This window comes from Micromonospora sp. NPDC049801 (genome assembly GCF_040656575.1).
In the GTDB taxonomy this organism is placed as follows: Bacteria; Actinomycetota; Actinomycetes; order Mycobacteriales; family Micromonosporaceae; genus Micromonospora.
In genome coordinates this window covers 184,423-241,722 of sequence record NZ_JBFAMS010000005.1, presented here as the reverse complement: position 1 = coordinate 241,722, position 57,300 = coordinate 184,423, and the positions used below count along the sequence as shown (strand labels likewise).

The window sequence follows — 57,300 nt, the reverse complement described above, 5'->3', positions numbered from 1 at the left end:
GCACCTGCTCGTAGACCCGGGCGGCGTCCTCCGACTGGTCGTTGATCCAGTCGGCGATGGCGGTCACCGGGTCGAACCAGCCCAGGAAGTCCGGCGAGACCTTCGCCTCGAAGAAGCCCACCCCGAGGGTCAGCTTGGCGTTGCGCGCCTCCAGCACGTCGTTGACGCAGGTCGCCGGGATCGGGAACTCCCGCTGGGCCTTGGTGAGATCGTCGGCGGCGGACTTGAGCGACTGGACGATGCCGTTGCCCTTCTCGGCGTCCGCCACGATGTGCCCGGTGTCCTTGGCGATCTGCTCGACGTGACCCTTGAACGCCTCGTACGCCGGGCCCTTCCAGGTCGTACCCAGATCCTTGATGTTGGACTCGAGGCTCTGCTTGACGTTGTTGAGATTCTTGAGCAGTTGCTCCCAACCGAGTGCGGCGCTCTCCACGTCACCCGGCCGGCCGTCGATGACGACCTTCTGGCACATCTCTTCCCAGCTCAGGCCCATCTGCTGTCCTCCCCCGTCCTAGCGTCCGTCGCCGTTGCCGGCCACGTCGCCGAAGACACGCTGCATCTCGGCGGCGGACATCCTGTTCTGCTCCTCCGCCGTCTCGTAGTTCTGCTTGACCTGGCGCAGCGCCTCCGCCGCGTCGTACAGGCTCTGCGAGAGCTTGCGGACACCGGACTCGGTGCCCTGGTAGAGCCCCTGGTGCTTGGCGGCCAGCCGGGCCGCCCAGTCGAACCCCCCGAGCGGGCTCGGCTGGCCACCGGCTCCGCCCGCCACGCCGCTGGCCGCCCCACCCATCAGGTCCTGGATGTCGACCATGTCGTAGGAGAGCTTGTTCAGGTACGCGGCGTGGGTCTCCAGCCAGGTGATGGCCGAGTCCAGGCTGGTCGCGTCCCACTCGGTCTTGACGCCGGCCTCACCGGGCGCGGCGATCAGGCCCTCCGGCGTCGCGGCGTGGTTGACGTTGTCGAGTTCCAGGCCGGTCACGGCGAGGCCCGACGTCGGTATCCCGCCCACCGGAACCGGGATGTAGAGGTCGTCGTTCACGTACCGTTCCGGCTGGGTGGTCCTGTCGTCCGTCATCGGTCCCCTCCCCGAAACCCTGACTGGTGGTGTGCGCTCACTGCTGCTGGTGTGGGCCCGGCGACGGCGGGCCCGAGCCCGGCCAGCCGGACCCGGCCGGCGGTGTCGCCGGAGCGGTCGGCGCCGGCGGATAACCCTGGGTGGGATGGCCGGGCGGCGGGTACCCCGGGCCGGGCTGGCCCGGTGCCGGGCCGTACCCCGGGCCGGGCTGCTGCGGCGGGCCGTAGCCGGCCGGTGCCGACTGGGTGGCGGGCCAGCCGGGTGGCGGCATGCCGGGTGCGCCCGGGTACGGGCCGACGGCCGCCGGCGGCGTGCGCCGCTTGCGGCGTCGCAGCACCACGAACAGCACGATCAACCCGATGATCGGTACGCCGAGGCAGAGTCCCAGTTGGACGATCGCACCGGCCTTGTTCGATACGCCGAACTCGACCGCCGGGCCGTCGTCCTCACCCGGTCGGGTCGCGCGGCCGGGGCCGGTCGGGCCGGCCGCCTCGCCCTTCAACAGGGGGTTCGCCGTCACGGTGGGTACCGAGCGGGTCAGGGCGGCGACCGGGTCGACCCGGCCGAAACCGAACTGCGGGTCCCGGCCGGCCGGACCGGCGTCGCGAGCGGTCTCGATCAAGCGGCTGATGACATTGGGCGCGTCGAGCTTCGGGTACTTCGCGCGGATCAGCGCCACCACCCCGGAGATGATGGCCGCCGCCGGACTGGTGCCGCTGGCTACCGTATATCCGTTCGGCGAGACCGCCTTGGGCGCCGGGGCGATGATGCTCTCCATCGGACTCGCGAGGACGGTCTCCGGGCCCTGCACCGAGCCGGAAGAGAAGCCGCCCCGCTTGTCGAATCCGCTGACGGCGACGACGCCGGGGATGTTGGCCGGCGCGATGACCTGGCGGTCGCCCTGCTCGGTGTTGCCGGCGGACGCCACCACCACGACATCCTTGCTCAGCGCGTAGTTGATGGCGTCCACCAGCTCCGGCGGAGCCGCCCCCTCGTCGCCGAGCGAGAGGTTGATGATGTCGGCACCATTGTCCGCGGCCCACCGGACGCCCAGGACCACGTCCTGGCCGTCGGAGTCGGCACCAGTCGAGACCGGGAGGATCTTCGCGGCCGGGGCGATGCCCAACTCGTGCATCGCGCCACCGCCGCGCCCGGCGATGATGCCGGCCATCGAGGTGCCGTGCCCCTTGACCTTGTCGTCGTCACGCCGGCCGTCCGAGGCCGCAAGGGGGTTGGTGCCGTGCCCCGCGAGCACCTGACCGCGCAGGTCAGGATGACTTGCCTCGACTCCGGTGTCGACGACGGCGACCACGACACCCGCACCCTTGGTGATCTGGTGCGCGGCGGGGATCTTGAGATAGTCCAGGTACCACTGAAGGCCACGGACCGTGTCAGCGGCCCGGGCCGGCGTCGGCGCGACGGTCACCGCAGGGGCCAGCGCGGCGCACAGCGCCAGCGCGGCCGCGCCCACGGCCCGTGTCGATCGGAAAGGCTTCCCCGTACGCATCGCTCTCCCGTATCTCGCCGACGCCAACACGATGCGGCTCCGGCCCGGTCGAGCCGGACCGGAGCCGCATCGGTGATTGTGTCAGCCCCACACCTTGGAGTTGCTCATCTCGGTGGAGACGTAGTTTTCGCGGGCGATGCCGACGGCACCACCGATCTCGTTCAGGATCCGGTTGATGTCCCGGACCGACGAGTCCCACTTCGCCTGGTGCTGCTCGTAGGCGGTGCGGTCCTCGCCCTCCCACTCGAGCTTGGACAGCATCGACCGCAGCGTGTCCAGCTTCTCGTCGATGGTCTTCGAGATGGCCTGCATCTGCTGGTTGCTGCTCTCGAGGACCGCGTAGTCAACCTTGATCGTCACGTTTTCCTCCTCTGCTGGCTACGGATCACGGGTTGAGAGCAGAGTGGAACTTGTCCAGCATCTGCTGCTGCTCCTCGTCGTTGACCTGGTGCGTCGTACCCGACTTGTCGAGCAGGTCCGCGATGTTGTCCATCGCGGTCAGCAGACTCACGGTGTCCTCGTTCCAGCGAGCCATGAGCGACTGGAACCCCGTGGACGCCTGACCCTTCCACGCCATGGCCAGGTCGTCGACCACGTTCCACAGCTTCTTCAGCTCACCGTCGACCTCGCTGCGCGTGGACCGCACGTCACTCGCGGCAGTATGCAGACTCGCAGCTGAGACCTCGAACGCCATGCTTCACACCCTTCCGTCATGTTGTGTGGCTGCGGCTTTGCCGCGCCTCTCCCCCGCGGCAAGGCAGCAACACCCCACCGACGGACACTCCACCAGAGACGGTAGCGGAATCCGTCCAGCCACCGCAGCCCTGACCGGGACGGTTCGATGGATGATGGTGGATCGGACCGGTGGGACGACCCGTACGGACCACCCGGACGGCTCGATCAGGCCGGCTCGGACCAGGCGGTCTGAATGAGCTGCTGACCGTCGCGCCGCCGCACGAGGGTGCCCCGACCGGGTGGCTGCGGGCTCGGACGCAGCGTGCCGAACACGGCGCCCTCCTCCCGGTTGCCGGACATCAGCAAACCGGGCGAATCCAGCTCACGCAGGCGTTGCAGCACCGGCTCGTAGAGCGCCCGCGCCACGCCGCCGACCCGGCGGGTGATGATCAGATGCAGGCCGATGTCCCGGGCCTGCGGCAGCAGCTCGTGCAGGGCGCTCAGCGGGTTGCTGCCACCGGAGGCGACCAGGTCGTAGTCGTCGACCAGGATGTACAGGTCCGGACCCTTCCACCAGCTGCGGTCCCGCAACTGGGCGGTGGTCACGTCCGGGCCCGGCAGACGGTTGGACAGCGCGCTGCGGATCGAGGCGAGCCCCTGCGCGAACGCCTGGTTGGACGGCGCGTAGTCGAGCAGGTGATCGCCCTCGACCGCGCCCAGCAGGCCCCGCCGGTAGTCGGCGATCACCAGCCGGGCCTGGGCGGGCGTGTACCGCTCGGTGATGCCCCGGGCGATGAGCCGCAGCAGGTTGGTCTTGCCGCACTCGGCGTCGCCGAAGACGGTCAGGTGCGGCTCGTTCGCCAGGTCCAGGTAGACCGGCGCGAGCGCCGACTCGTTGACACCGATCGGCAGGCCGGGCGCCGACCGGTCGATGATGCGCGCCAGCTCGGGCACCGGCAGCCGGCGCGGCAGCAGCCGTACCTTCGGCGCGGGACGCCCCGGCCAGTTCGCCGCCACGTGTCCGGCGAGCGCGATCGACGCCTCGCTCAGGTCCTCGATGTCGCGCCGACCGTCGATCCGCGAGATGGCCGTCAGGAAGTGCAGCTTGTCCCGGGTCAGGCCGCGACCGGGCGACTTCTCCGGCACGTTCATCGCCGAGCGCCGGTCGATCTCGGACTCGGCGGCGTCGCCGAGGCGCAGCTCCAGCTTGGTGCCGAGCAGGTCCCGCATGTTGATCCGGATCTCCGCCCACCGCACCGCCGTGAGCACGACGTGCACCCCGAAGCCGAGGCCCCGGTTGGCGAGCGTGGTGATGGTCTGCTCCAGCTCCTCGTAGTCCTGGCGCAGCGTGTTCCAGCCGTCCACCACCAGGAACACGTCGCCGAACGGGTCGTCGGCGAACTCGCCGGCCGCCCGCCGACGTCGGTAGCTCGCCACCGAGTCGATGCCGTGCTGGGCGAAGCGTGTCTCCCGGTCGTCCAGCACCGCGACCACCTCGGCCACCGTGCGGCGCACCGCCTCGACGTCCCGTCGCCCGGCCACCCCGGCCATGTGCGGCAGCCGTTCGAGGCTGCGCAGCGCGCCACCGCCGAAGTCCAGACAGAAGAACTGCACCTCGCGGGACGTGTGGGTGAGCGCCAACGAGGCCAGCAGCGACCGCAGCATGGTGCTCTTGCCGCTGAGCGACCCGCCCACGATGACCACGTTGCCGCCCGCGCCGGCCAGCTCGACCATCATCGGATCGCGGCGCTGCTCGTACGGGCGGTCCACCACGCCGACCGGCACCGTCAGGCGTCCCCGGCCCGGCCAGGACGCCGTGCACAACCCGTAGGTCGGGTCGACGGCCAGCGGGCCGAGCAGCTCGCCCAGGCCCGGTGGGTCGGCCAGCGGCGGCAGCCACACCTGGTGAGCCGGTCGGCCCCGCCCCTTGAGCTGCTCGATCAGCACGTCCAACATCGCCACGGCCTTGCCGTCGGTCGGCTGCTCCGGCTCCGGCGCGGTGTCCACCGACACCTGCGGAACCTGCGCGGGGATGAAGTTGACGCCGTACGGCACGATCCGGCGCTGCACGAGGGCCTGTGACGTGGAGGCCTGCTGGCCGGGCGCCCGGTACGGCCCCGAGACGTACGCGGCCCGGAACCGCAGCATGGTGTTGGTGTCCGTCTTCAGGTAACCGTGCCCCGGCGCGCTCGGCAGCTCGTACGCGTCGGGTACGCCGAGCACGATCCGGCTCTCCACGGCCGAGAAGGTCCGCAACCCGATCCGGTACGACAGGTGGGTGTCCAGACCCCGCAGCTTGCCCTCCTCCAGCCGCTGCGAGGCCAGCAACAGGTGCACGCCCAACGACCGACCCAATCGGCCGATCATCACGAACAGGTCGATGAAGTCCGGCTTCGCGGCCAACAACTCGCTGAACTCGTCACAGATGATCAACAAGCTCGGCATGGGCGCCAACGGTTCCCCCGCCGCACGCGCCTTCTCGTACTCGAACCGCGAGACGTAGTTGCCCGCCGCCCGCAGCAACTCCTGCCGCCGTACCATTTCGCCGGCGAGCGCGTCACGCATCCGGTCGACCAACGGCAGCTCGTCCGCCAGGTTGGTGATCACCGCGCTGGTGTGCGGCAACGCCTCCAACGAGGCGAACGTCGCGCCGCCCTTGAAGTCCACCAGGACGAAGTTCAGCTCCTCCGACGAGTGGGTCACCGCGAGCGCGGCCACCACCGTACGGAGCAGTTCGCTCTTGCCGGAACCGGTCGCGCCGATGACCAGGCCGTGCGGGCCCATGCCCTCGTGCGCGGACTCCTTGAAGTCCAGCTCGACCACGTTGCCGTCCGGGCCGACACCCAGCGGGATGCGCAGCCGGTCGCGGTGACCGCGCGGCCGCCACGTCTGGTGTACGTCCACCGCCGCGGCGTCGCCGACGCCGAGCAGGTCCGGAAGCTCCATGCTGCGGGCCAGCGGCTCCTCGTTGCTGGTCTGCTGCTGCGACAGCCGGTACGGCGCGATCTGCCGGGCCAGCCCTTCGGCCGCCTCGGCGGAGAGCCGGTCGGGCCGGCCGAGACGCGAGGTCGAATTGCCCCGGATGAGGTCGAGCGCGTTGCCGTCGCCCGCGTCCAGGCAGAGCAACCAGCGGCCGGCGTCGCGCGGCACCGTCCCGGACAGGTCGATCAGGGTGACGCCGAGCAGACCCTGACCCACCAGTTGGCAGGTCGGGGAGATCTCGCCACCGTCAACCACCACGACGAGGTGCGGCGCGGTGGTCAGCGGCTTCGCCTCGGCCGCGAAGCGGGGTCGCCCGGCCAGCTCGGCGGCGAGGGACTCCTCGGCCTCGGCCAGGCTGGCGAAGACCAGACGACGCGCTCCGGCGGCGTCCGTCCGACCACTGTGGTGGGCGTGCGGCAACCACTTCACCCATTCCCAGACCGGCTGCCGGTCGGGCGCGGCGACCACCGCGACCACCAGGTCGTCGGGGGCGTGGAAGGTCACGAGCTGGCCCAGGGCCGCCCGCGTCAGGTCGAGCACCGGGTCCCGGTCACCGCGCAGCACCACCCGGCTGAACGCGCGGACCGACAGCGCGGTCGGCAGTTCGGGCACCGTGGTGTGCGCGCGGACGAACCGGCGCAGCGCGATGGCGCTCATCGGCTCCAGGTCCTCGACCGGCTTGGTCTCCGGGGGGACGATCTCCACGGCGAGCCGCTGCGGGCCCATCGCGATCCGCGTCTCGCCGAAGTCCGGCTCGGTGATCCGACGCTCCCACAGCCGACGGGACGCCGCGATCGACCAGAGCGCGTCGGGCTCGGGGTGCCGCCAGTCCATCGCGTCCCGCTGCTGGGCAGCCGCACGACGGGTGCGCTTGCGCATCTGCGCCAGGTAACGCATGTAGTCGCGGCGGTCGGCGTTCAGCTCGGCCTTGTCGTTGCCGCCGTTGCCGAGCGAGCCGATGGCCATGCCGAGCATCGACACTCCGAACAGGCCACCGGCGACGTACGTCATCATGCCGCTGCCCCGACCGGCGTAGAGGAACGCCATCGCGCCGACGCCGCAGACCATCGGCAGGATCATGAGCAGCTGCCCCATCCCGCGCGGTGTCGGCTCGGGCAGCTCGGGCGGGGACTCCAGCACCACCTCGCCACGCGGCAATGCCGGCCCCGGTTGACGCGGAGGTCGGCGGAACACCACCGTGCTCACGGCTGTCTCCTCCCCAGAAGCGGCCCTGCCGTCGTGCCGACGCGACGCGAAGCTCGCGGGTGGGCACTGTACGTGCCCGTCATCGTAGGTAATCTCCCGTGGGCGCGGTGCACCCGCACCGTGGCGCCGCGGCCCGCTGATCATAGATGGACACCAGGAGGCCACTGTGGCTACGAAGTCGGCGACCGGCGGTCTGAGCCGGATCACCATTGTGGCCCCCCGTACCCGGATGGACCTGGCGCTGCCCTCGGACGTACCGATGGCCGACCTGCTGCCCACCCTGCTGCGCTACGCGGGGGAGGACCTGGCCGACGACGGGGTGCGGCACGGCGGCTGGGCGTTGTCCCGGCTGGGCTCGGCGCCGCTGGACGGTGGTCGTACCGCCGCGCAGCTCGGTGTCCGCGACGGCGAGGTGCTGTACTTCAACCCGCGCTCCGCAGCCGCCCCGGAGATCGTCTTCGACGACGTGGTGGACGCGGTCGCCACCGCCACCACGCAACGGCCAGGCTCCTGGCAGGTCGACGCGACCCGGTCGTTCGCCGTGCTGTTCGCCGCGGCGGCGTTCGGCGCGGGCGCGGTGGCGGCCCTGTTCACCGGCCCTCCGCACCTGCCCGCCGCGCTGGCCGCCCTGTTGGTCGCGGTGGCGCTGCTGGTCGGCGCGGCGGTGCTCGCCCGGGCCATGGGCGACAGTCGGACGGGCTCGGTGCTGGCGATGGCCGGGCTGCTCTACGCGGGTACCGGTGGCCTGCTGCTGCTCGCCGGGGACCGGAAGCTGACCGAGTTGGCCAGCCCACACGTCCTGCTCGCGGCCACCGCCGTGGTGGTCGCCGGGGCGGTGGCCGTGCTGGCGGTCGGTGACGACCGGTACCCCCTCTTCTTCGCCGCGATCGGTCTCGGCGCGGGGGCCGGCGTGGGCGCGCTGCTCTGCCTGCTCCTCAGCATCGACGCCGCAGCCGGCGCCGCGGTGGTGGCGGCCGTCGCCTTCGGCCTGGTGCCGGCGCTGCCGATGGTGGCCTACCGGCTGGCCCGCCTGCCGGTGCCGTCGATCCCCACCGGCCCGGACGACCTGAAGACCGACAGCGAGACGGTGGACGGGCGGCGGGTGCTTGAGCGCAGCGACCGCGCCGACGCGTTCCTCACCGCTCTGTTGTGGACGTTGTCGTTGCTGGTCCTCGGCGCGGAGGTGGTGCTGGCCCTGGACGGCGGGCTGGCGGCCGTGCTGCTGTGTCTGGTGCTGGCCCTGCTGTCGTTGCTGCGGGCGCGTCCGCTACTGGGCCGGGCGCAGCGCGTTCCGGTGCTGCTCGCCGGCACCGTCGGGCTGGGCCTGGCGGCCGCCGCGACCTTCGCGGGCGGCGCACTGGCGGTCCGGCTCGGCCTGATCCTCGGTGGGCTGCTGCTGGCGGCCGTGGTCAGCCTGATCTACGGCCTGTCCGTCGCCGGCAAGCGGATCTCACCGGTGTGGGGTCGGCTGCTCGACATCGTCGAGATCCTGCTGATCATCGCGTTGGTGCCGCTCGCCGTCTGGGTCTGCGGCATGTACGACTGGATCGTCAACCTGCGCCCCTGACGGGACGGCCGTAGTTTTCAGCGAAGACCGCGACCGCCCGTTGATCTCGTTCTGCCGCCTTGGCGGCAGACGGTCCTTCTCCACCCCGAGAAGGACCGTGCAGCGTGCGGGTCAGGCGGCGCCGCCCTGCTGGCGGCATACGTGGTCGCGGTGGTGCTGAAGGGCCTCTTCCAGCTGGTCTTCGAGGATGATGATCCGGCAGGCGGCTTCCAGAGCGGTGCCGTGGTCGACCATCTCCCGGGCTCGTACGGCCAGGCGCAGCTGGTATCGGGAGTAGCGGCGGTGGCCGCCGGCGGAGCGGAACGGGACGATCAGTTTCGCCTCGTCGAGGCGGCGCAGGAAATCCTGCGAGGCGCCGACGATCTCGGCGGCCCGGCCCATGGTGTAGGCGGGGTAGTCGTCATCGTTGAGCATGTCGTCGGGTTGGGCCATACATTCCTTCTTCGTGAACGAGGGCCCCGGCGCATGTCGCGCCGGGGCCCAGGGTTACGGGTTGAATACACCATCTACCGACAGGTTCGTCGGGTTCTCGTTTCCGCACCATGCCGTCATCAGCAGGCGGTGCGAGGATCGCATAAGCGTGACCGGAGACCACCTCGCGTTCAAAGTGATTACGGTGTCCACCGCAGAACTGGAACTACGTCCCGACGGCGGGCGATCCAACGGCGTCAAACCCTCCCTTTCCTCTGCTTTAACCGACCTACTGTGCTGTCCGTCGATGCCGGAGCCCCACGCGACTTCCTGGCCCCGAGCATGTGCGGCGGATCCCTGCCGCGTCAGGCGGAGCCCCGAACATTGCATCGGCCCTGCCTGCGGTTGCCCTGACCTGGAGTTACGTCAAGGTCTTGTCGTGCACGTGCCATGTTGCACGCGGTGATGTGGTTCCACCGCGGTTACCGAGCGGGCCCCGAGAACTTCCGGGCCCTGCTTCGACGCTCGGCCTGTTACGTCGGCGTCTTCAACCGATCTTCCTCGTCAACGGGGACAACACTAACTGGCCCGGCCCAGGAAATCTAGTCTTTCGAGACTAGATTTCCTGGGCGACTGACTGCAGGTTGATGCGCCTGCCGGGCTGGGCCCGGAAGGAACGGTCAGCGGGGCTGTCGGCGGCCGACTCCGCCGAGCGCCGAGGCGACCGGCGCGCTGGCGTAGACGCCCGGCCCGTGCTGGCCGTCCATCGGCCGGGCCGGCGTGCCGGCCCGTTGCGCCATGTCCCCGACGACCTTGACCAGCGCCTCGACGTGGTTGTCCATGGCCGCGACCCGCAGCAGCGGGGCCGCCACGCGCCCGTCGGGCGACACCGTGGCCGCCACCGTGTGCGAGGGCGCGGACGTGGCGGTGATCGCGTCCACCAGCGGGCCGAGTGGCGCGCCCGGCCGGGCGCGCAGGGTCAGGCAGCGGTGCGTCCAACCACCGCCACGCAGCCCCGACCAGGTCTCCGTCGGTGGCTCGGGCACCAGGTCCAGTCCGGCAGCCGAGACCACCGCGGCGCGCAGCTCGTCGCGGCCCAGCGGCCGGTGGGCCAGCCCGGCCGCCGTCAACGCCTTGCCCAACCGGCCGATCCCGGCGGCCAGCGTGCGGTGGACGCCCGGCAGACCGCCGCCCCGGCTGACCGTCTCCACCCGTGCGTCGCGGACCGTGAGCCGCAGCGCCACCCAGACGGTCCGGTGTGCGGCCGGTGGCGCGCCCGCAGCCGGATACCAGACCAGGGTGTGCGCGACCACCTGGGCTCGGGAGACCGGCGCCGAGAAGTCCCCGAGCACCCGCAACGCCCGGTCGACGGTCGACGCCTCCACCGAGCCGACCGCGGCGCCGGTGGCCGGCTGCAACGCGACCGCCGCGAACCAACCCTGGTCATCCTGCCCGATGCCCAGCCGGGTGCCCCGGTCGGTCAGCTCGATCACACCCAGCTCGGGCGCCAGCGCGGCCAGCCGGGGGTCTGCGGCCGTCCCGCCGGCCAGGGCCGCGGCGGCCCGTTCACGTCGGCGACGCATCCGGCGGCGCAGCAACACGTCCTCGAACCACCAGCGACCACCACGTCGGGCGAACGCGGACAGCACGACCACCGCCGCCACGACAGCCACCGTCGCGAGCAGCCAGGTCGGACCGGCCGTCGCGGCCCAGACGGCGACGGCACAGACCTCGAGTACGACGAGCTGGCCGACCAGCAGCGGACCGATGCGCCCCCGGCCCGGCCGGTCGGCCGCGGCGGTGACCCGCGCCGGAACGCCGGACGGCCGCACGGCGGCATCCGCGGGTGGCGCCTGAACCTGCGTCATCGCTGACTGTCCCTCCTGGACGGTACGGCCCTGAGCCGCGGGGTGGCCCGGCGGTGGCCCCGAGGACCGGCCGTCGGCCCCTTATCGTAGGGAAGCCCGCGACGGCACCCCGAGGACATCGTCGCGGATCCACCCCGCCGGAGGTAAGTCATGCGGACCCGCCGTGATCAGGTGCAGGCGTACCGCTTCGTCACCCGCCGGATCGTCTCCGCGCTGCTGTCGGGTGATCCGGAGACCACCAACCTGCCGATGCGACGGCTCGGCATGGCGGTCTTCGGCAGCGTGATCGCCGCCGCGGTGGTCCTCGGTGGCGTGGGCGCGTACGGCCAGTTGACCGGGAACACCGCACCGCTGGACGAGAACACGTTGGTCATCGAGCGGGAGACCGGCGCCACCTACGTGTACGCCCAGGGGCAGCTGCACCCGACGCTCAACTACACCTCCGCGCGGCTAATCCTGAACGAGCCGGACCCCACGGTGCGCACCATGTCGCAGGCGTCGCTGCGGGACCGGCCACGCGGCCGTACCGTCGGCATCGTCGGAGCCCCGGACGCGCTGCCGGACCGCAAGTCGTTGACGGGTCTGCCGTGGTCGGTCTGCGACGTGCCCGACCCGGTCGACCCGCGCCACTCCACCACCCGCGTCGTGATCAATCGGGCGCTGCCCGGCGGTACGCCGCTCGGTGACCGCGCGGTGCTGGTCACCGTGGACGGGCAGCGGCACCTGCTCGCCGCCGACTCCCGACTGGAGGTGCGGGGCGGTGACCAGGCCGTCGCGGCACTGCGGATGACGGGTACGGCTCCGCTGCCGGTCGGGCAGCAGCTCCTCAACGCCGTACCGGCCGGACCGCCGCTGCGCAAGCCGTCGCTGCCCGGTCTGGGTGAGCGCAGCGGGTTGAGCGTGGCCGGCCGGCCCGCCACCATCGGCCAGGTCTTCCAGGCGGCCGGGCAGCACTACGTGCTGGCGCGCGAGGGTCTCGTCTCGATCAGTGAGATCACCGCGCTGCTGCTCATCAGTGGCGGCGGTCGGATCACCGACATCACGCCCGATCAGGCCGGGCGTCTCCTGACGGAGCAGCGGGTGGACGCGGACGGGATGCCGAGGACGCTGCCCACCCTGTATCCGGCCCGGGCCGGACAGACGCTGCTCTGCGCGACGTACCGGGAGGGCACCGCCGGTGGCCCGCCGACCACCACGCTGGAGGTGTTCGACCGGGTGCCGGCGGAGCTGGCGGACACCGAGCCGGGTTCGGTACCGGTACGCCAGGGCGCCCGGGACGCGGTGCGCACGGCCGAGTCGGTGCTGCTGCCCGGCGGCAAGGGCGTACTGGCCCAGGCTGCGCCCGGTGCCGGCACCAGCGGCTCCGGTGCCGCCGGCACGACGGTCTACCTGATCAGCCCTCAGGGTGTCCGGTACCCGCTCGGCTCGCCCGAGGCGCGGTCCGCCCTCGGCTACGACGGGGTCACCCCGCTGGCGGTGCCCGGCTCGCTGCTCGCGTTGATCCCGACCGGGCCGACCCTGGACCAGGAGTCCGCGCTCGCGCAGTTCGCGCCGGGTGACGCGGGGGCGACCACGCCGCCGTCGCAGCCGCCCTCGCAGTCCAGCTCGCCGACGCCCGACACGAGCGCCCCGGCGAGTGGCGGCACCGGCGGCTGGGTTCCCGAGGTATCGACCGGCACCGACGACTGAGCGGTTCATACGGGTCGCCCCGGCTCGCGGAGGTGGACTAACCTGGATCCGCTGACGGTTGTCAACCAGAACGACGGGGATGTTGCCATGACCGGGCGTACGGAAGTCGACCTGCTGTCCCTTGAGGACTTCCACCAGCACCTCGCGATGCGGCTCAGTCAGGCCGAGTCGGTGCTACGCAAGCTCAACACCGAGATGCAGTGCACTCCGCCGGCCCTGGGCTCGTTCACCGACGCAACCCAGAATTCGCGCCGCTACAGCGAGGTCCACCAGTCCTACGTGGAGCAGGCCGAACGGCTCCGGCAGGCCGTGCAGGCGGCGCAGCAGGCCACCGGCACCATCCTCGCCAACTACCGCACCGCCGAGGCGCGGAACGCGGCCAACGCCACCGACATCACCGCGGCGCTGACCGGGGTCGACCGGGCGTTGCAGCCGAAGGGGGACGGGCGTGTCTGAGTACACCCAGCGTTACCAGGGTCGGAGCCACCAGGAGCTGTACGACGCGGTGATGGTCGGCAAGCCGGAGCAGATCGAAGGGGTCGCCGCCCAGTGGGCCGCCCTCAAGGGCATCCTGGACGGTCTCGGCCGTGAGTTGAGCGGCGACCTCGAGAAGCTCGGCAACACCTGGACGGGCCCGGCGGGCCGGGAGTTCCAGCGGCGGCTGACGCTGATCGTCGACCACTCCGATGCCCTGGGCGAGGGCATGTCCGGCGTCAAGCAGGGTCTGACCATGATGGCCGGCCAACTGCGCACCGCGCACAAGAAGGCGGAGAGCCCCGAGGAGACCGACGACAACGACCAGGCCATCTCGGGCGTGCTCAAGGGCTCCGCCTTCGGCCTGCCCGGCGCGGTGGTCGGCGGCATCATGGGCCACCAGCAGGACAAGGAAGAGCAGGAGAAGGCCCACCAGCGGATGGTGAACCTGGTGGCCGAGCTGGCCGCCGGTTACGACCTCTCCGCCTACGACCGGGTGGTGGACCCGCCTCCGCCGCATCCGGAGACGCCGCGCACGGTCAACGACGACCGGCCGACGCCACGCAGCGGCCCGTCCAGCACGACGCCGTCCCGCGCTCCGATCGCCACCGGTCTCACCGCGCACCGGGGCGACGCGACGATCGCGACACCCGAGGGCGTGGCTCCTGGGCCGACCGCCGGGGGTGACTCGGTTCCCGGCCACGACGGTGGCACGTCGGTCGTCGTCATCGGGCCGGAGGGCGCCGCCAGCGACCCGGCGGGCACCTCCCTCGCCGGCGCGGACCCGCTGGTCAGCGGGGCCCTGCTCGCCGGCGGGGCGGCCGGACTGGCCGGCCTGTCCGGGCCGACCACCCTGCCCGCGAGCGCCGGGGGCGGCCCGGGCCTGCTCTTCGGGGCACCGGGCGGCGCACCGGCCGGCGGGGTGCTGCGCACCTCCGCGCTCGCCGGTTCCGGCAGCACTCCCACCACGTCGGCCCGGCCGACCGGCGGCACCGCCGGGGCGGAGAGCCGTTCGGCAAGCGGCGTGGGGCGGAGCATCGACGGCCGGCGCGGTGAGCCCGGTCGGGCCGCCGCGGCCGGCCGGCAGGGCCTGACGGGCAACGGCCGTCCCGGAGTGCTCGGCGGTCGGGGCCGTGCCGAGGATGACGAGTCCGACGACCGGCTGACCTGGCTCACCGAGGACGAGATGGTGTGGGGCGACGGCGGGGACGCCGCGCCGCCGGTGCTCGGCACCGGGGGCTGATCGCCGGCCACCGCACACGACCCCACGTGACCCCGCCGGACCCACTCCGGCGGGGTCACGTGCTTCGGCCCGCCGCCCGACCGCTGGTCGGCACCGTCCACTGTGCTCACGGTGGTCGTGGTCACTCCCGTTGTGCCCACCGTCGTGCTGCGCCGCGCCCCGCCGGGCGATAGGTTGGTCGGGTGTCGTCCGTAGCTCTGGTCCGCCCGGCCCGCTGGGCCGTGCTGCGGTCGCTACGGGAGCTGACCCGGCTGGCGGTCACCGCGCTGGTGCTCGCGGTCGGTCTCGGCGGCGCCCTCGCCGCCACCCCGCCGCCCGCGGAGGCGCAACTGCGCCCGACCGCCGTGAGCAGCCGGGTGGACACCGTCCGGCCCGACACCGCACCGACCACCGAGCGTACGAGCCGGCCGGCCCCTGCCACGCCGGCCGACGCGGTCGCCGCGCCCGCCGGTCCGGTCCTCGTGGGCACGGAGCACGCTCCGGCCGGCGTGCCCGGTCGCGGCATCCCGCCCCGACGCGGCCCTCCCGCGCGCTGACCCCGGTCCGCCAGGTCACCCGCCGCTTCGTCTGACCCACCTCCGGGTCGTCGTCCGGGTGCCCGACGCGCAGCCGCGCCCGTTCGGGCACGCCAGCCCAGCGACGGCTCTGCGCCCCGGCCCGCCATCGGAACAGCTCACCCCGACCACCCCGAGCCCGACGCGTCGAAGCGACGGGCGGTTCCGGTCGGGACCCATCCCTCGACACCGTCATTCGACCGCGAGGTGCTGATCATGCAGACCGTCCTCTCCGCCGTCCTGCCCGACGTACCCCGGGCCGCCGCCATCTGGCTGAGCCTGCTCGGGGTGGTCGTGTTCGCCGTCGCCGCGCTCCTGGTACGGCCCGGCCGCCTCCGCCTCCGCCTCGACCCGGCCGCCCGCATCCGCGACGCGGCCATGCCCAGCCACCTCGAACAGGTGCAGGAGCAGCGGGAACAGCGCCGCTACGCGCAGGAGATCGCGGTGGCCGCCGAACGCGCCGCCGCCACCGCCCAGCGCCGACGGGCCGAGTGGGTGGCCGCGCAGGAGACCGTCGAGGCGGCCTGGCAGGCGTTGGAGACGGCCGAGGCGGGCGTACGGCGGCTCGGCGCGGCAGCCGCGATGCCGTTGCCGCAGACCGCCCGGACTCCCGCCGAGTACGCCGACCGCGAGCGCTACCTGCACCGGGCCGCGCTGGACGCGTACTGGCGGCGGGAACTGTCGGTGGAGCAACTCAGTGACGTCTTCGCCCACCGGGACGGCTGGGATCCGCGGCTGCACCCCGTCGAGCAGGAGCTCGTGCTGCAACGGGCCGTCCGCGACAACCTGGCGGCCAAGCACGCCGCCGCCGTGGAGACCGAGCAGGCAGCGTGGCGGGCCGCGGAGCTGGCCGTGGCGGCGGCGCGCAGTCTCCGTGCGGAGGTCCACGCGGCCACCGGACGGCGCACGGCGGAGTCGGCCTCGGTGCTGCCGCTCAGCGAGGTCCTCCGGCCGGCCGCCGAGCAGACCCGGGAGAACGCGGTGGTCGCCCGTGGTCGGGCGGCGGTGCCGGTGTTCTGACCCGGAGGAGCGGCTCGCACGAGTCGCGCGGGACGGGCGTTCCGGGCCGGTTCGGCGTCGGTGGGTTAGCGTGACGGCATGTCCCGACAGTCGTGGGTCCTCGTGGTGATCGCCGGCATCCTGGCGCTCGCCACACTTGTCGGCGCGGTGGTGCTGGCGGTGCGTGTGGTGCGTACGAGGCGGCTGCTCACCGGGCTCGGCGCGGGCGGCAAGGTGGCCTTCTACGGGGCGTTGATCTACACGATCTTCCCGGTGGACATCCTCCCGGACCCGATCTACCTGGACGACATGGGCGTCCTGGCCGGCGCGTTGATCTACCTCACGCGGCTCGTCCACAAGCGCCGGGCGGCGGGCCGTCGTCTGCCCGGGCAGCCGGACGGCCCGTCGGCCCCGGACCGCACCCGCTCCGTACGATGATCAGCTTTGGCGCACACGACGGAGGACGCACGTGGCCGGTGATCATCGACTGGACATCCACGACGACCGGGTGGCGGCGTTCTGCGCGGAGCGGCACCTCGCGACGCTGACCACCCTGCGCGCCGACGGCACCCCGCACGTGGTACCCGTCGGGGTCACCCTCGATCCGGTGGCCGGGCTGGCCCGCGTGATCACCTCCGGCACGTCCCGCAAGGCTCGGCAGGTGGCCGCCGCCGGGCCGGAGGGCACTCCGGTGGCCGTCTGCCAGGTGGACGGCCGTCGCTGGCTGACGATCGAGGGCCGGGCGGTGCTCCGATCGGACCGGGCCTGCGTGGCGGAGGCGGAGCGCCGGTACGCCGAGCGCTATCGGACCCCGCGTCCGAATCCGGAGCGCGTCGTCATCGAGATCACTGTGACGGGACTACTCGGCAGCCTCTGACGTCCGTTACGTCGCCTGTGTCGTATTCGCGCCCCGCTGCCGGTCAGTGAACGTGAGCCACCCTGCGCGCGGAATCCCCCACCGTCGGCGGTCGTTACGCCAGGTCGCGACGCCCGCACCGGCAGCCGGCGGCGGAATGCCGCCCGGAGCAGGGCCGTTACGTCCCCGGTAACCACGGCCGAGACCGCCACGGAGGCGGCTACCCCCGAACGGAGACTCGACCATGAACCCGATCGTGCAGAAGAGCGGCCTGTCCGTCGTCGGCCTGCTGGTCGCCGGCGGTTGCGCCCTCGGCCCCGCCGTCGCCGCGCAGGCAGCCCCCGCGCCGGCGGCCCCATCCTCGTCGAGCCAGACCAGCCGCAGCGCCGAGCGGGTCCTCGACGTCGACTACCAGGCACAGCCGAACTTCTTCTACTGCGGCCCCGCCGCCACCCGCATCGCGCTCTCGGCCCAGGGCAAGGCGCTCTCCCAGGACGACGTGGCCAAGCTGCTCGGCACCACCGAGGCGGGCACCCCGTCCGCCCTCGACACCACCCGCGTGCTCAACGAGTTGACCGGAGGTCACTACCGGACCACCGAGATCCGTGACTCGGTGGCCCGCCCTGACCAGGTCGAGCAGCTACGCCGGGATGTCCTGGCCGCGATCGACGCCGGCCGCCCGGTGGTGGCCAACATCAAGGGCACGACCGTGGACACCGACGGCAACCCGCACTCGTACGAGGGTGGCCACTACCTGACGCTTGTCGGCTACCGCGACGGCGGGGACCTCATCCGGGTCGCCGACCCGGCCGACCCGGCGCTGGGCGAGTACTGGATGAGCCTGCCGAAGGTCGCCAACTGGATCGCCGAGCGCGGTTACTCCTCCTGACCCGATGCTCACCGGGCCGGCCTCTCCCGCGCGGAGGGGCCGGCCCGGTCGTTCCGTCTGCGGTTGGCCAGATGCGCCCGGCGACGCGCGCGGATAGCCCGTGTCGGCGGGGCGCGGTGCAGCTCACGCCGGGCCGGCGGGGCGATGGCCGACTCGCCGGCGCCGGCCGCCCGGCGCACGATCCGGTTGGCGTCGTCCGGGTCGTAGCCACAGGCCCGGAGCAGGTCGCTCGACGCGGTACGCAGGCCGGTGACGATCGCGTCGCCGAACGACCGGACTCCACTCGCGGCGGCCTGGCCGGCCAACTCGGCGCACTCCTCGACCAGCTTCCGGGTCCGCCGTGGATCGCCGCCGGTACGGCACTCCGCCCGCATCTTCGTCACCGCCTGTCCCAACCGCCCGATGGCGTTCGGCAGCTCCGGCGGGATCGGCTCGTCGTACTGCAGAGCGGTCGTCGACCAGCGGGCGAGGGCATGGCTGTCCAGCAGTAACCGTTCGAGGTGCTCCGAGCTGCGCGCGTACCTGTGGAACTGCTGGCGGCGGTGCCAACGGGCCGGCGCGATCGTCACCACCTCCTCCGCGCCGCTCAGCGCGTCGTGCAATCGACTCAGATCCCCCTCGGTGCCGCGCAGCGTTTCCAGGACGTGTCTCGTCCCATCGCTGTCGCGCTGCCGGAGCACCTGCCCCAGCTTCTCGAGTTGTTCTGCGAGGACCGTGAAGATCGGCGCCGCCGCCCGGTCCAGCACCCGCATGGGGTTGACCGGCAGCAACAGCGCGACCACCACCAGACCGACCACCCCACCGACGAGCGCGTCGAAGATCCGGGGCACCTCCAGGCCCCGGTCCATCGGAGCGAGCGTGGCGATCAGTACGGCGGTACCGCCGGCCTGACCGACCAGCGGGCCGCCCTTCCCGGCCACCAGCAGGGCGGTGGCGATGGCCAGGCCGACGACCACCCCGGTCTGCCACGGTCCCGAACCGAGGAAGAAGCGCAGCGTGTCGCCGATGACGATGCCCAGTCCGACGCCGAACAGCAGCTCGAAAGTGCGTCGGGCCCGCTGCCCGATGGCGGTGGCGATCGTACCGACGGCGGCGGCCGGAGCGAAGACGTGCGAACCCGGGCCGAGGAAGTGCTTGGCGATCAGGGCCGCGAGCGCCGCCGCCAGCCCGGCCTGGGCGGCGATCACCACAGTGACCTCCCACTGCCGGGCACGGACCCGGCCCGCCTGGCCGCTGCGGTGCCGCACCCGTTCGACCGCCCGGCCGCTGCGCTCGGCGGCCTCGTCGAGCCGCGACTGGTCGCGGTCGGCGGCTGGACGGTCGTCGGTCATGGCGGCGGTTACCCCCGGGAAGCGCGGTCAATCGTGCCGTCGTGCCCCGCGCTTCCCAGCGGCCCCGGCGGCACCAGCCGTCACCGGGGGGCGGATTCATCGGCGATCGTAGGTTTGCTCGATCGCTGGGGGGTACCAGGGGCCGCACACCCACCGATCCGCAACCGGTAAGGGGCCCAGATGAGCAGTCCACACAGCACCGGGGAGCAGGATGTCGTCGACCTCCTCGTCGCCGACCACCGTGCGGTCGAGACCCTCTTCGTCGAGCTGGAAACACGACAGGGTACGCCCGAGTACCGCCGTCAGCTCGCCGACGTGGTGATCGCCGAACTGGTCCGGCACGCCGTGGCCGAGGAGGCGTACGTCTACCCGACGGCCCGCAAGGCGCTGCCCGACGGCGACCAGATCGCCGACCACGAGATCACCGAGCACGCCGACGCCGAGCGCACGATGAAGGACCTGGAGTCGGTCGACCCGTCCGACCCTCGCTTCGACGAGTTGCTGGCCCAGCTGACCAGCACCATCCGTCACCACGTGCAGGACGAGGAGAAGGACCTCTTCCCCCGGCTGCGCGCCGCCACCGCCCGGGAGGAGATGGTCGAGCTGGCCGGCAAGGTGACGGCGTTCAAGAAGATCGCGCCGACCCGCCCGCACCCGAGCGCACCGGACCACCCACCGGCGAACAAGCTGCTCGCCCCCGGCACGGGGATGATCGACCGGATGCGTGACGCGCTGAGTGACCGGCCGACCTCGATGGACGAGCTACGCGAGCAGCAGCAGCGCTGATCGCCGTACGCTCCGCACACGACAGTCCCGGGCCGCCGAACGCTCGGCGGCCCGGGACACGTCCACTACGTCAGCGGACCTGATCACCCTCGCCGGTACGCGCCTGGGCCTGGTCGACGCCCTTGTCGATCTGGTCGCCGTACTTGCCGCCGGTGCGCTTGTCGGCCATGTCGCCGGCCTTCTCCATGCCCTGATCGACCTGCTTGTCGTGCTTGTCCGCGAAATCCTTGGCCTTGTCCATGAAGTCACCCACGGCGCTCCTCCTCCTCGGGTAGTTCCTCCCGGGTTCCCTCGTCCCGAGAGCGCAAACGCCTTCCGTTCGGGCGTACTCCGCGAAGGCCTGACCAGCGCTCCCCCGACCGGCGTACGATCCGCGCGGACGACCGGGTGTCGGCGCACGGCCGGCCGGGTACCGACCTCGCCGAGATCGAGGAGGGCCGACATGACGGCAGACCAACCCGGGGCGGACGTCGCGCCGACAACCGGCGGAACGCAGGAGACCGGTACCACGGCGGCGACGGCCGGGGGCACCGCGGCACCCGGAGACGCCGGGGCGCGGCACGCGTGGGCGGGGCTGCCCTGGCTGGTACGGACCGCGGTGCTCTGGAGCGCCTGCCTGGTGGTGATCGTCGCCGGGCTCTACCTGCTGGGCCGGATCGCCGTCCTGCTGGCCCCGCTCGCCATCGCCCTGGCCGCCACCATCTTCCTCACCGCGCTGTTGGACCCGGTGCTGCTCCGGCTGCGTCGCCTGCGCCTCCCAGCGGCGCTGGCCGCGCTGCTCACCGTCCTGCTGCTGCTCGGCATCCTCGTGGGCGTCGGAGCGCTGGTGTGGAACCTGACCGCCAGCCAGTTCGACCAGCTCAGTCAGCAACTGACCCAGGGGCTCGACCGGAGCCGCGACTTCGTCACGTCCACCCTGCCGGTCAGCGAGGCCCAACTCGACAAGCTGATCGACCAGGCCCGGGAGGGGCTCAGCGGCAGCTCGCCGGACCCGGTGTCCGGCGCCCGGACGGCCAGCGAGGTCGTCGGTTCCGCGCTGCTCGCCCTGGTGCTGCTCTTCTTCCTGCTGAAGGACGGCCGGTCGATGTGGCACTGGACGCTGTCCCGGATGGCCGGCCCGAACCGACCCCTGGTGGCCGAGGCCGGCCGGAACGGCTGGCAGACCCTCGGCGCGTACAGCCGGGGGACCATGATCATCGCGGCCATCGACGCGATCGGCATCGGCCTGGCCCTGGTCGTGCTACGGGTACCGCTGGCCCTGCCCCTGGCGCTGATCACGTTCCTCGGCGGCTTCGTGCCGATCATCGGGGCGACGGTCGCGGGCGCGGTCGCGGTTCTGGTGGCCCTGGCGGCCAACGGGCCGACGACCGCTCTGCTCACCCTCGCCGCCGTGGTCGCGGTGCAGCAGATCGAGGGCAACCTGCTGGAGCCGCTGGTCATGAAGCGCCAGGTCCGCCTGCACCCCGCCGTGATCCTGGTGGCGGTCACCGCCGGCACCCTCATCGCGGGCATCGCCGGCGCCTTCGTCAGCGTTCCGATCACCGCCGTCCTGTGGCGCGTCGTCGACACCGTCCAACGCCGCCGGTCCACCTCACACCTGCCGGCGGCGGGGTAGAGCCGACGCCGGGCCAGGGCCCTCACCCGCGGCGGGACGCAGTTTTCGTCCGGGTCAGATGGGTGGTGAACCAGGTGCCGGCGTGCTCGGCGACCTGGTCGAGCGTGCCGGGCTCCTCGAAGAGGTGGGTGGCGCCCGGCACCACCCACAGCTCGCCCACGTCCCCCAGTTCGGCGAGCGCCCGCTCGTTGAGCGCGAGCACCTCCTCGTCCAGGCCGCCGACCAGCAGCAGGGTGGGAGACCGCACCTGACCCAGCGCGGTGCCCGCCAGGTCGGCCCGGCCGCCCCGGGAGACCACCGCGCCCACCCGGTCGGCGCGGGACGCCGCCGCCACCAGCGCGGCGGCGGCACCCGTGCTCGCACCGAAGAGACCGATCGGTACGTCACCCGCCGGACGCTCGGCCACCAACCAGTCGACGATCCCGGCCAGCCGGCTGGCCAACATCCCGATGTCGAACCGGAGTTCGGCCGTCCGCGTGTCCACCTCCTCCTCGTCCGGAGTGAGCAGGTCGACCAGGACGCACGCGAGGCCACGGGAGTTCAGCGCCCGCGCCACCGCGACGTTGCGCGGACTGTGCCGGGAGCTACCGCTGCCGTGCGCGAACAGCACCACGCCCACCGGTTGGGCGGGTAGCAGCAGATCGGCGGGGAGCTGGGCGTCCCGAACCGGAATGATCACCGTGTCGTGCTGCTCGTCCATGCCGCACCTCCGTGCTCGCCTACGGTCGGGTTACCCCGCCCGACGCGTCGCACGCGCCCGGTGCAGGCGGCCGGTGCAGGCGGCCGGTGCAGGCGCCGGTGCAGGCGGCCGGTGCAGGCGGCCGGAGCGCGGCGTTTGCCGGGTGGGTCGCCGGGTACGCGACGAGGAGACCGCAGACCGTGTAGGCGCAGCCGCGCCCCGACGGATCGCGAGGATCATGATGGCCAAGCAGCAGATCTCCCGGCAGCAGCAGATGACCGAACGCGCCCAGCGTGAACAGGACGCCGCGCGCAACCAGGACGTCAGTGACCAGGACTTCGGTGACCAGGCCGCCTCGGCCCGCCTCCCCGACGATCCCAAGGCGGCTGCGCCGCGGGACGCGATCGGACGCCCCTCGACCGGCGAGCCGGTCTGACGTACGCGCGCGACGGCCGGGGCGGGAACACTCCCGCCCCGGCCGTCACTGCTGCTTGGCCTCGGGGAGCCGGAGCAGGGGCGAGCGCCCCGGCGGCTGCTCCGGCGGCGGCCCCGAGGGCTCGGCCGGCGGCACCGGCACCGTCACCGGTTCGTCGCAGGTGACCCGCACCATCTGGTCGTGGTGACGCAACTCGACGACGTCGTCCGGGCCACCGTGGCGCAGCGCGTACGTCGTCTGGTGCGGGCGGACGTCGACCCGCAGCGCCAGCCCTCGCCACTGAAGGGAGAACTCCAGGCGGCTCAGCCGGCTGGAGAGCCGGGGCGCGAACGACAGCTCGCCGTCGTGGTCACGCAGCCCGCCCAGCCCGCTGACCAAAGCGAGCCACGCGCCGGCCAGCGAGGCCATGTGCACGCCGTCGCGGGTGTTCTCGTTGAGGTCGTGCAGGTCCATCAGCGCGGCCTCGCGGAGATAGATGTGCGCCAGGTCGGGATGGCCGACCTCGGCGGCGAGCACCGACTGGGTGCAGGCCGACAGCGACGAGTCGCGCACCGTCCGACGCTCGTAGTAGAGGAAGTTGCGAACCTTCTGCTCGGGGGTGAACGCGTCCCCCCGCCAGTGCATCGCCAGGACCAGGTCGGCCTGCTTGACGACCTGTTTGCGGTACAGGTCGAAGTACGGATAGTGCAGCAGCAGCGGGTACTTCTCGGCGGGCGTGTGCGCGAAGTCCCACTCCTGCAACCGGGTGAACCCCTCCACCTGCTGGTGCACGTCCAGCTCGTCGTCGTACGGCACGTGCATCGACGTGGCGGCGTCCCGCCAGCTCGCCGCCTCCTCGTCGGTGACGCCGAGGTGGAACGCGTCGTCCCGGTAGCGCATGACGACGTCAGCGGCGGTGAGCAGGTTCCGCTGGGCCATCAGGTTGGTGTAGATGTTGTCGTTCTTCACCGCCGTGTACTCGTCCGGACCGGTCACCCCGTCGATGTGGAACCGGCCGTGCCGGTCGTGGTGCCCGATCGAGCGCCACAGCCGGGCGGTCTCCACCAGCAGCTCCAGCCCGATCTCCCGCTCGGTGGCGGTGTCCCCGGTGACCAGCACGTACCGTCGGACCGCGTCGGCGATGTCGGCGGCGATGTGGAACGCCGCCGTACCCGCCGGCCAGTACCCGGACGACTCCGGCCCCTCGATTGTCCGCCAGGGGAAGGCGGCGCCCTTGAAGTTGAGCGTCGCCGCCCGTTCCCGGGCCTGTTCCAGCGTGCTGTGCCGCCACTGCAGGGCGCTGCGCACCGCGCTGGGCTGGGTGTACGTGAGGACCGGCAGGACGAACATCTCGGTGTCCCAGAAGGCGTGCCCGTCGTAGCCGGGGCCGGTCAGCCCCTTCGCCGAGATCGGCCGCTGCTCGGCACGGGCCCCCGCCTGGAGCACGTGGAACAGCCCGAAGCGGACGGCCTGCTGGATCTCCGGATCACCCTCGACCAGCACGTCGGCCGCGTCCCAGAACTCGTCCAGGTAGGCGCGCTGCTCGCGGTGCAACCCGTCCCAACCGTCCAACCGGGCGCCGGCCAGCGCCGCGCCGACCTGGTCGCGCAGCGCGGGCAACGAACGTCGACTCGACCAGCCGTACGTCAGATACTTGACCACCCGCAGCTTCTCGCCGGGCTTGAGCACGCAGCCGATGGTGGTGCGCACCCAGTCCTCGTACCCCTCGGACTCGATGGTGGTGTGGTCCGGGCCGTGCACCTCGTGCTCCATGGCGGCGGCGACGCGCAGCCCGGACACCTTCGTGCGGTGGATGAGCTGGCCGCCGTCCGGGGTGGTCAGCTCCTCCTCGGCCAGCAACGGCGATTCCAGCACGGCCGCGACCCGGGGGTCCTTGCTCTGCGCGGGCAGCGACTCGTTGGCCACCAGCTCGGACTGCACGATCAAGCGCAGCGGGCCGTCGACGGCCTCCACCTCGTAGCTGATCGCGGCGACCGACCGCTGGGTGAACGACACGAGCCGGGTGCTGCGGACCTTGACCTCGCGGCCGGCCGGGGAGCGCCAGTGCAGCTCCCGGTGCAGGGTGCCGGCCCGCAGGTCGAGGATCCGCTCGTGGGACAGCAGCTCGCCGTAGCGCACGTCGAGCGGTTCGTCGTCGACGAGCAGGCGGATCAGCTTGCCGTTGGTGACGTTGACGATGGTCTGCCCCGACTCGGGGAAACCGTAGCCGGCCTCCGCGTACGGCAGCGGACGTAGCTCGTAGAACGAGTTGAGGTAGGTGCCGGGCAGCCCGTGCGGCTCGCCCTCGTCGAGGTTGCCGCGCAGACCGACGTGCCCGTTGGAGAGCGCGAAGACCGATTCCGACTGGGCCAGCACGTCCATGTCCAGGCGGGTCTCCCGGATGTGCCAGGGCTCGACGGGATAGGCCCGTTCCCGGATCACGTGCGGTCCCGTTCGCCGGCGGGGCGGGGTGCCGGCGGGGCGGCGTCGCCCGCGTCGAGCAGGTCCGCGAGGTCCTTGACCACCACGTCCGCGCCGTGCGCGAGCAGTTCGTCGGCCTGTCCCACCCGGTCGACGCCGATCACGTACCCGAATCCGCCCGCCCGGCCGGCGGCCACCCCGGAGAGCGCGTCCTCGAAGACGGCGGCCTGCGCCGGATCGACGCCCAGGACCTTGGCGCCGGCCAGGAAGGTGTCGGGGTGGGGTTTGCCGCGCAGCTTCTGTTCCCGGGCCACGAGCCCGTCGATTCGGGCCTCCAGCAAGTCCGCCAGGCCGGCGGCGGCGACCACCTCGCGCCCGTTGGCGCTCGCGGTGACCACCGCCCGACGCAGCCCGGCGTCGGTCGCCGCCCGCAGATAGCGCACCGAGCCCGGATAGACCTCGACGCCGGAGGTGCGCAGACGATCCAGCAGCAGGACGTTCTTGCGGTTGCCGATGCCGTTGACCGTGTCGGCGTCCGGCGGATCGTCCGGGCTGCCCTCGGCAAGCACGATTCCCCGGGACGCGAGGAACGACCGGACGCCGTCGGCACGCGGTCGGCCGTCGACGTAGCGGTTGTAGTCGGGGCCGGGGTCGAACGGTTGGAAGGGCTGCCCGGTCGACGCGGCGCGCTTACGCAGGAACTCGTCGAACGTCTCGGTCCAGGCGGCGTTGTGCACCCGGGCGGTCTGCGTCAGCACACCGTCCAGATCGAAGAGACAGGCGGTCACATGAGCAGGTAGGCCCAGCACGGTACGAATCTAACCACCCGGCTGGGTGCGCAAACCCGTTTTGAGCCGCCGCCGGGCCGCTCAGTTCGGCCGCAGGGTCCAGATCACCGTCATGGTCGACGTGGGCGTGCCGTCCTCGGTGGCGATCTCCACCTCGATGTCGAACTCGGGCCGCTGACCGGCCTCCAGCTCCGCGACCACCTCCGACGCCGGACGCCCCAGCCGCGCGGTCGCCAGCACCGACCCCAGGGCCAGCTTGCGGTAGGCGATCTCGGCTCGGACGGCGAGCGGCACGGCCCGGTCGAGGAGCTGCCCGAAGGCGGCCAGCACGACCGCGCCGGAGGCCGTCTCGCCGAGCGTGAACATCGCCCCGGCGTGCGGGCCGCCGACGTGGTTGTGGGTGGCCGGCGTGTCGGGGAGCCGGACGACGGCCCGCACCCCGCCGTCCGCCTCGGGCGCCACCTCGACGAATTCGATGCCGAGCGTGCGGGCGAACGGCACCGATTGCAGGATGCCGGCCGCCACCTGGCGGGAGTCGATGGTCATGACCCGACGCTACTTCTCGGTAACCAGGGCGGCAACCAGGGTTTTCCCCGACTACGACAACCGTCAGAGGTTGGCGATCGTGCGCAGGATCTCGGCGTAGAAGTTGCCGTCGATGCTTCGGAAGAGGGAGAAATCCTGACCCGGATCGCCAAAGAACGGGCGCAGCGTCCACGCCAACTGGGTGCCCACGAAGCCGAAGAGCAGGATCCAGATGTAGAGCAGCGTCATGCTGGCCGGGCGCTGTGTGGGCTCGCCCCGCCGCACCGGCGGGTTGCCCCAGTGGCGCTGCTGCGCCGGGTAACCCGGCGGCACCATGCCGGGCGGGAACGCGGTGCCGGGCTGCCCACCCCACTGCGTCGGAACAGCCGCCGGGGCCGGCGTGGTGGTCGTGGCGCTCGCGCCCTCGGGCGCGGCACCGTTCGCCGCCGACGCGACGGCCGCGCCGGCCGGAACCGCTACCGGCTCGGCGGCGCCCGGCGTGCCGCCCACCGGCACCGCGACCGGAGCGTCGACCTGGGCCGGAGCATTGGCCGCCGCCGGGACGCTGACCTGAGCCGGAACGGTGGCCGTGGTCGTCGCAGGGGCGAGCAGGCCGTGGTCGTTGAGCACCTGCATGCCACCGGTCAGGAAGCGCAGCCCGACCAGCGCCGACAGCGTCAGGATCGCGACGTTGAGCAGCTTGAAGAAGCCGTAGTCGGGCGCGGTGATCAGGAAGAAGAGGCTGATCGGCGCGAACGCCACCGCGAGCATCGAGGTGACGGTGATCGCCACCATCACCAGCGCCAACGACTGACGCACCGAGAGCCGGGCGCCGAACACCAGGTTGAACAGGTACAGCGTGGGCAGGCAGATGGCCAGCGTCACCAGGAACAGCAGGGGCAGCTTCAGCGCGGACGTCAGGGCCATCAGCGGGCTGTGGAACGCGCCGAGCACCGCCCCGTAACAGGCGAGGGCGATGGCGGAGCTGGCCAGCATCCGCCCGGTCAGCGCGTTGAGGTCGCCCTCGGCCACGATCTGCTGCCAGATGCCCTGGCGGTCCCGCAGGATGCGCTCGATGACGAGCGGACTGGGACGGTCACCCGACACGGGCGCACCCCTCTCGGTCAGGCACGAAATGGACTAGGTGGGCAGACGGTAGGGCACCGGACAGGCGGGCCGCCACCCCGCTCCGGCGTGGCGTCACCGCCACCCCACGTCGATACGCGCACCGCGCTCGTCGAAGAAGTGCAGCGCGTCCATCCGGACCGACACGGCGAGCGGATGCCCGGCCGTGACGGCCGGGTACGGCGCGAGTCGCACCGCCAGCTCCGCCGGGCGGCGGTGGTGCCGACCCGGGTCGGGCAGGACGCTGGTCGTCCGCGACGCTCCGCTCGGCTCCTCCTCGGATTCCACCGGCTTGCCGGTGAGCCGCTGCATTACCGCGCCGAACCGGCGCAGGCCACGCTGGCCCACCGGCGGCGGGTCGAGCGGCGCGCCCATCTCGTCCACCATGATCGCGGTCGCCCCGATGTCGAGGAACGCCAGCGACTCGTGCCCGTGGTGCTCCAGGTAACGGATCCGGCCGCGCAGCACGTCACCGGGGCTGTCCGGGGCGACCGGGGTGAGCGCCTCGGCCCGCATGCCGACCACGATCCGCTCGCCGTGGTAGTGCGCCACCGCCCGGCTGCGGATGTCGTTCCACGGCAGGTAGAGCGACTGCTCACCGAGGTTGAGCGCGATGTACCGGTCGAGGTGGACGTAGACCGACGCCTCCAGCAGGTTCATCCGGGGGCTACCCAGGAACGCCGCCACATAGAGCGTCGCCGGACGGCCGTACACCTGGGTGGGCGTGCCCACGTCCTGGAGCACGCCCCGGCGCATGATGGCCACCCGGTCGGCCATGGTCAGCGCCTCGGCCTGGTCGTGGGTCACGTAGACGGTGGTGACGCCCAGCTCCCGGGTCAGCCCGGAGATCTCCGCCCGCAGCTCGGCGCGCAGCCCGCTGTCCAGGTTCGACAGCGGCTCGTCCATCAGGAAGAGACCCGGCCGCCGGACGATCGCGCGGCCCATGGCGACCCGCTGGCGCTGGCCGCCGGAGAGCTGGCCCGGCTTGCGGCCGAGCACGTCGCTGATGCCGAGCGCGCTCGCCACGTCGGTGACCCGCTCGCCGCGCGGTTCCGGTTCCACCCCGGCCAGCCGCAGCGGAAAGGCGATGTTGTCGCCGACGGTCATGTGCGGGTAGAGCGCGAAATCCTGGAAGACCATGGCGATCTTGCGGTCGCGTGGCGGCAGGTCGTTCGCGAGCTCCCCGTCGAGCAGCACCGCTCCCTGCGTCGGGTCCTCCAGACCGGCGATCATGCGCAGCACTGTGGACTTGCCGCAGCCGGACGGGCCCAGCAACACCATGAACTCGCCGTCGTTCACGTCCAGATTTATGCTGTCGACGGCGAGTGTGCCGTCCTTGAAAACCTTGGTCACATCTTTGAGTGCGACGGTACTCACCGTCAGGTCCCCCACGTCTCTCGGCCGAACTCCTGATGACTGTGACCAGGATCATTGGTCCCGCACATCGGGTAAACGTCTCATGTTCGGCTTATGACGCCACCATTACACGGCGTACGGGAGTGCGCGCGGTCAGCAGCCCTGCGGCTGGTCAGGCAGCTCGCCGAGGAAAACCCGGCGCACCACCCGCTCGGCAGCCCGCCCGTCGTCCAGCCCGCAGAACCGGCTGCGGAAACGCTCGCGGGCCTTGTTCGCCGCGTCCGAGCGCACCGCGTCGGTCCGGAACAGATCGAGCAGGTCGGTGAACGTGGCGGCCACCGCGCCCGGCGGCTCCGCCGTGACGTCGAAGTAGACCCCCCGGGCCAGGCGGTACGCCTCCCAGTCCGGGGTGTAGAGCACGATGGGCCGGTCCAGCACCGCGTAGTCGAACATCGCCGAGGAGTAGTCGGTGACCAGCACGTCGGCGATCAGGTAGAGGTCCTCCACCCGCTGGTAGCCGCTGACGTCGCGGACCCGGTGGAACTCCGCCGGACGACCTGGCCGGCGCTCCCGGTCGTGGAAGTAGTGGCTGCGCATCAGCAGCCGGCCCGAGTCACCCAGCGCGTCGACGAGCCGGTCCGGGTCGAACGGCGGCCGGTAACCGGGCAGGTGCTCGCGATGCGTCGGGGCGTACAGCACCACCTGCTCGTCGGGGGCGAGGCCGAACTCGGCGCGCAGCCGGCGCACCTCGTCGGGACCGGCGGCGACCAGCCGATCGTTGCGCGGATAACCCACCTCCAGCGTGGCGTACGTGGCCGGGTAGGCCCGATCCCACATCTGGGTGGAGAAGCTGTTGGAGCTGACGCTGTAGTCCCAGCGGTCCACCCGGCGCAGCAGGCCGGCGAAGTCCATCCGGCCCGCGCCGATCGGATAGCGCTGCTGGTCCAACCCCATCACCTTGACCGGCGTGCCGTGGTGGGTCTGCACGTGTACCTGCTCCGGCCGCTTACGGACGAAGTCCGGGTAGTTCACGTTGTTGACCAGCCAGCGGGCGCGGGCCAGCACGCGGTAGTAGGCCGGCGTGCCGGCGACCACGTACTCCACTCCGTCCGGCACGGCGTCCACCCGGTCGCGGCGCACGATCCACACCCCGCGCACCTCGGGGGCCAGCCGACGGGCGGCCTCGTAGATCGCCGCCGGGTTGCAGGAGTATCCCCGGAACCAGTAGGCGGCGTACACCGCGAGCGTGGGGTCCACGGGCCGGCGCAGCTCCGCCCGGTAGTACTCGCGCAGCAGGCCGTCGCGGGTGAGCCGGGCGCCGCGCCGGGCCACCGGGGCGACCCGACGCCGGGCGGTACGCGCCTGCCGGCGGGCCGTGTCCCGGGCCCGGCTGGCGGCCCGCAGGGCACTGAACGTCCGCCACCGGCCACTCGCGACCAGCCGGTGCTTCACCCCTTCGACGCCCTCCGGCACGGGGTACCCCCCGACCGGCAGCCACCGCGCGTAGTCCGCGGTGATCTGCGCGAAGAACACCGGCCGCAGCTCGGGGGCGATGCGCTGACCATTGCCGAGCACGGTGAGGTAGTGCCAGATCATCCGCTCGAAGACCGCCGGCCGTAGCGCGTCCACGGCCGGCGACCAGGCATCCATCAGGAGGAAGACCCGGTGCCACTGGGCGAAGACCTCGAAGTGCCGGTCCCCCCGGGTCTTCGTGATCGCGCCGGAGCGGCGCTGCCGGTAGTTCACGCACACCCGATCGAGGACGGCGATCCGACGCGCCCCCATCAGCACCGGGTAGCTGAACGAGACGTCCTCGTACCAACCGGCCGCGAAGCGCAGACCCAGGTTGACCAGGAACTCCCGGCGGACCAACCGGTTCCAGGCGGTGTGCAGCAGCCGCATGGCCGCCGGCCGTTCCCGCAGCGCGAACGTCTCCGGACCGGGCGACTCGGGGAACACCTCGGCCATCGCGCTGCGGGTGGCGGTGTCGTTCCAGTGTGTCCGGACGTGGTCCACCAGCAGCACGTCCGGCCGGGTCGCCCGCAGGCGGGCGGCCACCTCCGACAGGCAGTCCGGCGCCAGCCAGTCGTCCCCGTCGAGGAACCACACGTACTCGCCGACGGCCCGGTCCAACCCGATGTTGCGGGCTGGACCGAGACCGACGTTCTCCGACAGCCGGACGGCCCGGACCCGCTGGTCACGGGCCGCGTACTCGTCGATGATCTCGCCGCTGGCGTCCGGCGAGCAGTCGTCGACCGCGACCAGCTCGAGGTCGGTCTCCGACTGGCCCAGGATCGAGTCCAGGCACTCGCGCAGATAACCCTGCACCCGGAAGGCCGGCACCACGAAACTGATCAGGGTCATCCGGCCGCCCCTTTCGTCAGCGCGGCGCGACACCTCCCGCGCCCACCGGCGCGGCCGACGCCCGCGCGCCACGGGCCGGCCGGACGAACCAGGCCAGGACGACGCTCACCACGAAAACCACGAGAAGGTACGCACCGAGTGTAGCCATGCCGATACTCACGACGCCGGCAATCGCCAGGAGGGCGAGCAGCACCGACCGTCCGTCCCAGCCGAGCGTGGCGGCGTGCAGCGGGGGCGCCGCCTGCCGCTTCTCCAACCGGGCGGTCAGGTCGTAGTGGTGCACGGTGAGCACGAAGACGTACCCGAAGATCAGCCATCCGGGCGCGCCACCGACCACACCGACCGCGATGGCGAACAGGTACTCGGCGGCCCGCAACGCGGCCGGCACCAGCCAGTCCAGCGGCCCGTTGTGCGCGGCCCCCGCGCCGAGGCCGCCGGCCAGCAGCACCAGCAACGCCACCGGCACCGCCCAGCGCAGCCCGTCCGGCGCGTCGCCCAGTCCGGCGGCGACCAGCAGCGCCGCCGGGCCGAGCGCGGCGATCACCGCCAGGGTCAGCGGCCCCATCGGACGGACCACCGGCAGTCGACGGGCCAACGGACCGTCGTCGCGGTGCAGGGTGGCGTCGACCGTGTCCAGCACCGGCACCCACATCCAGCGGGCCCGCAGCGTCCGCAGGGCACCGGTGTACGCGAACGCCAGTCCACCCCACACCAGCACCGCGATCAGGCTGACCAGCGGGTTGAACAGCGCCACGGTCAGCGCGATCAACGCCCACCGCTCCCCGATCGGGAAGACGACGGTCCGCTTCAGCCAGTACGACAGCGAGCCGGTGTCCGCCTGCACCCGGGTGGACGCGGCGTTCAGCCGGTCACCGATCCCGCCGCTGGCGCCCGTCGTCGTCCGCGGTCGGCGGGCCGCCTCGTCGTGCAGCGCCCCGTACCAGGTGTCGGTCATGTGTCGGACGGTCTGCAACGTCATCGCGGCGATGGCGAGGGCCCAGCCGTTGCCCAGCCCGGCGTGGCTCACGCCGAAGCCCAGCCCGGCGTAGACCAGGTACTCCTTGGCCCGGTCGGCCATCGTGTCCAGCCAGCCGCCCCAGGCGCTGAAGTGCCGGGTGTAGCGGGCCAACTGGCCGTCCACGCAGTCCAACACGAAGCCCAGGTAGAGCAGCACCGCGCCGCTGACGAGCGCGAGCCGCCCACCGACCCCGAACAGCACTGCGGCACCCAGCGCGAAGAGCACCGAGATCACCGTCACCCCGGTCGGGGTAAGGCGCAGCCGGGCCGCCAACCGCACCACGTACGGCGACCAGGTGCTGACGAAGTACGTCGAGAAGAAGTCGTCCCGCTCCTTCACCGACAGCCGCAGTTCGGCCCGGTCCTCGTCGACCGACGTCACCGCCGCCTCGGCGGCGACCAGGGCGGCGGCGTCCTCAACCCGGTGCGCCACGAGCAGACGTACCCGCTGGGCGAAGATCAGGGTGCCGAGGGCCGCGAGGCCCGCGACGAGCCGGTCCACGGCGGACCCGGGGTCGTCGTGGCCGGCGCTGCCGGTCGCCGGCAGCGGCGACACGTCCCCGGCCGGGCCGACCGGGGCGGCAACCGGCCGCGCGCCGACGGCGGCGGCCCGGGCGGCGGCGGCGAGGGTCGGCAGGTCGTCCACGCCGACCCGGAGCGCGCCGCCGAACACGCCGGTCGCGTCGCCGTCGAGAGCGTCCAGCGGGCCCGCGTCGACCACCTGGCCGCGCTCCTCGCGCACCGCCGTCCGGCCCGGCACCGGCGGGTCACCCAGCACCAGCGCCACGGTCGGTCCCACCGGGCTGGTGGCGAGGTGCCGCAGCACGGCGGTGTGTGCCACCAGGTCGGTGCCGGTGACCAGCAGCGGACCGGTGGCGGCGTCGGCCAGCGCGGCCAGCTCGTCCAGGGTGGCGGCGAAGCGCACGTCGGCCGCGCCGGCCCGGCGCAGCTGGTCGGCGAGCCGGTCGGCCAGCGGCTCGCCGCCCGCGGTGGTGAGGCCCGCCGCGGAACTCCCGGCGGCGAGCACGATCGCGAGCGTCACCGCGGGACCGCGGCGTGGTACGCGTCGAGCGCCTCGGCGATGGTGCCGTCGAGCGTCAACCGGCCCGCGTCGAGGTACAACCCCCGACGACAGAACCGGGTCAGGTCCTTTTCGTTGTGTGACACCAGCACGAGCGTGCGCCCCTCCCCGAGCAGACGGTCAATCGTCGCGTAACACTTCTTGCGGAACTCCGCGTCCCCGACCGCGGTCACCTCGTCCATCAGCAGGATCGGGTGCGGCAGGTGCGAGATGATCGCGAAGCCCAGCCGCACCTTCATCCCCGACGAGTAGTGCCGCACCGACGTGTCGATGGCCCGCTCCACCTGCTCACCGGCGAACTCGACGATCTCGTCGAAGTGCCGCTTCAGGTAGCTCGTCGACAGCCCGTGCAGCCCACCGACCAGGTGCAGGTTCTCCCGCCCGGTCAGGTCGTTGGAGAAACCGGCGGACAACTCCAGCAGCGGCGCCACCGCGCCGTGCACCCGGATGTCGCCCTCGTCCGGAATAAGCACCCCGGCGATCAGCCGCAGCAGCGTGCTCTTGCCGGTGCCGTTGCGGCCGATCACGCCGACGGTCTCGCCCGGCTCGACGGTGAACGACACGTCGCGCAACGGCCAGAACTGGCCGGGCAGGGCACCGCGCCCACCCCGATGGATGAACAGCTCCCGCAGCCGCAGCTGGCGGCGACGGTTGCGGACGAACCGGATGCCCAGACCGTCCGCCTCGATGATCGGCGCGGCCACGTCAGAGTTCCTTGAGCACGGCGGGCTCCAGCCGGCGGAACGACCACCAGCCGGCGGCCAGCACCAGCAGGCTGCCGGCGATCGTCGTGGCGAGCAGCCGGGCGTCGGGAAACTCGTCCGGGTACCAGATCGCGTGGTGCAGCTGGAAGATCCCGACCAGCGGGTTCAGCTCGTACACCACCTTCAGCCAGTGCGGCAGGCCGGACTCCCGGACCAGGCTGAGCGGATAGATGATCGGCGTGGCGTAGAAGAGCACCCGGATGATCAGCCGCATCAGCCGTTCCACATCGCGCATCAGCACGTTCCAGGCCGACAGCAACAGGGCCAGCCCGACCAGCAGCACGGCCTGCACGGCCACCGCCAGCGGCAGGGCGAGCAGCGACCAGCCGGGGTGGATCCGCCCGTGCGCCGCGTAGATCACCGCGATGGCGGCCAGGATCGGCAGGCCGGCCGCGTACTCGGCGAACCGTCCGCTGACCCGGCCGATCGGGAAGACCTGCCGGGGCACGTTCATCGTGGTGATCAACCGGGACTGGCCGGTCAGCGCGTTGGTCGCCTCGCTCAGCGCCGAACTGGTCCACATCCAGGCGAAGATGCCGGTGATCAGGAACAGCGGGTACGACCCGGCTGCCTCGCCGAGGTGCCGGCCGGTGTCGCGGGAGTAGAGCACGCCGAAGACGAACCAGTAGATCGCGCCCATGCCCAGCGGCTCGATCAGCGACCAGAAGTAGCCCAGCACCGACTGCTGGTACTTGACCGCCAGGTCCCGCCGGACCAGGATGCGCAGCGAGTTGCGGTGCGACCACAGGGCCGCGACGCCAGAGGTCACCGCCGCCTCCCGCCTCCCGCAAACGGACGCCAGGTTAGCAGTCGGTGAACGAATGCCCTGAATCGACCAGCTTCAGCACTCGATCACGTTGACGGCCAGACCGCCACGCGCCGTCTCCTTGTACTTGACCTTCATGTCGGCGCCCGTCTCCCGCATGGTCTTGATGACCTTGTCCAGCGACACCTTGTGCACACCGTCGCCGCGCAGCGCCAACCGGGCGGCCGTGATCGCCTTGATGCTAGCCACGGCGTTGCGCTCGATGCAGGGGATCTGCACCAGGCCACCCACCGGGTCACAGGTCAACCCGAGGTTGTGCTCCATCCCGATCTCGGCCGCGTTCTCCACCTGCTCCGGCGTGCCGCCGAGCACCTCGGCCAGGCCCGCCGCCGCCATCGAACACGCCGAGCCGACCTCACCCTGGCAGCCGACCTCCGCGCCGGAGATCGACGCGTTCTCCTTGAACAGCACCCCGATCGCGCCGGCCGCGAGCAGGAACCGCACCACCCCGTCGTCGTCGGCGCCCTCGACGAACCGGCTGTAGTAGTGCAGCACCGCCGGGATGATCCCCGCCGCGCCGTTCGTCGGCGCGGTCACCACCCGACCTCCGGCCGCGTTCTCCTCGTTCACCGCCAGGGCGAACAGCGTCACCCAGTCCATCGCGTGCAACGGGTCGGCCGTCCCGGCGTCCGCCTCCAGGCCGCGCCGCAGCTCCGCCGCGCGCCGCCGGACCTTCAAACCCCCAGGGAGTACGCCGTCCCGCTCGCAACCGCGCTGCACGCACTCCCGCATCACCCGCCAGATCTCCAGCAGGCCCGCCCGGATCTCCGCCTCGCTGCGCCACGAACGCTCGTTGGCCAGCATCACCTCGCTGATCGACAGCCCGGTACGGGTGGTGACGTCGAGGAGCTGCGCCCCGGTCAGGAACGGGTACCGCACCCGCGTCGTGTCTGGCTTGATCTTGTCCGCGCCCGCCGCCGCCTCGTCCACCACGAAACCGCCACCGACGGAGTAGTAGGTGCGGGTCCTGACCTGCTCCCCGGCCGCGTTGAAGGCCGCGAAGGTCATCCCGTTCGGGTGGTACGGCAACGACCGGCGACGGTGCAGCGTCAGGTCCCGATCGGGGTCGAAGTCGATCTCGTGCGCGTCGAGGAGGCTGATCCGCCGCTCGGCGCGGATGCGCTCGACGCGAGGACCGACGGTGTCCGTGTCAACCGTCTCCGGGGACTCGCCGGCAAGCCCCAGCAGCACCGCCGGCCCGCTGCCGTGCCCGTGCCCGGTCGCGCCCAGCGACCCGAACAGCTCCGCCTGCACCCGCGCGGTGTCGGTGAGCAGTCCGTCGGCCTTGAGCCCGGCGACGAACGTACGCGCCGCCCGCATCGGCCCCACCGTGTGCGAGCTGGACGGCCCGATGCCGACGCTGAAGAGGTCGAAAACACTGATCATGGCTGCGCTTCCTCGGCGTGCTCCCGTGGTCGGGTTTCCGCCCGGTCGTGGCCGCCGATCGGCAGCCCCGCTCGTGACCGCCCGGTCGGGTGGCCGCCGGTCACCCGGGGTGCGGGTGCCCGACCTGTCAGCCTACCTGCCCTGCTCACCCCTTACCCGAGCAGCGCAGCCCGCCGCTCCTCCACCCGCGGGCAGCGTGCGTGATCGCCCGGCCCGCGTGAACACCGGCGACATGATCGCGCTCGCCCGCATGATCGCGCTCGATCCTGGATGTAGTGGCCTCACGCTCGGCCGGAGGCCACTACATCCAGGATCGAGCACGACCTTGGCGCGGGGGCGGGGGCGGGGGCGCGGGTCGCGGGGCGTCGGGCGGGGGCCGCACGGGTAAGTACCTACGGGTCCACGGGTCGCCGATCCTCCTCGGGACCGAGGGCGGAGCGGCCGCCCCTTTCTACCGTGGATTGCAGACGCGGCACACCGCCGCAGAGTGGGAGTACGACGATGAGTCGCAAACTGGTCCGACCCCGCCAGGGGCGCATGCTCGCCGGTGTCTGCGCCGGCCTCGGTCAGCGGTTCGGCATGTCCGCCGGGATGGTCCGGCTGCTGTTCCTGCTGTCCCTGCTGCTGCCCGGCACCCAGGTGATCGTCTACCTGATCCTCTGGGTCCTCATGCCCAACGAGGACCGCTACCTGGCCTCCACCGGCCACTGACCCCACCCCCGGCCTCGGTGCAGACCGGCCGCAGCCGGTCACAACTTCGGGGATACTGCTGCTTCCCGATCGTCGGAGGCAGCAGGATCCTCGAAGTTGCGCGGATCTTGGCGGCCCATCGCTCTATCGGTCCTTGATCCACTCCAGATCGCCGATGTGGGGCTTTCCGAGGGCGGTGATACCCCGAGATCAGCGATGTGGAGTGGATCAACCCGCTCGACGGCGCGCGGCAGACCGGGCAGCGGCGGCGGACGGGCGACGGCGCGGCAGCGGAGGCGGACCGGGCGACGGCGCGGCGGACGGGGCAGCGCCCGCCTCGACCATCGTCGGGGCGGGCGCTGCGTAAGCCAGAACGCCGGGGCGCTGAAGACCGAAGCGCCGAGGCGCTGGGTCAGGGGGCCGTGTACGTGACCGTGACCTGCTGGTAGCCCAGTGAGCGCAGCAGCCCCTCCAGCATCTTGCGGGTGTTCTCCTCGGCGCGGGCGGAGAGCCCGCTGTCCCGGGCGGCGGCGGTGATCCGCTCCTCGGCCAGCTGGTAGATCTGCTGCTGCCGGTTGGGGTCGTTGCCGACCAGGTCACCGAGCCGGTTGAGCAGGCCACGCTGCTCGGCGAAGACGTAGCTCTTCTCCATGTCGAGGTTGGTCTCGCCGAGCTGCGGCGCGGGCAGCTTGATCTCGACGGACTTGCCGTCGGCGGACTGCACCACGGCACCCTCACCGATCTTGGTGAAGTCGACGTACGCCTCGATGCTGCCGGCTCCGACGAACAGCGTGCGCTCGTTGAGCAGGAAGTCCGGGACGTTGCGCCGGTCGTTCTGGGTGTCGACCACGACCTGGAAGTTGCCTTCGGCCGCCACGTAGCGGCTCAGATCCTGGATCGACTTCAGCAGCGGCGGCTGGCTGCGGTCGGTCTGCTCCTTGGCGAACGGGTTACGGAAGTCCGGCAGAAAGCCGGTCGCCTGCACGCCGAGCAGCACCACCACGGCCAGCGCGGCGGCGCCGAGCAGCAGGAGCAACCCGCGCGCCGCACCCCCACCCCCGCCGGTGCCGGGACCATCGGTGCCCTCCGGCCCGCCCGGAGTCGGGTCGGGTGTCGCGGCCGAGCGCTCCCTGAGGTCGTCGCCGGTCGGGTAACCGGGGAACTCCCTCGTGGGCTCGTTGATGTCAGCGTCGCGAGCCATCACACTCACCGTCCTCGTCAGACACGTCGTCTGTCAATGACGGTACGGCCCCCGTACGACAGCCGCGCGGCGAGCGGCCGGAAAGCGTAAACGGGCAGGTCAGGCGAAGGCGGAAAGCCCGGTGAGCCGCTGGCCGACGATCAGCTGGTGGATCTCCGAGGTGCCCTCGTACGTCAACACGCTCTCCAGGTTGTTCGCGTGCCGCAGCACCGGGTACTCGCCGGAGACGCCGTTGGCACCGAGGATGGTGCGGCACTGTCGGGCGATGGCCAGCGCCTCCCGCACGTTGTTCAGCTTGCCCACGCTCACCTGGTCGGGGCGCAGCCGGCCGGCGTCGGCGAGCCGGCCGAGGTGCAGCGCGAGCAGTTGCGCCTTCACCAGCTCGACGGCCATGTCGGCGAGCTTGGCCTGGGTGAGTTGGAACCCGGCGAGCGGTCGGCCGAACTGGGTGCGCGTGGTGGCGTACGCCAGGGTGGTTTCCAGGCAGTCGCGCGCCGCGCCGACGGCGCCCCAGACGATGCCGTGGCGGGCCTCGGTAAGGCAGCTCAGCGGGGCCTTGAGCCCGACGGCCCCGGGCAGTTGCGCGTCGGCCGGAAGCCGGACGTCGTCGAGCACGATCTCGCCGGTCAGCGACGCGCGCAGCGACATCTTGCGGCGGATCTCGCGCGCCGTGACACCGGGCGTGTCCATGGGTACGGCGAAACCGCGTACCCCGTCGTCGGTTCGCGCCCAGATCACGGCGACGTCGGCGATCGGCGCGTTGGTGATCCACATCTTGCCGCCGGTGAGCACCCAGTCGTCGCCGTCGCGGCGGGCCCGGGTGGCCATGGACCCCGGGTCGGAGCCGTGGTCGGGCTCGGTGAGGCCGAAGCAGCCGATCGCCTCGCCGGTCGCCATCGGGGGCAGCCAGCGTTGCTTCTGCTCCTCGCTGCCGAAGCGCCAGATGGCGTACATCGCCAGCGAGCCCTGCACCGAGACCAGCGAACGGACACCCGAGTCGGCGGCCTCCAACTCCTGACACGCCAGCCCGTACGCGACGGCGGACGCGCCCGCGCAGCCGTACCCGCTCAGGTGCATGCCGAGCAGCCCGAGCTTGCCGAACTCCCGGGCCAGCTCGCGGGCCGGCACGCGACCCTCCTCGTACCAGTCGGCGACGTGCGGGCGGACCCGGTCGTCGACCAGCCGGCGGACGACATCGCGGATCTGCCGCTCCTCCTCGCTGAGCGACGGGTCCAGGTCGAGCAGATCGAGGGCAGTCATGCCGCCACCTTAACGAAGCCTCAGGCGGGATCGCCCGTACCGGAGAGCACCAGGACCCGGGCGTGGATCTGGTTGCGCTGTTGCAGCGCGGCGCGCAGCGCGCGGTGCAGCCCGTCCTCCAGATAGAGGCCACCGCTCCACTGCACGACGTGCGGGAAGAGGTCGCCGTAGAAGGTCGAGTCCTCCGCTAGGAGCTTGTCGAGCGCCAACTCGCGCTTGGTGGTGATCAACTGATCCAGCCGCAGCGGACGGGGCGGGATCTCCGCCCACTGCTTGAGCGTCAGGTTGTGCTCCGGGTAGGGACGCCCGTCCCGGACCGCTCTGAAGATCACGACGGCACGCTCCCCTCCCCGAGACCGGACGGACCGACGGCGCCGAGCCGGGCCGCGGCGGGCGCCGCGCGGCGCGGCGCCGATGACCGTGCCAGCCTAGCGGCCCCGCGCACGCGACGTTCTGCTCCCTGATGTCAGTTTCGCTATCGCTCGTCCGATCCTCAACCCGACGAACGGGACGCCACGCTCAGCTCCACCGGCCGCGCCGCACCACCTCGTCGATCCCGCGCCGACCGCGACGCAACGATGGTGACCGATGGTCCGCCGCCCGGTAACCGATTGTGACGGCGCCGATGGGCTGGTACTCCTCGGGCACGCCGAAGCTCTCCCGGTACGCGGCCAGCCGCTGGGGTGGGATCCCGAAGAAACACGCCCCCAGCCCCTCGTCCACCGCCGTGAGCAGCATGAGCAGCGCGGCGAAGCCGGTGTCGACGTACCAGTAGGGCACCGGCCAGCGGTCCTTCGACCGGTCGGTCCAGCCCTTGTCGGGCTCCGCGTACCGCGTCAGGTAGGCCGACTCGTTGGCGTGCGGCACCACGATGAGCGGCGCGCGGCGCATCCCGGCCAGCCAGCGCTCCCTGCCTCCGCCGTCGGGCGTGGTGGCCGCCCAGAACCGCTCCCGGTCGGCCGGTTCCTCCAGCACCAGGAAACCCCAGCCCTGGGCGAAGCCGGCCGACGGGGCGCGCACGGCGTGGTCCAGCAGCCGGTCCACCACGTCGGGCGGGACCGGACGGTCCGGGTCGTAGTTGCGGACCATCCGTCGACGGCGGACGACCTCGGCGAACTCCATCAGGCCCCGGGACGGATGCCCCAGGCACCCCGCCAGGTCGTGCCGGGCCCCAGCGCGAGCACGTCCTTGCCCGAGCGGAACGCGTCCGGCGGGCAGGTCATCGGCTCGATCGCCACCGACCGGCGGTGTCGCTCGCCGGTGAGCGCGTCGCCGGTGAAGACCTGCCACCAGCCGAACTCCGCGTCCGCCCAGATGCTCACCCCGGACGAGGAATCCGGCGCCGCGAGGCTCACCGATGAGCCGCCGTCGGCGTCGCGGACGACCTCGCCGAAGCACAGGTCCAACTCGGCGTCGCCGATCCGGCGCGGGCTGGTCCAGTCGTACTCGGTGCCGGCCACCGGCGTCGCGCCGACCGGGAGCAACCGGCCGTCCACCATGATCCGGGTACGCGCCGGCAGCCGCATGACCAGGTCGTCCACGGCGACACCCGGCAGTTGCAGGTACGGGTGCACGGAGAAGCCGAACGGGGCGACCTCGGTGCCCACGTTCGTCACCTCGTGCTCGGCCCGCAGACCGTCCGCGCTCACGCTCCACCGGCTGACCAGCCGCAGCGGCCACTCGTAGCCGGGCTGCGGCGGCAGGTCGTAGCCGACGGTCACCGCGTCCGTGGACTGCTCCAACAGCCGCCACGGCACCCAGTTGACCAGCCCGTGGATGGCGACATGCCGCTCCGGCTCGGTCAGCGAGAGCTGGTGCGTCCGGTCGCCGTACACGTAGCGCCCGTCCCGGATCCGGTTCGGCCAGGGAGCGAGCACCTGTCCGGCGCAGCCGGGGCAGACCTCGTCGACGCCGTACCCGTCGAGCAGGTCGACGCCGTCGTGCCGGTACGTCCGCAGCCCGCCGCCCACCTCGACGATGACGGCCTCGTGGCCCGCGGCGGCGATGGTCCACTGTGCGCCGGAGAAGGGGCGCTGCTCAGGGCTGTCCATGCCGGCGACCCTAACCGGTCACGACCGGTCGCCGCTCGACGCCGTCGTGGCCCGGTACCGCAGCAGTGCCGGGAAGGCGACCGCGAGCACCACCACGAGCACCACCGAGGCGAGTCCGCCGGCGACCCAGGCCACCCCGCCGCCGAACCCGGCGGCCATGGTGCCGGCCCGCAGGTCGCCGAGGCGGGGCCCACCGGCCACCACCACCGTGTTGACGCCCTGGAGTCGGCCGCGCATCCGGTCCGGCGCGTACACCAGCAGCATGGACTGGCGGAGTACGGCACTGACCAGGTCGGCGGCGCCGGCAACGGCGAGCAGCAGGACCATCAGCCAGAGCTGCTGGGCCAGCCCGGCGGCGGCGATCGCGACTCCCCAGCCGACCACCGCGACGACCAGGCCGACCCCCTGCCGGCGGAGCCGACCGATCCAGCCGGAGGTCAGCCCGCCGATCATGGAGCCGATCGCGATGGCGCTGTAGAGCAGGCCGACCGAGCCGCCCCCGCCGAACCGCTCGTTGGCGATCTCCGGAAACAGGGCCCTCGGCATGGCCAGGATCATCGCGATCAGGTCCACGCCGAAGGAGAGCAGCAGGACGGGCGTGGTGGCCAGGTACCGGAAACCGTCGATCACGCTGGCCAGGCCGGCCCGGCGGACCTGACCGTCGGCGCTCGGCTCGGGCGGCAGCGCCGGCAGGCGCAGCGCCGCCCAGAGCATCGCCGTGAACAGCACCGCGTCCAGCCCGTACGCGATCGGCAGCACCACCCGGGTGTCCGACGAGGCGGCGAGGATGAGGCCGGCGGCGAGCGGGCCGGCGACCGACGCGGCGGTGAAGGTCGTGTAGTTGAGGGTGCTGGCGGCCGGAACGAGGTCGTCCGGGACCAGCCGGGGCAGCATGGCGCTGCGGGCCGGCGAGGTGATCGCGAACGCCACCGACTGCACCGCCATCAACACCAGCAGCAGCACCGGGCTGCCCACGTTCAGCAGCGCCTGGACCAGCAGCCCGAGGGTGGATGCCCAGAGCAACAATGAGCCGCCGAGCAGCACCGCACGGCGGTCGCGGGCGTCGGCGACCGCGCCACCCCAGAGCCCGAAGATCAGCAGGGGTACGAACGCGGCGATGCCCAGCAGGCCCACCCAGAACGAGTCCCGGGTGAGGGCGTACATCTCCACCGGCACCGCGACGGCGGTGAACTGGAAGCCGAACATCGCCACGGTGTTGCCGAGCCACAGCCGCCGGTACGCCGGGACGCCCAGCGGGCGGACGTCGATCGCCCAGCGGCGCGCTCCGCGCGGCCGGGCCTCCTGCACACCGGTCACGGCGCCAGCCGCTCGACGATCCAGTCGCTTCCGTCGACGCGACGAAAGCGCAGGCGGTCGTGCAACCGACCGGACCGGCCCTGCCAGAACTCCACCGAGTCCGGCCGGACCCGCAGACCACCCCAGTGCGGCGGTGGCGGAATGGCGCTCTCGTCGGCGTACCGCTCGGCCACCTCGCGGTAGCGCTCCTCCAACGTGGCCCGGTCCGGCACCACGGACGACTGCGGGCTGGCCCACGCGCCCACCTGCGACCCGCGCGGCCGGCTGGCGAAGTACGACTCGGTCACCGCCCGCTCGACCGGGGCGATCGATCCTGCGACCACCACCTGCCGCTGCATCGGAAACCACGGAAAGACCAGGCTGGCGTACGGGTTGCCGGCCGCCTCGACGCCCTTGCGGGACAGGTGGTTGGTGAAGAAGACGAAGCCCTCCGGGTCGTACCCCTTGAGCAGCACCGTCCGCCCACTCGGTCGGCCGGCGGCGTCGGCCGTGCCCACCACCATGGCGTTGGGTTCGGGCAGCCCGTGAGCCACCGCGTCGGCGAACCACCTGTCGAACTGGGTGTACCAGTCGGCGGCCAGGTCAGCCTCGGTCAGGCCCAGGTCCGCGGCGTACTCGTTACGCATCGCAGCCGGGGCTGGTGTGTCGCCCGTCACGTCCCCACTCCTTCTCGGCGTGCTGACCGGCGCCCTCCCGCGCTGGCCAGACCGCTTCGCCCAGTCTCACCGACCGGCGCGGAGAATGCGCGCCCTGAGATGTCGCGTGCAGCACAGTCGCACTGGGTCGCGTATCCGGTTACCCAGCAGGCAAGATGTTCCGAACACATCCCTGAGGGTCGCCTAAGGCGCTCGGCCGACCGGGCCGGATCAGCTGATCGGGCGCACCGACCAGATCCAGGAGAGCGACATGGCCGACTTCAAACCCGGTCTGGAGGGCGTCGTCGCCTTCGAGACCGAGATCGCCGAACCCGACCGCGAGGGTGGCGCGCTGCGCTATCGCGGGGTCGACATCGAGGATCTGATCGGCCAGGTCTCATTCGGCAACGTCTGGGCGCTGCTGGTCGACGGCCGGTTCGGGCCGGGCCTGCCGCCCGCGGAGCCGTTCCCGGTGCCGGTGCACTCCGGTGACATCCGGGTCGACGTGCAGTCGGCGGTCGCCATGCTGGCGCCGTACTGGGGCCTCAGCCAACTGCTGGACATCTCCGACGAGCAGGCCCGCGAGGACCTGGCCCGGGTGTCGGTGACCGCGCTCTCCTTCGTCGCCCAGTCCGCTCGCGGCCTCGGCCTGCCGGCGGTGCCGCAGAAGGAGATCGACAAGGCGCAGACCATCGTCGAGCGGTTCATGAAGCGCTGGCGCGGCGAGCCGGACCCGCGGCACGTCAAGGCCGTCGACGCGTACTTCATCTCGGCCGCCGAGCACGGCCTGAACGCCTCCACCTTCACCGCGCGCATCGTCGCCTCCACCGGCGCCGACGCGGCGGCCTGCATCTCGTCCGGCATCGGCGCCCTCTCCGGCCCGCTGCACGGTGGCGCGCCGTCGCGCGTGCTCACCATGCTGGAGGCGGTGGAGCGCAGCGGCGACGCGGAGGGCTACGTCAAGGGTGTCCTCGACCGTGGCGAGCGGCTGATGGGCTTCGGCCACCGGGTCTACCGGGCCGAGGACCCGCGCGCCCGCGTGCTCCGGCGCACCGCCAAGGAGCTGGGCGCGCCGCGCTTCGAGATCGCCGAGGCGCTGGAGAAGGCCGCCCTGGCCGAATTGCAGGCCCGCCGCCCGGACCGGGTGCTGGCCACCAACGTCGAGTTCTGGTCGGCCGTGGTGCTGGACTTCGCCGAGGTGCCGGCGCACATGTTCACGTCGATGTTCACCTGCGCGCGGATGGGCGGCTGGAGCGCGCACATCCTGGAGCAGAAGCGCCTCCAGCGGCTGGTTCGACCGTCCGCCCGCTACGTCGGCCCGGAAACCCGCAAGCCGTCCGACGTCGAGGGCTGGGGCGCCGTCCCGCACGGCGTCTGAGGTGTAAGGAAGGGCACCTTCTTAACGCCTCGCGTATAGGAAGGGGCCCTTCCTTTCGGCAGGGCGCGTTGTGGCGCACGCCTCATGGACGGTCGTGGGACCAGCGGCCGGACTGATCGCGACGGGTGCGAGGATGAGGGCCGGCAGTGTCGCCGGGCCCGCCCTCGCCCTTGCGGAAGGATCTTCAGAACCGTGGCTGACGCACCGATCATCCGGATTCCCGACGAGATCAAGCCCGCCGACGGCCGTTTCGGCTGCGGCCCGTCCAAGGTCCGTCCGGCGGCCGTGTCCGCGCTCGCCGAGGTGGCGACCAGCTACCTGGGTACGTCGCACCGGCAGAAGACGGTCCGCGACCAGGTGGCCCGGCTGCGCTCCGGGATCGCCGAGTTCTTCTCCCTGCCCGAGGGCTACGAGGTCGTCATCGGCAACGGCGGCACCACCGCGTTCTGGGAGGTCGCCACCTTCGGCCTGGTCCGCGACCGGGCGCAGTTCGCCAGCTTCGGCGAGTTCGGCGCGAAGTTCGCCAAGTCGGTCAAGGACGCCCCGTTCCTGGGCGAGCCGACGGTCCGCAAGGCCGAAGCGGGCAGCGCCCCGGCCCTGGTCGCCGAGGCCGGCGTGGACGTGTACGCGACGCCGCAGAACGAGACCTCGACCGGCGTGGCCGTGCCGATCAGCCGGGTGGCCGGCGCGGACGAGGGGTCGCTGCTGCTGGTCGACGCCACCTCGGGCGCGGGTGGCCTCGAGGTCAACGTCGGCGAGACCGACGTCTACTACTTCGCGCCGCAGAAGTGCTTCGGCTCCGACGGTGGCCTGTGGCTGGCCCTGATGTCGCCGGCCGCGCTGGACCGGGCCGCCGAGGTCAAGGCGTCCGGGCGCTACATCCCGGCCTTCCTCGACCTGGTGACCGCGATCGACAACTCGCGGCTCGAGCAGACCTACAACACTCCGGCACTGGCCACCATCTTCCTGGCCGCCGAGCAGACCGACTGGATGAACGCGCAGGGCGGCCTGGCGTGGGCGGCGAAGCGCACGGCGGAGAGCGCCGCCACGGTGTACGGCTGGGCGGAGCGGTCCACGGTGGCCACTCCGTTCGTCACCGACCCGGCGCTGCGGTCCAACGTGGTCGCGACCATCGACTTCGCCGACGGGGTGGACGCCACCGCGATCGCCAAGGCGCTGCGCGCCAACGGCATCGTCGACACCGAGCCGTACCGCAAGCTCGGCCGCAACCAGTTGCGGGTGGCGCTGTTCCCGGCCGTCGAGCCGTCCGACGTCGAGGCTCTGACCGCCTCCATCGACTACGTGGTCGAGCGCCTCTGAGCTTCGTCACGGTGGGTGTCCGTTGACGCCTCGACGGACACCCACCGTGATCATTGCCGCAGCTCAGTCACGACATGCGGGTGTCGCTTCCCCCACCCTGAGACAGATGCGCGTACGGTGGTCCGAGACGCCTGGGTGGCCGACTCGTGGCGTGCGGCCAGCGAAGCGGGACGGAGGCAACGCTATGCGCCCAGTACGCTTCGTCGCCCTCTCCGAGGACGGCCAGGCCCTGGTGCTCGCCGACGAGGTCGGGCGACTGCTCGCCCTGCCGATCGACGAGCGCATCGCCGGTGTGATGCACCCCGAGCCGGGTGCCCCGCCGCTCGCGGTGGCACCGAGCACCGTCGACCCGATTCCCTCACTGTCCCCCCGGGACATCCAGGCCCGCATCCGTTCCGGTGAGTCGGCCGAGGACGTCGCCCGGATCGCCGGAGTGCCGGTCGACCGGGTCCTGCGCTACGCCGGCCCGGTGCTCCAGGAGCGGGCCATGCTCGCCCAGCACGCCCGTCGCACCCGCCTCAAGGGCGCGGAGAAGCCCACTCCGCTCGCCGAGGTGGTCAACGGTCGGCTGAGCCAGCACGGCATCGACACCGAGAAGATCTCCTGGGACGCGTACCGGCGCGACGACGGCACCTGGCGGATCATCGCCACCTGGCCGTCGGGCAAGGCCACCGCGCAGGCCATCTGGGACATGGACAAGGCCCGGCAGGTGGTCACGCCGCACGACGACATGGCGCAATATCTGTGCGCCGAGCGGCCCACGCCGATCCTCGGCCAGGAGCCGGCGCCGGAGCGGAGCGGGCACGGCCTGCCCGGTCCGTCGCGCGGTGAGCCGAGTCGGGGTGGGCACGGGTTGCCGGCGGCGTCCGAGCACCCGCGACCGGGCCGGGATCCCATCCGGGCCGGCCGGGACGCTTTGCTCGCCTCGCTGGACCGTCCACTCGGCAGCTCGTCGGGTCGCGGGCTCGAACCGCGTACTCCGGCGGCTCTGGCCGGGTCCGACGCGCCCCGGCAGCGGCCGGTCGGCGGTGGCGCTGCCGCGCTGCTCGGCGGCGGCCAGGGGTCGGCCTTCGACGACGACTCGGACGCGCCCAAGGAGGTCCCGGCCGTGCCGTCGCTGGCGGTGCTGCGGCCCCGACGCACCGGCACGGCGGCCGCTGCGGCGGCCGGCGGCGAGTCCACCGACGCCAGCGGCAAGCCGCGCAAGCGGCTGCCGAGCTGGGACGACGTGCTCTTCGGCAGCGGTCCGGCCGCCCGAGAGTCCTCCTGACGCTTCGCGCTTGATCGACTCGGGTTCACGGAAGTCGCGCTGTCAGCACCCGTAAAACACCCCGACTTCCACGAACCCGAGTCGATCAAGGCCGTTCACGCGGGCGCGCCGAGTCAGAGCGGCCAGGCGGCGAGCCGGTCGTAACGCGAGCGTCCCGACCCGGGGTGGCTGCGCATCAGCAGCAGCTCGGTCGCCGGCCACTCCGGTCCCGCGTACTCGTCCAGCGCGGTGCGGTCGGCTTCGACGGCGGCCGGGTCCATCCGGTCCCCGGGCCGGGCCACGGTCAGGTGCGGGCGGAAGGGCTTGTCGTCGTGAGCCACCCCAGCGCGTCGCAGCCGATCCCGGACCAGCCAGGCCAGGCCGTGCAGCGCCTCGACATCGCCCTGGGCGTCCACCCAGAGCACCGTACGCCGGCCGTCGCCGAACACGCCACCACCGCTGAGACGCAGCCGGGGCGGGGCATCGAGGCCGGCGCGGAACGAGTCGGCGGCGAGCCCGAGCGCACTCTCCACGTCGACCAGCCGGGCGGCCTCGACGTCACCGAGGAACGCCAGGGTGAGGTGCAGGTCCGCCGGGTCGGCGAGCCGCACCCGGGCCCCAGCGGCCGCCGCCGCGCCGACCCGCAACCGGGCGATCTGCGCGCCGAGATGGTCGACCGCCTCCACGGGCGGGTTGACCGCGACGAACAGCCGCATTCGGCGACCCGTCAACGGTGGCGTTGCCGGTGGCCAGCTCGGGCGGCCGGCAGGGTCAACCCGGCGGCGTGCAGCACGCCCTCCACGCGTACCCGCTCGATTTCCTGGTCGACGCCGGTCAGCTCGGCCAGGTGTTCGGTGATCCCCAGGGCGCGGCAGGCCAGCCGGAGCCGGTCGTCGTACGCCTGGACCACCGCGCCGTGCCAGACCATCGGCCGGCCGATGCCGCCGAGTCGCTGACCGCCGAGGCGGCGCAGGTCGGCCGCGAGCTGTTCCAGGGGACGACGGTCGGTGCGGTCGAACTCGCTGAGGTCGATGTCCCGGGTCAGCGCGTCGGCTTCGATGGCTCGGTCGAGGCGGGCGATGGTGCGTCGCTCCCGCCGGCGCTCCCGCCACTCGGCCCAGCCGCAGACCACCCGGTCGAGAATCTCGTCGTAGCAGAAGAGCAGGGCGAACACCGCCGGAATGCTGGCCATGGCGAGGAACGCCAGGGCCAGCATCAGCGCGCGTCCGACTCCCACGTATCGACGCTAAGCCCCGGCGTGCCACCTCGCCAGCGGTTTGGCCGCATCCGCGCTATCCGTCGATCGGGACCACGCTCGGGGCCCCTGCCCGGCGGTCGGCGGGGGCCCGAGCGCGCGGCTCAGCAGTCGGCGGAAGTGACGTAGAAGCGGGGCATGGGCAGCACCCGGAAGCGCAGCCGCGCACCGGAGCGGCGCAGTTGCCAGGTCAGCGCGATCAGCGCGGTGGCCAGCGAGATCAGCCCGCCCATCCAGATGCTCGCGCCGGCGCCGAAGCGCTCGGCCACCCAGCCGATCAGCGGTGCGCCGACCGGGTTGGTGCCCAGGAACACCAGCACCCACAGGGCCATCACCCGTCCCCGGAACGCGGCGTCCACGCCGAGCTGGACGCGCTGGTTGGCGGCCTGGGCGAAGAAGACCATGAAGAAGCCGGTGGGCACCAGCAGCGCGACGACCAGCCAGTACGCCGACGCGAAGCCGACCAGGGTGCCGAAGCTGGCGCAGCCGATCGCGGCGCCGAGCACCAGCCACACCGACGGGCGGCTGCGCCGGCCGGTGCCGCTGAGCGCGCCGCCCAGCGCGCCCACGGCAAGGGCGGTGCTGAACAGGCCGAACGAGGCGGCACCGGTGTTGAACACCGTCTTCGCCAGCGCGGCCAGGGTGAGCTGGAAGTTGAACAGCGACATGCCGATCACCGACATCACCGCCATCGGCAGCAGCAGGTCCGGCCGCCGCCACACGTACCGCAGCCCGTCGACGACCTTCGCGGACGCCCGCTCGTCGCGCGGTAGGAGCGCGTCGCGGTGCAGGTCGGCGGTCCGCATCCGGACGACGTTCACCAGCGGCGCGATGGAGCTGACGGCGGTGAACAGGAAGACCGGGCCGACGTCGAAGGCGGCGATCGCCAGACCGGCGACTGCCGGACCGACGATCCGGGCGGAGTTGAAGACGGCGGCGTTCAGCGACAGCGCGTTGGGCAGCAGCGGCGTGCCGACCAGTTCCGAGACGAACGCCTGGCGGACCGGGGTCTCCACGGCGTTGGCCGTGCCGAGGAGCGCGGCGAACGCGAAGACGTGCCAGAGCTGGACCAGGTCGGTGAGGACCAGCAGGGACATGCCGAGCGCCAGCACGCTCCAGAAGGCGTTCGCGGCGAACAGCAGGACCCGCTTGTCGTACCGGTCGGCGAGGCGGCCGGAGAAGAGCGTGAGCAGCAGCACCGGCGTGAACTGACAGGCGGTGACCACGCCGAGCGCGGTGGCCGAGTTGTCGGAAAGCTCGAGGACGAGCCAGTCCTGGGCGATGAACATCATCCAGACGCCGATCAGTTTGATCAGCTGCCCGGATGCGAAAAGGCGGTAGTTGCGGACCTGTAGGGACTGGAACATCGTGCTCAGCTTGGCCTGCACTCTCGGTGCGCCTCCTCAAGGACGTACGCGTCATCGTCAGGTGACGGCACGGCCCGGTGGCGCGGGCGCGGGCTCAGGCGCGAGCGAGCTGCTGGAGAATCTCGGCGGCCCTGTGCAGGGTCTCCCGTTCGTCCTCGTCGAGCGCGGCCAGCCGGTGGGCCAGCCACTCGTCGCGGGCCCGCTCGAACTGGTCGAGCACGGCCTGCCCTCCTTCGGTCGCCGCGAGGATGACCTGCCGGCCGTCGGTCGGGTGGGGGGTCCGCCGCACGAGGCCACGGTCCTCCAACTTCGCGACGATCTTGGTCATCGTCGGTGGCTGCACCCGTTCGATCTCGGCCAGTTCCCGGGGCGTCATCCCGCCCGCCAGCCGCAGGCTGGTGAGCGCGGAGACCTGGGTGACCGTGAGGTCGCCGACCGGCCGGGCCCGTCGGACCCGCCGGTTGAGTCGGGTGATCGCATCTCGCAACTGGGGAGCCAGTTGCGCCGGTGGCACGCGTTCCGCCGTCACCGTCCGCTCCGTCACATTAGTTAGCTTAACTAATGAGCCTGGCTAACGACATCTGTTATGACCAGGCTCACGGGGATGTTTGTGCAGTTCCGGGCGGGGAGTCACCATCGACTCCCCGCCCGGACGACACCTGTCAGAGCACCAGCGACTCGATGGGCCCGCGCAGGAAGTACAGCACGAAGAGGGCGGCCACCCCGTACAGCAGCGGGTGGATCTCCCGGGCCTTGCCCCGGGCCAGCTTGACCACCACGAAGGTGATCAGACCAGCACCGATCCCGTTCGAGATCGAGTAGGTGAACGGCATCAGCACGATGGTGAGGAACGCGGGAATCGCGATCTCGTAGTCCGACCAGTCGATCGTCCGTACCGCGGTCATCATCAGGAAACCGACCACCACCAGCGCCGTCGAGGCCGCCTCGAACGGCACGATCACCACCAGCGGCGCCAGGAACATCGCCAGCAGGAAGAGGGCGCCGGTGACCAGGTTGGCCACGCCGGTCCGGGCACCCTCCGCGACACCGGCCGCGCTCTCGATGTACGACGTGTTGCTCGACGTGCTGGCCGCACCGCCGGCCGCCGCCGCGATCGAGTCGACCAGCAGGATCTCCTTGGCCCTCGGCGGGGTGCCCTGCTCGTCCAGCAGGCCACCCTCCTGGCCGACCGCCACCATCGTGCCCATGGTGTCGAAGAAGTCCGTGATGAGCAGCGTGAAGATGAACATCAGCACGACGACCCAGCCGGCCCGACCCCACGAGTCGAGCACGTTGAACTTGCCGAGCAGCGACAGGTCCGGCACGTCGACAACCGTCTTGGGCAACTCCGGCACGTTCAGCGCCCAGCCCTTCGGATTGGGCTTGCCGTCGACGAACGACGGGCCGATGTTGCCGATCGCCTCCACGATCACCGCCAGCACGGTGGACGCGAGGATGCCGATCAGGATCGCGCCGCGGACCCGGCGCACCACGAGCACCAGCGTGAGCAGCAGGCCCACCACGAAGACGAGCAGTGGCCAGCTCAACAGCTTGCCGCCGACGCCCAGGCCGACCGGAACTGTGGTGTTGGCGGCGTCCGGGAGCCGCCGGACGAAGCCGGCGTCCACCAGACCGATGATGGTCAGGAAGAGGCCGATGCCGACGCCGATCGCCGTCTTCATCTGCGTGGGCACCGACCGGAACACCGCGGTACGCAGACCGGTCAGCACCAGCAGCGCGATGATCACACCCTCGATCACCACGAGGCCCATCGCGTCGGCCCAGGTCATCTCGGGAGCGATCTCGTACGCCACCAGGGCGTTGACGCCCAGACCGGCGGCGAGCGCCAGCGGGAACCGGCCGACGACACCCATCAGGATGGTCATCAGGCCGGCGACCAGCGCCGTCGCGGCGGCCAGCGCCGGAATCGGGAGAGTCTTGTTGTCGCCGTCGACCGCGCCGCCCAGGATCAGCGGGTTGAGCACGACGATGTACGCCATCGTGAAGAAGGTCGCCAGACCACCTCGTACCTCACGACTCAACGTTGAGCCGCGGGCGGAGATCTCAAAGAACCGGTCGAAGCCGTTACGCGGTTGAGCGGGGTTGGGAGGTGTGTCGTTCTCGGGCGGCGCTACTGCCATGAGGACCTCACAGGTGATCTTCCGGTTGTCGCGCGCATCGTCCCAGATCGCTGGCGGGCAGGGGAAGTGCATCGCGTACGCTTGCCCGATGCCGAACGACCAGCCACCGCGCCCCGCGCCGCTGGACCCGCCGATGGTGCCGTTCGCCGTCGCCGGCCTGATCGCGTGGGCGGTCGTCGGACTGGTGCTGCTGGTGTTCTTCCGGGGCTGGCTGACCGAGCACCATCACGAGAACTGGCTCTGGACCTGCCTGGCCGGTTTCCTGTGGGGCTTCCCCGGGCTCGCCGTCATGCTGCGGCACGACGCCAACCGACGCCGCCGCCGGGCGATCTGAACGCGCCGGCCCGCGCCGGAGCGCCGCTCAGGGGTGCCCGTACGGCTCCGCCGGCTCCCCCGCCTCGACCGAACCCGGCGCACGGCTGACCGACATGGCCTCCACGGCGCTGTCGTCGTACACCGTTGGTAGGTCCTCGACCGCGGTCTCGGCGGCCTCGATCAGCGTCTCGGAGTGCGCGCCGCAACCATGGTCGGCGCTGACCACCCGGCCGTCGTCGGGTGCGTAGAAGTTGCCGCACGCGCCGAACGCCGCCCGCATCGCCCCGGCCAACGGGAGGTAGAAGCCACAGGTGCCGCAGCGGGCGGCGGCCGGCGCGGCCGTGGAGATGGCGGCCGTCGGGCCGTGGTCGCCGTCGTACCAGCGCTGCGCCGCGTCGGCCCGACCCTCCCGGGAGAGCACCCGGGCCCGACCGAGACCCAGCTCCCAGGCCGTCTCCTCGACCGCCGGGTCGTCGGAGAGCAGGTAGCCGGGGACCAGCCGCTCATCCTCCGGAGCGGTCGGCAGCAGATCACCCGGGCCGAGGTCACCGGGCTTGAGCCGCTCCTGCCAGGGCAGCCAGCCGGGCGCGAGCAGCGCGTCCGGACCGGGCAGCAGCACCGTCTCGCAGATGGTCACCGTACGGCTGCGCGGGACGCGGGTCACGGTGACCGCCCACCGCCAACCGCGGTAGCCGGCGAGGCGACACTCGAAGTAGTGGGTGACCAGCCGATCGCCCTCGGACACGACCTGCAGGTGGTCGCCGACGTCGTCGGCGTCCACCTCGGTGATGCCGGCACGGGCCACCTCGACGGCGGCGGCGCAGACCTGGTCGAGACGGGCGGCACGGGTGGAGGCGGGCCTGGTCACCAGACCATTGTTCCCCATGCTCCCCGCAGGGGTGACAGGGACTCCCGGGGAACCTTTCGCCGCGACTGATGCGGCACACCTGCGTCGGATGGGCGAGGATGGTGCACATGCCGCCGTACTCCCACTCCGGGCGTTCCCTCCTCGGGCGGACCGTCGGCACCGGCATTCGGGCCATCCGTCTGCTCCTGCGCGGCTCGGTGGGCAGCGGCCGCTGGGTGACCCGCCGGGCCGGTCATGCCCGCGCGCGGGGCGCCGGCGGCGAGGTCGGCATGGTCCGGCTGTTCGACCTGCACGCGCTCTCCTGCGCGGGTGACACCCTGATCGCGATCGGCCTGGCCGGGACGATCTTCTTCAACGTGCCGCTGGGTGAGGCCCGCAGCAAGGTCGCGCTCTACCTGCTGGTGACCATGGTGCCGTTCGCGATGCTCGCGCCCGTGGTGGGGCCGCTGCTGGACCACTTCCGGCACGGCCGGCGGTACGCGCTGGCCGCCACCATGCTCGGCCGGGCGTTCCTGGCCTGGCTGATCTCGGACTACATCCACGGCTTCGGGCTCTATCCGGCCGCGTTCGGTGTGCTGGCGCTGTCGCGCGCCTACGGCGTGGCCCGCTCGGCGGCGGTACCCCGGCTGTTGCCGGAAGGGCTGGGCCTCTCCCAGGTGGGTGCCCGGGCCAGCGTGTACGGCACGGTGGCGGGCGCGCTGGTGGCCCCGATCGGGTTGGCCGCCTTCTGGTTCGGGCCGCAGTGGCCGCTGCGGGTCGCGTCGGTGATCTTCCTGATCGGCATGGTGATCTCGCTGCGGCTGCCCCCGAAGGCGGACTCGGAGCCACCCGAGCGCGTCCCTCGCGCGCTACGCGCCCTGGGCCGCCGCGCGGACCGGCCGCTGGGCCGGGGTCGGCCCGCCGGACGGCTGGTGATCGCCACCCTGATCGGCGCCGCGACCCTGCGGGCCGTGTACGGCTTTCTGCTGCTCTTCCTCGCGTTCGCCATCAAGAAGGGCGATCTGACCACCGGGGTGTTCGGGCGGGACCTGGGCGCGGAGTGGGCGCTGGGGCTGATCGGCGGCGCCCTGGCCGTCGGCAGCTTCCTGGCGACCGCGGTCGGCACCCGGTTGCGTATCCACCGGCCGACCGCCATCCAGTCCAGCAGCATGATCATCGTGGCGGGGGTGGGGGTACTCGCCGTCATCCAGTTCTCGCTGTTGATGGTGGCCCTGCTCTGCCTGGTCACCGCGCTGGTCAGCGGAGTGGCCAAACTCGCCGTGGACGCCTCGATTCAGGAGCGCATCCCGGAGCGGCTGCGGGCCAGCTCCTTCGCCCACTCCGAGACGGTGCTCATGCTCGCCTTCGTCGCCGGTGGCGGGCTCGGGCTGGTGCCGTTCGCCGGCCGGACCGGCATCGCGGTCGCCGCCGGGGTGGGCATCGTGGCCGCCGTCCGGGGAGTGCTGGTCGCCGCTCGGCTACGCACCGAGAAGCTGGCCGGCCGGCCGCTGGGTGACGACGAACTGGCCGAGGACGAGCCCGAGGTTGTCGCGCCCCAGACCGTCGCGCCCGAGACCGTCGCACCGACCTCGCCGGCGCCACCTCAGGCCACGTCGCAGCGGCAGGACGAAGCAGGGCTCGCGCCGCCGGGCTACCACATCTACCGGCCCTCTTCGTCGGTCGGCGGCCCGGGTGGGGGCGCGGACGACGAGACCCGCCGCGAGTCCCCCGGCTCGCTCTCGTGAGCGGTCTGCTGGTGGTGACCGCGGTGCCGGCCGAGGCGGACGCCGTACAGGCCGGGCTGACCGCCACCGACGTGACCGTCGCCCCGGTCGGGGTGGGCCCGGCCGTCGCAGGTGCCGCCACCGCGCGGCTGCTGACCCTGGCCGAGGCGGCCGGTCGTCCGTACCGTGCGGTGGTCAGTGCCGGCGTGGCCGGCGGCTTCACCGGGCGCGCAGCGGTCGGCGACACCGTGCTCGGCACCGCGAGCATCGCGGCCGACCTGGGCGCCGACTCACCGGACGGTTTCATCGGCATCGAGGATCTGGGCATGCCACCCGCGCTGCTCGGCGGCGGCAGCGTCGTCCCTGCACACCCGGCGTTACTGGCAACGCTGCGAGCCGCCCTACCCATGGCCACGATCGGCCCGGTGCTCACGGTCAGCACCGTCACCGGCACCGCCGCCGGCACCGAGGAGCTACGCCGGCGGCATCCGGAGGCGGTGGCCGAGGCCATGGAGGGGTACGGGGTAGCCGTCGCCGCCGCCCAGGCCGGAGTGCCCTTCGCCGAGCTGCGCACCATCTCCAACCCGATCGGCCCGCGCGACCGCGACGCCTGGCGGCTGCGCGAGGCCCTCACCGCGCTGACGAAGGCGGCTGCGGCACTGGGCTGACCCCGGGCGCGCCTCGGACGTCGAGCATCAGCGCCGACGGTCTGCTCGCTCGAAGTTCGAATCCGCAGGCGAGGAGAAAATCGACGTTGCCGAACTCGGCGACCGCGTGGGCGGCACGAAGGCCGGCCCGCGCCATCTCCTTGGCCAACAGCTCGACCAGCCGCCGTCCGATACCGAGAAACCGCAGGTCCGGAGCGACGACAACACCCTCGAGCACCACCTCACGCCGGTCGTCCAGTTCGTCGCCGAGGAGGAGGTCGACACTCCGTTCATGAGCCCGCAGCTCGCCGACCGGTCCCGCTCCGGGCAGCTCGGCGACGAACCGCCAAGAGGTGGCCGGCACGTCTTCGCCCGTACGCCGGAAAGTCACCCGTGCGCGGGCCTCCTGCCGCCACCGCCGCCGGTCCCGCCGAGCCCGGTCGAGGTCGTAGGTCAGCTCCGGCACGCGCAGAGGCCACGATCTCTGCGGAAGAGTGTACGAATGCGCCCACCACGCGCCCGGCCAGTCCTTGAGGGTCCGTACCCGGCGGACATCGAGGTGCGCCGGGTACCGACGGTCGGCCTCGTCCCGTGGCTCGTCGACAGGCATGCCCAGCGGCACGCCGCCCGAATCGGCGAACTTGTCGAGCGGCGGTTCGCCGTGCAGCCGGATCGCCAGCTCGCCCCCTGCCGCTCCGACGAGCCGCGCCACCGTGCGAAACGCCGGCTCGCCGCCCCGCCCCGCCTCGATCCGGGCCAGTGTGCTCTTCGGGACCCCGGACCGATCGGCCAACTCCCGTTGGCTCAGATCTGCACGTCGACGAAGATCGCGCAGCACCGCCCCCACGTCGATCGCATCCCCGCTGATCCCCACCCGTCCATGGTTTTCCGCACGGCGAGCGTCGTCAACAGCGCGCCCTACGCCTGTGGATAACCATGTGGACAACGTGCTTGGGCTGTGGGTATCCCTGTGGTGGTCGGCCCCTGTCGAGCTGCCCCAGAAGTGGGGCGCGCCCGATCGCGCGAAGGGCGGTACACCCCGGATCGCCACCGCCCACCACCACGACCACCCCGATGCCACTGACCGCCGCGACCACCGAGCGCCCCCACCGCCACGGCCACAGCGCGCACAGGCAGGGCACCCGCACGAGCGGCACAGGCACGGCACAGGCACCGCACGAGCACGAGCACGGGCGGGCACGCCATAGGCATCAAGCATCGCCACGACCCGCCGCCGCTGGCGCGATTGCGCCCCACATCTGGAGCAGCTCGACAGGGACCGACCTAACCACCCGCCACCACAGCCAGCAGTGCCCCTCGCCCTACATCCGGGGCAGCTCGACAGGGACCGACCTAACCACCCGCCACCACAGCCAGCAGTGCCCCTCGCCCTACATCCGGGGCAGCTCGACAGGGACCGACCTAACCA

General features: G+C 72.1%; 54 protein-coding genes (1 of these 54 only partly in view). 19 read left to right on the top strand and 35 right to left on the bottom strand.

The window, feature by feature from the left end:
* From AB0I89_RS11690 to eccCa, 6 genes are all read right to left on the bottom strand, one after another.
* On the bottom strand, positions 1–493 hold the 5' portion of the coding sequence (locus tag AB0I89_RS11690) for a hypothetical protein (protein ID WP_357124034.1). 836 nt of this gene lie to the left of the window's left edge; only the first 493 of its 1,329 coding nucleotides appear in the window; the start codon lies at positions 491–493; the stop codon falls past the left edge of the window.
* An 18-nt stretch (positions 494–511) separates the two neighbouring features.
* Positions 512–1,075 (bottom strand): hypothetical protein, encoded by a 564-nt coding sequence (locus AB0I89_RS11685; RefSeq protein ID WP_234590012.1) that lies wholly within the window; start codon positions 1,073–1,075, stop codon positions 512–514.
* A gap of 37 nt (positions 1,076–1,112) precedes the next feature.
* A complete protein-coding gene (locus AB0I89_RS11680) occupies positions 1,113–2,546 on the bottom strand; it encodes a S8 family serine peptidase (RefSeq protein WP_357124031.1) in 1,434 nt (477 codons plus the stop codon).
* 117 nt (positions 2,547–2,663) lie between these two features.
* On the bottom strand, positions 2,664–2,942 hold the full coding sequence (locus AB0I89_RS11675; RefSeq protein WP_007454922.1) for a WXG100 family type VII secretion target: 279 nt from the start codon (positions 2,940–2,942) through the stop codon (positions 2,664–2,666).
* 25 nt (positions 2,943–2,967) lie between these two features.
* Positions 2,968–3,276, bottom strand: a complete 309-nt coding sequence (locus tag AB0I89_RS11670) for a WXG100 family type VII secretion target (protein WP_357124028.1) — start codon at positions 3,274–3,276, stop codon at positions 2,968–2,970.
* A 206-nt stretch (positions 3,277–3,482) separates the two neighbouring features.
* Positions 3,483–7,445, bottom strand: a complete 3,963-nt coding sequence (eccCa, locus tag AB0I89_RS11665) for a type VII secretion protein EccCa (RefSeq protein ID WP_357124025.1) — start codon at positions 7,443–7,445, stop codon at positions 3,483–3,485.
* A gap of 166 nt (positions 7,446–7,611) precedes the next feature.
* Between eccCa and eccD the strand changes: the two genes are divergently transcribed.
* A complete protein-coding gene (eccD, locus tag AB0I89_RS11660; protein ID WP_357124022.1) occupies positions 7,612–9,012 on the top strand; it encodes a type VII secretion integral membrane protein EccD in 1,401 nt (466 codons plus the stop codon).
* A 111-nt stretch (positions 9,013–9,123) separates the two neighbouring features.
* Here eccD and AB0I89_RS11655 read toward each other — a convergent pair whose 3' ends face one another.
* On the bottom strand, positions 9,124–9,444 hold the full coding sequence (locus AB0I89_RS11655; RefSeq protein WP_357124019.1) for a MerR family transcriptional regulator: 321 nt from the start codon (positions 9,442–9,444) through the stop codon (positions 9,124–9,126).
* Positions 9,445–10,103: 659 nt separating this feature from the next.
* Positions 10,104–11,291 carry a type VII secretion protein EccE gene (locus tag AB0I89_RS11650; RefSeq protein WP_357124016.1) on the bottom strand — a complete coding sequence of 396 codons (1,188 nt, stop codon included), beginning with the start codon at positions 11,289–11,291 and terminating at the stop codon, positions 10,104–10,106.
* 150 nt (positions 11,292–11,441) lie between these two features.
* Here AB0I89_RS11650 and eccB point away from each other — a divergent pair, with 150 nt between their 5' ends.
* From eccB to AB0I89_RS11610, 8 genes are all read left to right on the top strand, one after another.
* Positions 11,442–12,980 (top strand): type VII secretion protein EccB, encoded by a 1,539-nt coding sequence (gene eccB, locus AB0I89_RS11645; RefSeq protein WP_357124013.1) that lies wholly within the window; start codon positions 11,442–11,444, stop codon positions 12,978–12,980.
* A gap of 87 nt (positions 12,981–13,067) precedes the next feature.
* On the top strand, positions 13,068–13,436 hold the full coding sequence (locus tag AB0I89_RS11640; protein WP_357124010.1) for a hypothetical protein: 369 nt from the start codon (positions 13,068–13,070) through the stop codon (positions 13,434–13,436).
* Complete coding sequence (locus AB0I89_RS11635) at positions 13,429–14,697, top strand: hypothetical protein (protein WP_357124007.1); 1,269 nt, start codon at positions 13,429–13,431, stop codon at positions 14,695–14,697. The genes AB0I89_RS11640 and AB0I89_RS11635 overlap by 8 nt, the downstream gene beginning before the upstream one ends.
* Positions 14,698–14,879: 182 nt before the next feature.
* On the top strand, positions 14,880–15,233 hold the full coding sequence (locus AB0I89_RS11630) for a hypothetical protein (RefSeq protein ID WP_357124004.1): 354 nt from the start codon (positions 14,880–14,882) through the stop codon (positions 15,231–15,233).
* Positions 15,234–15,467: 234 nt separating this feature from the next.
* Positions 15,468–16,271 carry a hypothetical protein gene (locus tag AB0I89_RS11625; RefSeq protein WP_357124001.1) on the top strand — a complete coding sequence of 268 codons (804 nt, stop codon included), beginning with the start codon at positions 15,468–15,470 and terminating at the stop codon, positions 16,269–16,271.
* Positions 16,272–16,349: 78 nt separating this feature from the next.
* Complete coding sequence (locus AB0I89_RS11620) at positions 16,350–16,688, top strand: YkvA family protein (protein ID WP_357123998.1); 339 nt, start codon at positions 16,350–16,352, stop codon at positions 16,686–16,688.
* Positions 16,689–16,719: 31 nt separating this feature from the next.
* The gene (locus AB0I89_RS11615; RefSeq protein WP_357123995.1) at positions 16,720–17,127 is read left to right on the top strand and encodes a pyridoxamine 5'-phosphate oxidase family protein; all 408 of its coding nucleotides are present in this window, start codon (positions 16,720–16,722) and stop codon (positions 17,125–17,127) included.
* Positions 17,128–17,350: 223 nt separating this feature from the next.
* Positions 17,351–17,995 (top strand): C39 family peptidase, encoded by a 645-nt coding sequence (locus AB0I89_RS11610; protein WP_357123992.1) that lies wholly within the window; start codon positions 17,351–17,353, stop codon positions 17,993–17,995.
* 8 nt (positions 17,996–18,003) lie between these two features.
* Here the strand turns inward: AB0I89_RS11610 and AB0I89_RS11605 are convergent, their stop codons facing one another.
* Complete coding sequence (locus AB0I89_RS11605) at positions 18,004–19,326, bottom strand: FUSC family protein (protein WP_357123989.1); 1,323 nt, start codon at positions 19,324–19,326, stop codon at positions 18,004–18,006.
* 180 nt (positions 19,327–19,506) lie between these two features.
* Here AB0I89_RS11605 and AB0I89_RS11600 point away from each other — a divergent pair, with 180 nt between their 5' ends.
* On the top strand, positions 19,507–20,112 hold the full coding sequence (locus AB0I89_RS11600; protein WP_357123986.1) for a hemerythrin domain-containing protein: 606 nt from the start codon (positions 19,507–19,509) through the stop codon (positions 20,110–20,112).
* A gap of 70 nt (positions 20,113–20,182) precedes the next feature.
* On the opposite strand, the gene AB0I89_RS11595 is transcribed toward AB0I89_RS11600, so the two are convergent.
* On the bottom strand, positions 20,183–20,365 hold the full coding sequence (locus AB0I89_RS11595) for an antitoxin (protein ID WP_357123983.1): 183 nt from the start codon (positions 20,363–20,365) through the stop codon (positions 20,183–20,185).
* Between the two features lie 189 nt (positions 20,366–20,554).
* Here AB0I89_RS11595 and AB0I89_RS11590 point away from each other — a divergent pair, with 189 nt between their 5' ends.
* Positions 20,555–21,727, top strand: coding sequence for an AI-2E family transporter (locus AB0I89_RS11590; protein ID WP_357123980.1), 1,173 nt, complete (start codon positions 20,555–20,557; stop codon positions 21,725–21,727).
* Positions 21,728–21,749: 22 nt separating this feature from the next.
* Here the strand turns inward: AB0I89_RS11590 and AB0I89_RS11585 are convergent, their stop codons facing one another.
* Entirely contained in the window at positions 21,750–22,427 is a 678-nt protein-coding gene (locus AB0I89_RS11585) for an alpha/beta fold hydrolase (RefSeq protein WP_357123977.1), read from the bottom strand.
* A 220-nt stretch (positions 22,428–22,647) separates the two neighbouring features.
* Here AB0I89_RS11585 and AB0I89_RS11580 point away from each other — a divergent pair, with 220 nt between their 5' ends.
* Positions 22,648–22,842, top strand: coding sequence for a hypothetical protein (locus AB0I89_RS11580; RefSeq protein WP_357123974.1), 195 nt, complete (start codon positions 22,648–22,650; stop codon positions 22,840–22,842).
* A gap of 45 nt (positions 22,843–22,887) precedes the next feature.
* Here AB0I89_RS11580 and AB0I89_RS11575 read toward each other — a convergent pair whose 3' ends face one another.
* The 10 genes from AB0I89_RS11575 to AB0I89_RS11530 form a co-directional block, all read right to left on the bottom strand.
* Entirely contained in the window at positions 22,888–25,263 is a 2,376-nt protein-coding gene (locus AB0I89_RS11575; RefSeq protein WP_357123971.1) for a glycoside hydrolase family 65 protein, read from the bottom strand.
* Positions 25,260–26,051: a beta-phosphoglucomutase family hydrolase gene (locus AB0I89_RS11570; RefSeq protein ID WP_357123968.1), complete on the bottom strand. Its 792-nt coding sequence runs from the start codon at positions 26,049–26,051 to the stop codon at positions 25,260–25,262. Before AB0I89_RS11570 ends, AB0I89_RS11575 begins: the two co-directional genes overlap by 4 nt.
* Before the next feature lie 60 nt (positions 26,052–26,111).
* Complete coding sequence (locus AB0I89_RS11565; RefSeq protein ID WP_357123965.1) at positions 26,112–26,576, bottom strand: DUF4442 domain-containing protein; 465 nt, start codon at positions 26,574–26,576, stop codon at positions 26,112–26,114.
* 63 nt (positions 26,577–26,639) lie between these two features.
* Positions 26,640–27,662, bottom strand: coding sequence for a hypothetical protein (locus tag AB0I89_RS11560; RefSeq protein ID WP_357123962.1), 1,023 nt, complete (start codon positions 27,660–27,662; stop codon positions 26,640–26,642).
* 93 nt (positions 27,663–27,755) lie between these two features.
* Positions 27,756–29,057, bottom strand: a complete 1,302-nt coding sequence (locus AB0I89_RS11555) for an ABC transporter ATP-binding protein (protein ID WP_357123960.1) — start codon at positions 29,055–29,057, stop codon at positions 27,756–27,758.
* Positions 29,058–29,189: 132 nt separating this feature from the next.
* Entirely contained in the window at positions 29,190–31,400 is a 2,211-nt protein-coding gene (locus AB0I89_RS11550) for a bifunctional glycosyltransferase family 2 protein/CDP-glycerol:glycerophosphate glycerophosphotransferase (protein WP_357123956.1), read from the bottom strand.
* Positions 31,401–31,416: 16 nt separating this feature from the next.
* Positions 31,417–33,444 (bottom strand): DUF5941 domain-containing protein, encoded by a 2,028-nt coding sequence (locus AB0I89_RS11545; RefSeq protein WP_357124665.1) that lies wholly within the window; start codon positions 33,442–33,444, stop codon positions 31,417–31,419.
* A gap of 11 nt (positions 33,445–33,455) precedes the next feature.
* Positions 33,456–34,202: an ABC transporter ATP-binding protein gene (locus AB0I89_RS11540; protein ID WP_355235253.1), complete on the bottom strand. Its 747-nt coding sequence runs from the start codon at positions 34,200–34,202 to the stop codon at positions 33,456–33,458.
* 1 nt (position 34,203) lies between these two features.
* Positions 34,204–35,031 carry an ABC transporter permease gene (locus tag AB0I89_RS11535; RefSeq protein WP_357123952.1) on the bottom strand — a complete coding sequence of 276 codons (828 nt, stop codon included), beginning with the start codon at positions 35,029–35,031 and terminating at the stop codon, positions 34,204–34,206.
* Between the two features lie 72 nt (positions 35,032–35,103).
* Positions 35,104–36,474 (bottom strand): L-serine ammonia-lyase, encoded by a 1,371-nt coding sequence (locus tag AB0I89_RS11530; protein WP_357123949.1) that lies wholly within the window; start codon positions 36,472–36,474, stop codon positions 35,104–35,106.
* Positions 36,475–36,975: 501 nt separating this feature from the next.
* Here AB0I89_RS11530 and AB0I89_RS11525 point away from each other — a divergent pair.
* Positions 36,976–37,185: a PspC domain-containing protein gene (locus tag AB0I89_RS11525; RefSeq protein ID WP_234589045.1), complete on the top strand. Its 210-nt coding sequence runs from the start codon at positions 36,976–36,978 to the stop codon at positions 37,183–37,185.
* A gap of 391 nt (positions 37,186–37,576) precedes the next feature.
* On the opposite strand, the gene AB0I89_RS11520 is transcribed toward AB0I89_RS11525, so the two are convergent.
* The 7 genes from AB0I89_RS11520 to pdxH all read right to left on the bottom strand — a co-directional run bounded on the left by AB0I89_RS11520 (position 37,577) and on the right by pdxH (position 43,619).
* On the bottom strand, positions 37,577–38,365 hold the full coding sequence (locus tag AB0I89_RS11520) for a DUF4230 domain-containing protein (protein WP_357123945.1): 789 nt from the start codon (positions 38,363–38,365) through the stop codon (positions 37,577–37,579).
* A gap of 99 nt (positions 38,366–38,464) precedes the next feature.
* Positions 38,465–39,625, bottom strand: coding sequence for an acyl-CoA dehydrogenase family protein (locus AB0I89_RS11515; RefSeq protein WP_357123942.1), 1,161 nt, complete (start codon positions 39,623–39,625; stop codon positions 38,465–38,467).
* Positions 39,626–39,645: 20 nt separating this feature from the next.
* A complete protein-coding gene (locus tag AB0I89_RS11510) occupies positions 39,646–39,957 on the bottom strand; it encodes a type II toxin-antitoxin system VapB family antitoxin (RefSeq protein ID WP_357123939.1) in 312 nt (103 codons plus the stop codon).
* Positions 39,958–40,144: 187 nt separating this feature from the next.
* Positions 40,145–40,747 carry a nitroreductase family protein gene (locus AB0I89_RS11505; protein ID WP_357123936.1) on the bottom strand — a complete coding sequence of 201 codons (603 nt, stop codon included), beginning with the start codon at positions 40,745–40,747 and terminating at the stop codon, positions 40,145–40,147.
* The gene (locus AB0I89_RS11500) at positions 40,747–41,676 is read right to left on the bottom strand and encodes an aldose 1-epimerase family protein (protein ID WP_357123933.1); all 930 of its coding nucleotides are present in this window, start codon (positions 41,674–41,676) and stop codon (positions 40,747–40,749) included. Before AB0I89_RS11500 ends, AB0I89_RS11505 begins: the two co-directional genes overlap by 1 nt.
* An 18-nt stretch (positions 41,677–41,694) precedes the next feature.
* Positions 41,695–42,993 carry an MFS transporter gene (locus AB0I89_RS11495; RefSeq protein WP_357123930.1) on the bottom strand — a complete coding sequence of 433 codons (1,299 nt, stop codon included), beginning with the start codon at positions 42,991–42,993 and terminating at the stop codon, positions 41,695–41,697.
* On the bottom strand, positions 42,990–43,619 hold the full coding sequence (pdxH, locus tag AB0I89_RS11490) for a pyridoxamine 5'-phosphate oxidase (RefSeq protein WP_357124662.1): 630 nt from the start codon (positions 43,617–43,619) through the stop codon (positions 42,990–42,992). The genes AB0I89_RS11495 and pdxH overlap by 4 nt, the downstream gene beginning before the upstream one ends.
* Positions 43,620–43,899: 280 nt before the next feature.
* On the opposite strand from pdxH, the gene AB0I89_RS11485 reads away from it, so the two are divergent.
* The 3 genes from AB0I89_RS11485 (at position 43,900) to sepH (ending at position 47,596) form a co-directional block, all read left to right on the top strand.
* Positions 43,900–45,006 (top strand): citrate synthase 2, encoded by a 1,107-nt coding sequence (locus AB0I89_RS11485; RefSeq protein ID WP_357123927.1) that lies wholly within the window; start codon positions 43,900–43,902, stop codon positions 45,004–45,006.
* Between the two features lie 192 nt (positions 45,007–45,198).
* The gene (gene serC / locus AB0I89_RS11480; protein ID WP_357123924.1) at positions 45,199–46,326 is read left to right on the top strand and encodes a phosphoserine transaminase; all 1,128 of its coding nucleotides are present in this window, start codon (positions 45,199–45,201) and stop codon (positions 46,324–46,326) included.
* A 184-nt stretch (positions 46,327–46,510) separates the two neighbouring features.
* On the top strand, positions 46,511–47,596 hold the full coding sequence (gene sepH / locus AB0I89_RS11475) for a septation protein SepH (RefSeq protein ID WP_357123921.1): 1,086 nt from the start codon (positions 46,511–46,513) through the stop codon (positions 47,594–47,596).
* 113 nt (positions 47,597–47,709) lie between these two features.
* Here sepH and thpR read toward each other — a convergent pair whose 3' ends face one another.
* The 5 genes from thpR to AB0I89_RS11450 all read right to left on the bottom strand — a co-directional run bounded on the left by thpR (position 47,710) and on the right by AB0I89_RS11450 (position 52,338).
* Entirely contained in the window at positions 47,710–48,291 is a 582-nt protein-coding gene (gene thpR / locus AB0I89_RS11470) for an RNA 2',3'-cyclic phosphodiesterase (protein WP_357123918.1), read from the bottom strand.
* 11 nt (positions 48,292–48,302) lie between these two features.
* A complete protein-coding gene (locus tag AB0I89_RS11465) occupies positions 48,303–48,812 on the bottom strand; it encodes a hypothetical protein (protein WP_357123915.1) in 510 nt (169 codons plus the stop codon).
* Between the two features lie 122 nt (positions 48,813–48,934).
* Positions 48,935–50,218, bottom strand: a complete 1,284-nt coding sequence (locus tag AB0I89_RS11460; protein WP_357123912.1) for an MFS transporter — start codon at positions 50,216–50,218, stop codon at positions 48,935–48,937.
* A gap of 73 nt (positions 50,219–50,291) precedes the next feature.
* Positions 50,292–50,741, bottom strand: a complete 450-nt coding sequence (locus AB0I89_RS11455) for a MarR family transcriptional regulator (protein WP_355049191.1) — start codon at positions 50,739–50,741, stop codon at positions 50,292–50,294.
* Between the two features lie 118 nt (positions 50,742–50,859).
* The gene (locus tag AB0I89_RS11450) at positions 50,860–52,338 is read right to left on the bottom strand and encodes an NCS2 family permease (RefSeq protein ID WP_357123907.1); all 1,479 of its coding nucleotides are present in this window, start codon (positions 52,336–52,338) and stop codon (positions 50,860–50,862) included.
* An 88-nt stretch (positions 52,339–52,426) separates the two neighbouring features.
* Between AB0I89_RS11450 and AB0I89_RS11445 the strand changes: the two genes are divergently transcribed.
* Positions 52,427–52,672: a DUF2530 domain-containing protein gene (locus AB0I89_RS11445; RefSeq protein WP_357123904.1), complete on the top strand. Its 246-nt coding sequence runs from the start codon at positions 52,427–52,429 to the stop codon at positions 52,670–52,672.
* A 27-nt stretch (positions 52,673–52,699) separates the two neighbouring features.
* Here AB0I89_RS11445 and AB0I89_RS11440 read toward each other — a convergent pair whose 3' ends face one another.
* The gene (locus AB0I89_RS11440; protein ID WP_357123901.1) at positions 52,700–53,539 is read right to left on the bottom strand and encodes a DUF3027 domain-containing protein; all 840 of its coding nucleotides are present in this window, start codon (positions 53,537–53,539) and stop codon (positions 52,700–52,702) included.
* Positions 53,540–53,628: 89 nt separating this feature from the next.
* On the opposite strand from AB0I89_RS11440, the gene AB0I89_RS11435 reads away from it, so the two are divergent.
* The gene (locus tag AB0I89_RS11435; RefSeq protein WP_357123898.1) at positions 53,629–55,245 is read left to right on the top strand and encodes an MFS transporter; all 1,617 of its coding nucleotides are present in this window, start codon (positions 53,629–53,631) and stop codon (positions 55,243–55,245) included.
* A complete protein-coding gene (locus AB0I89_RS11430) occupies positions 55,242–55,892 on the top strand; it encodes a futalosine hydrolase (protein WP_357123895.1) in 651 nt (216 codons plus the stop codon). Before AB0I89_RS11435 ends, AB0I89_RS11430 begins: the two co-directional genes overlap by 4 nt.
* Here AB0I89_RS11430 and AB0I89_RS11425 read toward each other — a convergent pair.
* Positions 55,855–56,745, bottom strand: a complete 891-nt coding sequence (locus AB0I89_RS11425; protein ID WP_357123892.1) for a GNAT family N-acetyltransferase — start codon at positions 56,743–56,745, stop codon at positions 55,855–55,857. The two genes, AB0I89_RS11430 and AB0I89_RS11425, sit on opposite strands and share 38 nt — an antisense overlap.
* Positions 56,746–57,300: the final 555 nt, after the last annotated feature.

Bases quoted from the DNA above. Each gene is read 5' to 3' on its own strand.
- AB0I89_RS11600 (WP_357123986.1), top strand. From the start codon at position 19,507: ATGAGCAGTCCACACAGCACCGGGGAGCAGGATGTCGTCGACCTCCTC.
- AB0I89_RS11505 (WP_357123936.1), bottom strand. From the start codon at position 40,747: ATGGAGTTCGCCGAGGTCGTCCGCCGTCGACGGATGGTCCGCAACTAC.
- AB0I89_RS11520 (WP_357123945.1), bottom strand. From the start codon at position 38,365: ATGGCTCGCGACGCTGACATCAACGAGCCCACGAGGGAGTTCCCCGGT.
- AB0I89_RS11625 (WP_357124001.1), top strand. From the start codon at position 15,468: ATGCAGACCGTCCTCTCCGCCGTCCTGCCCGACGTACCCCGGGCCGCC.
- AB0I89_RS11590 (WP_357123980.1), top strand. From the start codon at position 20,555: ATGACGGCAGACCAACCCGGGGCGGACGTCGCGCCGACAACCGGCGGA.
- AB0I89_RS11525 (WP_234589045.1), top strand. From the start codon at position 36,976: ATGAGTCGCAAACTGGTCCGACCCCGCCAGGGGCGCATGCTCGCCGGT.
- AB0I89_RS11640 (WP_357124010.1), top strand. From the start codon at position 13,068: ATGACCGGGCGTACGGAAGTCGACCTGCTGTCCCTTGAGGACTTCCAC.
- AB0I89_RS11580 (WP_357123974.1), top strand. From the start codon at position 22,648: ATGGCCAAGCAGCAGATCTCCCGGCAGCAGCAGATGACCGAACGCGCC.
- AB0I89_RS11550 (WP_357123956.1), bottom strand. From the start codon at position 31,400: ATGACCCTGATCAGTTTCGTGGTGCCGGCCTTCCGGGTGCAGGGTTAT.
- thpR (WP_357123918.1), bottom strand. From the start codon at position 48,291: ATGCGGCTGTTCGTCGCGGTCAACCCGCCCGTGGAGGCGGTCGACCAT.
- AB0I89_RS11485 (WP_357123927.1), top strand. From the start codon at position 43,900: ATGGCCGACTTCAAACCCGGTCTGGAGGGCGTCGTCGCCTTCGAGACC.
- pdxH (WP_357124662.1), bottom strand. From the start codon at position 43,619: ATGCGTAACGAGTACGCCGCGGACCTGGGCCTGACCGAGGCTGACCTG.
- AB0I89_RS11670 (WP_357124028.1), bottom strand. From the start codon at position 3,276: ATGGCGTTCGAGGTCTCAGCTGCGAGTCTGCATACTGCCGCGAGTGAC.
- AB0I89_RS11450 (WP_357123907.1), bottom strand. From the start codon at position 52,338: ATGGCAGTAGCGCCGCCCGAGAACGACACACCTCCCAACCCCGCTCAA.
- AB0I89_RS11565 (WP_357123965.1), bottom strand. From the start codon at position 26,576: ATGACCATCGACTCCCGCCAGGTGGCGGCCGGCATCCTGCAATCGGTG.
- AB0I89_RS11435 (WP_357123898.1), top strand. From the start codon at position 53,629: ATGCCGCCGTACTCCCACTCCGGGCGTTCCCTCCTCGGGCGGACCGTC.
- AB0I89_RS11585 (WP_357123977.1), bottom strand. From the start codon at position 22,427: ATGGACGAGCAGCACGACACGGTGATCATTCCGGTTCGGGACGCCCAG.
- AB0I89_RS11445 (WP_357123904.1), top strand. From the start codon at position 52,427: ATGCCGAACGACCAGCCACCGCGCCCCGCGCCGCTGGACCCGCCGATG.
- AB0I89_RS11515 (WP_357123942.1), bottom strand. From the start codon at position 39,625: ATGACTGCCCTCGATCTGCTCGACCTGGACCCGTCGCTCAGCGAGGAG.
- AB0I89_RS11500 (WP_357123933.1), bottom strand. From the start codon at position 41,676: ATGGACAGCCCTGAGCAGCGCCCCTTCTCCGGCGCACAGTGGACCATC.
- sepH (WP_357123921.1), top strand. From the start codon at position 46,511: ATGCGCCCAGTACGCTTCGTCGCCCTCTCCGAGGACGGCCAGGCCCTG.
- AB0I89_RS11440 (WP_357123901.1), bottom strand. From the start codon at position 53,539: ATGGGGAACAATGGTCTGGTGACCAGGCCCGCCTCCACCCGTGCCGCC.
- AB0I89_RS11605 (WP_357123989.1), bottom strand. From the start codon at position 19,326: ATGACCGACGACCGTCCAGCCGCCGACCGCGACCAGTCGCGGCTCGAC.
- AB0I89_RS11685 (WP_234590012.1), bottom strand. From the start codon at position 1,075: ATGACGGACGACAGGACCACCCAGCCGGAACGGTACGTGAACGACGAC.
- AB0I89_RS11650 (WP_357124016.1), bottom strand. From the start codon at position 11,291: ATGACGCAGGTTCAGGCGCCACCCGCGGATGCCGCCGTGCGGCCGTCC.
- AB0I89_RS11620 (WP_357123998.1), top strand. From the start codon at position 16,350: ATGTCCCGACAGTCGTGGGTCCTCGTGGTGATCGCCGGCATCCTGGCG.
- eccB (WP_357124013.1), top strand. From the start codon at position 11,442: ATGCGGACCCGCCGTGATCAGGTGCAGGCGTACCGCTTCGTCACCCGC.
- AB0I89_RS11655 (WP_357124019.1), bottom strand. From the start codon at position 9,444: ATGGCCCAACCCGACGACATGCTCAACGATGACGACTACCCCGCCTAC.
- AB0I89_RS11610 (WP_357123992.1), top strand. From the start codon at position 17,351: ATGAACCCGATCGTGCAGAAGAGCGGCCTGTCCGTCGTCGGCCTGCTG.
- AB0I89_RS11530 (WP_357123949.1), bottom strand. From the start codon at position 36,474: ATGATCAGTGTTTTCGACCTCTTCAGCGTCGGCATCGGGCCGTCCAGC.